The organism is Mycobacterium sp. (genome assembly GCF_046095365.1).
Lineage (GTDB): Bacteria > Actinomycetota > Actinomycetes > Mycobacteriales > Mycobacteriaceae > Mycobacterium.
On sequence record NZ_JBJTJF010000190.1, the window covers coordinates 1 to 56321 of the forward strand.

The 56321-nt window shown below is 69.6% G+C and carries 54 protein-coding genes, 1 tRNA gene and 2 pseudogenes (1 of these 57 running past the window's edge); 39 read left to right on the forward strand and 18 right to left on the reverse strand.

Annotated features, from left to right (window positions below; genetic code table 11):
- Positions 1-140 (reverse strand): annotated as a pseudogene (locus tag ACKOQ4_RS14165) (ComEA family DNA-binding protein); the annotation flags it as partial.
- Here ACKOQ4_RS14165 and ACKOQ4_RS14170 point away from each other — a divergent pair.
- Entirely contained in the window at positions 88-1341 is a 1254-nt protein-coding gene (locus tag ACKOQ4_RS14170) for a ComEC/Rec2 family competence protein (RefSeq protein WP_526292902.1), read from the forward strand. The pseudogene ACKOQ4_RS14165 and the gene ACKOQ4_RS14170 overlap by 53 nt on opposite strands.
- A 12-nt stretch (positions 1342-1353) precedes the next feature.
- Entirely contained in the window at positions 1354-2319 is a 966-nt protein-coding gene (gene holA, locus ACKOQ4_RS14175; RefSeq protein ID WP_526292904.1) for a DNA polymerase III subunit delta, read from the forward strand.
- A 1-nt stretch (position 2320) separates the two neighbouring features.
- Here holA and rpsT read toward each other — a convergent pair whose 3' ends face one another.
- Complete coding sequence (rpsT, locus tag ACKOQ4_RS14180; protein ID WP_526292906.1) at positions 2321-2584, reverse strand: 30S ribosomal protein S20; 264 nt, start codon at positions 2582-2584, stop codon at positions 2321-2323.
- Positions 2585-2842: 258 nt separating this feature from the next.
- Here rpsT and ACKOQ4_RS14185 point away from each other — a divergent pair, with 258 nt between their 5' ends.
- From ACKOQ4_RS14185 to ACKOQ4_RS14195, 3 genes are read left to right on the forward strand one after another with little or no spacing between them, the layout of a single operon-like run.
- Positions 2843-4378 carry a circularly permuted type 2 ATP-grasp protein gene (locus ACKOQ4_RS14185; protein ID WP_526293004.1) on the forward strand — a complete coding sequence of 512 codons (1536 nt, stop codon included), beginning with the start codon at positions 2843-2845 and terminating at the stop codon, positions 4376-4378.
- Positions 4378-5355: an alpha-E domain-containing protein gene (locus ACKOQ4_RS14190; RefSeq protein WP_526292908.1), complete on the forward strand. Its 978-nt coding sequence runs from the start codon at positions 4378-4380 to the stop codon at positions 5353-5355. The genes ACKOQ4_RS14185 and ACKOQ4_RS14190 overlap by 1 nt, the downstream gene beginning before the upstream one ends.
- Entirely contained in the window at positions 5355-6194 is an 840-nt protein-coding gene (locus ACKOQ4_RS14195) for a transglutaminase-like domain-containing protein (RefSeq protein WP_526292910.1), read from the forward strand. Before ACKOQ4_RS14190 ends, ACKOQ4_RS14195 begins: the two co-directional genes overlap by 1 nt.
- 48 nt (positions 6195-6242) lie before the next feature.
- Here the strand turns inward: ACKOQ4_RS14195 and ACKOQ4_RS14200 are convergent, their stop codons facing one another.
- Positions 6243-7064 (reverse strand): ribonuclease Z, encoded by an 822-nt coding sequence (locus tag ACKOQ4_RS14200; protein WP_526292912.1) that lies wholly within the window; start codon positions 7062-7064, stop codon positions 6243-6245.
- A 114-nt stretch (positions 7065-7178) separates the two neighbouring features.
- On the opposite strand from ACKOQ4_RS14200, the gene ACKOQ4_RS14205 reads away from it, so the two are divergent.
- On the forward strand, positions 7179-7616 hold the full coding sequence (locus ACKOQ4_RS14205) for a CBS domain-containing protein (RefSeq protein WP_526292914.1): 438 nt from the start codon (positions 7179-7181) through the stop codon (positions 7614-7616).
- An 8-nt stretch (positions 7617-7624) separates the two neighbouring features.
- Here ACKOQ4_RS14205 and ACKOQ4_RS14210 read toward each other — a convergent pair whose 3' ends face one another.
- Complete coding sequence (locus tag ACKOQ4_RS14210; RefSeq protein ID WP_526292916.1) at positions 7625-8248, reverse strand: type II toxin-antitoxin system PemK/MazF family toxin; 624 nt, start codon at positions 8246-8248, stop codon at positions 7625-7627.
- 99 nt (positions 8249-8347) lie between these two features.
- Between ACKOQ4_RS14210 and lepA the strand changes: the two genes are divergently transcribed.
- Positions 8348-10216, forward strand: coding sequence for a translation elongation factor 4 (gene lepA, locus ACKOQ4_RS14215; protein ID WP_526293006.1), 1869 nt, complete (start codon positions 8348-8350; stop codon positions 10214-10216).
- A gap of 47 nt (positions 10217-10263) precedes the next feature.
- Positions 10264-10956 carry a sensor domain-containing protein gene (locus ACKOQ4_RS14220; protein WP_526292918.1) on the forward strand — a complete coding sequence of 231 codons (693 nt, stop codon included), beginning with the start codon at positions 10264-10266 and terminating at the stop codon, positions 10954-10956.
- A 2-nt stretch (positions 10957-10958) separates the two neighbouring features.
- Here ACKOQ4_RS14220 and ACKOQ4_RS14225 read toward each other — a convergent pair.
- Positions 10959-12860: pseudogene (locus tag ACKOQ4_RS14225) on the reverse strand (glycoside hydrolase family 15 protein); the annotation flags it as partial.
- Between the two features lie 182 nt (positions 12861-13042).
- On the opposite strand from ACKOQ4_RS14225, the gene ACKOQ4_RS14230 reads away from it, so the two are divergent.
- The 6 genes from ACKOQ4_RS14230 (at position 13043) to ACKOQ4_RS14255 (ending at position 17605) form a co-directional block, all read left to right on the forward strand.
- The gene (locus ACKOQ4_RS14230; protein ID WP_526292920.1) at positions 13043-13249 is read left to right on the forward strand and encodes a hypothetical protein; all 207 of its coding nucleotides are present in this window, start codon (positions 13043-13045) and stop codon (positions 13247-13249) included.
- Positions 13250-13556: 307 nt separating this feature from the next.
- Positions 13557-14585 carry a sulfate ABC transporter substrate-binding protein gene (locus ACKOQ4_RS14235; protein WP_526293008.1) on the forward strand — a complete coding sequence of 343 codons (1029 nt, stop codon included), beginning with the start codon at positions 13557-13559 and terminating at the stop codon, positions 14583-14585.
- Positions 14582-15406, forward strand: coding sequence for a sulfate ABC transporter permease subunit CysT (gene cysT, locus ACKOQ4_RS14240; RefSeq protein ID WP_526292922.1), 825 nt, complete (start codon positions 14582-14584; stop codon positions 15404-15406). Before ACKOQ4_RS14235 ends, cysT begins: the two co-directional genes overlap by 4 nt.
- Positions 15403-16209 (forward strand): sulfate ABC transporter permease subunit CysW, encoded by an 807-nt coding sequence (cysW, locus tag ACKOQ4_RS14245; protein ID WP_526292924.1) that lies wholly within the window; start codon positions 15403-15405, stop codon positions 16207-16209. The genes cysT and cysW overlap by 4 nt, the downstream gene beginning before the upstream one ends.
- On the forward strand, positions 16206-17231 hold the full coding sequence (locus tag ACKOQ4_RS14250) for a sulfate/molybdate ABC transporter ATP-binding protein (RefSeq protein WP_526292926.1): 1026 nt from the start codon (positions 16206-16208) through the stop codon (positions 17229-17231). Before cysW ends, ACKOQ4_RS14250 begins: the two co-directional genes overlap by 4 nt.
- Before the next feature lie 11 nt (positions 17232-17242).
- Entirely contained in the window at positions 17243-17605 is a 363-nt protein-coding gene (locus ACKOQ4_RS14255) for a hypothetical protein (RefSeq protein WP_526292928.1), read from the forward strand.
- Between the two features lie 36 nt (positions 17606-17641).
- On the opposite strand, the gene ACKOQ4_RS14260 is transcribed toward ACKOQ4_RS14255, so the two are convergent.
- The 4 genes from ACKOQ4_RS14260 to ACKOQ4_RS14275 form a co-directional block, all read right to left on the reverse strand.
- Positions 17642-19369, reverse strand: a complete 1728-nt coding sequence (locus tag ACKOQ4_RS14260) for a hypothetical protein (RefSeq protein ID WP_526292930.1) — start codon at positions 19367-19369, stop codon at positions 17642-17644.
- A gap of 215 nt (positions 19370-19584) precedes the next feature.
- The gene (locus ACKOQ4_RS14265) at positions 19585-20298 is read right to left on the reverse strand and encodes a sirohydrochlorin chelatase (protein WP_526292932.1); all 714 of its coding nucleotides are present in this window, start codon (positions 20296-20298) and stop codon (positions 19585-19587) included.
- Entirely contained in the window at positions 20295-20987 is a 693-nt protein-coding gene (locus tag ACKOQ4_RS14270; protein WP_526292934.1) for a phosphoadenylyl-sulfate reductase, read from the reverse strand. The genes ACKOQ4_RS14265 and ACKOQ4_RS14270 overlap by 4 nt, the downstream gene beginning before the upstream one ends.
- A complete protein-coding gene (locus ACKOQ4_RS14275) occupies positions 20984-22639 on the reverse strand; it encodes a nitrite/sulfite reductase (RefSeq protein WP_526292936.1) in 1656 nt (551 codons plus the stop codon). Before ACKOQ4_RS14275 ends, ACKOQ4_RS14270 begins: the two co-directional genes overlap by 4 nt.
- 303 nt (positions 22640-22942) lie before the next feature.
- On the opposite strand from ACKOQ4_RS14275, the gene hemW reads away from it, so the two are divergent.
- Positions 22943-24097 (forward strand): radical SAM family heme chaperone HemW, encoded by a 1155-nt coding sequence (gene hemW, locus ACKOQ4_RS14280; protein WP_526292938.1) that lies wholly within the window; start codon positions 22943-22945, stop codon positions 24095-24097.
- Positions 24098-24190: 93 nt separating this feature from the next.
- Here the strand turns inward: hemW and ACKOQ4_RS14285 are convergent, their stop codons facing one another.
- Entirely contained in the window at positions 24191-24442 is a 252-nt protein-coding gene (locus tag ACKOQ4_RS14285) for a hypothetical protein (protein ID WP_526292940.1), read from the reverse strand.
- A 115-nt stretch (positions 24443-24557) separates the two neighbouring features.
- Positions 24558-26111: a SulP family inorganic anion transporter gene (locus ACKOQ4_RS14290; protein ID WP_526292942.1), complete on the reverse strand. Its 1554-nt coding sequence runs from the start codon at positions 26109-26111 to the stop codon at positions 24558-24560.
- A 155-nt stretch (positions 26112-26266) separates the two neighbouring features.
- Between ACKOQ4_RS14290 and ACKOQ4_RS14295 the strand changes: the two genes are divergently transcribed.
- The 15 genes from ACKOQ4_RS14295 (at position 26267) to ACKOQ4_RS14365 (ending at position 39704) form a co-directional block, all read left to right on the forward strand.
- Positions 26267-27037, forward strand: a complete 771-nt coding sequence (locus tag ACKOQ4_RS14295; protein ID WP_526292944.1) for a response regulator transcription factor — start codon at positions 26267-26269, stop codon at positions 27035-27037.
- Positions 27034-28524, forward strand: a complete 1491-nt coding sequence (locus ACKOQ4_RS14300; protein WP_526292946.1) for a sensor histidine kinase — start codon at positions 27034-27036, stop codon at positions 28522-28524. Before ACKOQ4_RS14295 ends, ACKOQ4_RS14300 begins: the two co-directional genes overlap by 4 nt.
- A gap of 77 nt (positions 28525-28601) precedes the next feature.
- Positions 28602-28820, forward strand: coding sequence for a hypothetical protein (locus ACKOQ4_RS14305; protein WP_526292948.1), 219 nt, complete (start codon positions 28602-28604; stop codon positions 28818-28820).
- A complete protein-coding gene (locus tag ACKOQ4_RS14310; RefSeq protein WP_526292950.1) occupies positions 28817-30301 on the forward strand; it encodes an amino acid permease in 1485 nt (494 codons plus the stop codon). The genes ACKOQ4_RS14305 and ACKOQ4_RS14310 overlap by 4 nt, the downstream gene beginning before the upstream one ends.
- Before the next feature lie 137 nt (positions 30302-30438).
- Positions 30439-30699, forward strand: coding sequence for a hypothetical protein (locus ACKOQ4_RS14315; protein ID WP_526292952.1), 261 nt, complete (start codon positions 30439-30441; stop codon positions 30697-30699).
- Positions 30700-30782: 83 nt separating this feature from the next.
- A complete protein-coding gene (gene hrcA / locus ACKOQ4_RS14320) occupies positions 30783-31832 on the forward strand; it encodes a heat-inducible transcriptional repressor HrcA (RefSeq protein WP_526292954.1) in 1050 nt (349 codons plus the stop codon).
- Between the two features lie 35 nt (positions 31833-31867).
- Positions 31868-33004, forward strand: a complete 1137-nt coding sequence (dnaJ, locus tag ACKOQ4_RS14325) for a molecular chaperone DnaJ (protein ID WP_526292956.1) — start codon at positions 31868-31870, stop codon at positions 33002-33004.
- Between the two features lie 20 nt (positions 33005-33024).
- Positions 33025-33774, forward strand: a complete 750-nt coding sequence (locus ACKOQ4_RS14330) for a 16S rRNA (uracil(1498)-N(3))-methyltransferase (RefSeq protein ID WP_526292958.1) — start codon at positions 33025-33027, stop codon at positions 33772-33774.
- Between the two features lie 102 nt (positions 33775-33876).
- Positions 33877-34848 (forward strand): PhoH family protein, encoded by a 972-nt coding sequence (locus ACKOQ4_RS14335; protein ID WP_526292960.1) that lies wholly within the window; start codon positions 33877-33879, stop codon positions 34846-34848.
- A 7-nt stretch (positions 34849-34855) separates the two neighbouring features.
- Positions 34856-35389, forward strand: coding sequence for an rRNA maturation RNase YbeY (ybeY, locus tag ACKOQ4_RS14340; RefSeq protein ID WP_526292962.1), 534 nt, complete (start codon positions 34856-34858; stop codon positions 35387-35389).
- Positions 35386-36675, forward strand: a complete 1290-nt coding sequence (locus ACKOQ4_RS14345) for a CNNM domain-containing protein (protein WP_526292964.1) — start codon at positions 35386-35388, stop codon at positions 36673-36675. The genes ybeY and ACKOQ4_RS14345 overlap by 4 nt, the downstream gene beginning before the upstream one ends.
- Positions 36668-37585, forward strand: coding sequence for a GTPase Era (gene era, locus ACKOQ4_RS14350; RefSeq protein WP_526292966.1), 918 nt, complete (start codon positions 36668-36670; stop codon positions 37583-37585). The genes ACKOQ4_RS14345 and era overlap by 8 nt, the downstream gene beginning before the upstream one ends.
- Before the next feature lie 49 nt (positions 37586-37634).
- Entirely contained in the window at positions 37635-38456 is an 822-nt protein-coding gene (gene recO, locus ACKOQ4_RS14355; RefSeq protein ID WP_526292968.1) for a DNA repair protein RecO, read from the forward strand.
- Complete coding sequence (locus ACKOQ4_RS14360; protein WP_526293010.1) at positions 38422-39330, forward strand: decaprenyl diphosphate synthase; 909 nt, start codon at positions 38422-38424, stop codon at positions 39328-39330. Before recO ends, ACKOQ4_RS14360 begins: the two co-directional genes overlap by 35 nt.
- Positions 39330-39704 carry a hypothetical protein gene (locus ACKOQ4_RS14365; RefSeq protein ID WP_526292970.1) on the forward strand — a complete coding sequence of 125 codons (375 nt, stop codon included), beginning with the start codon at positions 39330-39332 and terminating at the stop codon, positions 39702-39704. The genes ACKOQ4_RS14360 and ACKOQ4_RS14365 overlap by 1 nt, the downstream gene beginning before the upstream one ends.
- Here ACKOQ4_RS14365 and ACKOQ4_RS14370 read toward each other — a convergent pair.
- A complete protein-coding gene (locus ACKOQ4_RS14370) occupies positions 39701-40117 on the reverse strand; it encodes a Fur family transcriptional regulator (RefSeq protein ID WP_526292972.1) in 417 nt (138 codons plus the stop codon). The genes ACKOQ4_RS14365 and ACKOQ4_RS14370 overlap by 4 nt on opposite strands.
- A 98-nt stretch (positions 40118-40215) precedes the next feature.
- On the opposite strand from ACKOQ4_RS14370, the gene ACKOQ4_RS14375 reads away from it, so the two are divergent.
- Positions 40216-41613: a glycine--tRNA ligase gene (locus ACKOQ4_RS14375; protein ID WP_526292974.1), complete on the forward strand. Its 1398-nt coding sequence runs from the start codon at positions 40216-40218 to the stop codon at positions 41611-41613.
- Positions 41614-41661: 48 nt separating this feature from the next.
- Here ACKOQ4_RS14375 and ACKOQ4_RS14380 read toward each other — a convergent pair whose 3' ends face one another.
- Positions 41662-43695 carry a TPM domain-containing protein gene (locus tag ACKOQ4_RS14380; RefSeq protein ID WP_526292976.1) on the reverse strand — a complete coding sequence of 678 codons (2034 nt, stop codon included), beginning with the start codon at positions 43693-43695 and terminating at the stop codon, positions 41662-41664.
- 134 nt (positions 43696-43829) lie between these two features.
- On the opposite strand from ACKOQ4_RS14380, the gene ACKOQ4_RS14385 reads away from it, so the two are divergent.
- From ACKOQ4_RS14385 to ACKOQ4_RS14395, 3 genes are all read left to right on the forward strand, one after another.
- Complete coding sequence (locus tag ACKOQ4_RS14385; RefSeq protein ID WP_526292978.1) at positions 43830-45113, forward strand: deoxyguanosinetriphosphate triphosphohydrolase; 1284 nt, start codon at positions 43830-43832, stop codon at positions 45111-45113.
- The gene (dnaG, locus tag ACKOQ4_RS14390; protein ID WP_526292980.1) at positions 45110-47041 is read left to right on the forward strand and encodes a DNA primase; all 1932 of its coding nucleotides are present in this window, start codon (positions 45110-45112) and stop codon (positions 47039-47041) included. The genes ACKOQ4_RS14385 and dnaG overlap by 4 nt, the downstream gene beginning before the upstream one ends.
- Before the next feature lie 80 nt (positions 47042-47121).
- On the forward strand, positions 47122-47424 hold the full coding sequence (locus ACKOQ4_RS14395; RefSeq protein ID WP_526292982.1) for a DUF7155 family protein: 303 nt from the start codon (positions 47122-47124) through the stop codon (positions 47422-47424).
- A 6-nt stretch (positions 47425-47430) separates the two neighbouring features.
- Here the strand turns inward: ACKOQ4_RS14395 and ACKOQ4_RS14400 are convergent, their stop codons facing one another.
- Positions 47431-47670 carry a hypothetical protein gene (locus ACKOQ4_RS14400; RefSeq protein ID WP_526292984.1) on the reverse strand — a complete coding sequence of 80 codons (240 nt, stop codon included), beginning with the start codon at positions 47668-47670 and terminating at the stop codon, positions 47431-47433.
- 132 nt (positions 47671-47802) lie between these two features.
- Here ACKOQ4_RS14400 and ACKOQ4_RS14405 point away from each other — a divergent pair.
- From ACKOQ4_RS14405 to ACKOQ4_RS14420, 4 genes are all read left to right on the forward strand, one after another.
- Positions 47803-47878, forward strand: a tRNA-Asn gene (locus ACKOQ4_RS14405).
- A gap of 20 nt (positions 47879-47898) precedes the next feature.
- Positions 47899-48786 carry a bestrophin family protein gene (locus tag ACKOQ4_RS14410; protein WP_526292986.1) on the forward strand — a complete coding sequence of 296 codons (888 nt, stop codon included), beginning with the start codon at positions 47899-47901 and terminating at the stop codon, positions 48784-48786.
- Between the two features lie 46 nt (positions 48787-48832).
- Positions 48833-50902: an ATP-binding cassette domain-containing protein gene (locus ACKOQ4_RS14415; protein WP_526292988.1), complete on the forward strand. Its 2070-nt coding sequence runs from the start codon at positions 48833-48835 to the stop codon at positions 50900-50902.
- A complete protein-coding gene (locus tag ACKOQ4_RS14420; RefSeq protein WP_526292990.1) occupies positions 50899-51711 on the forward strand; it encodes an energy-coupling factor transporter transmembrane component T family protein in 813 nt (270 codons plus the stop codon). The genes ACKOQ4_RS14415 and ACKOQ4_RS14420 overlap by 4 nt, the downstream gene beginning before the upstream one ends.
- Positions 51712-51789: 78 nt before the next feature.
- Here the strand turns inward: ACKOQ4_RS14420 and ACKOQ4_RS14425 are convergent, their stop codons facing one another.
- From ACKOQ4_RS14425 to ACKOQ4_RS14440, 4 genes are read right to left on the reverse strand one after another with little or no spacing between them, the layout of a single operon-like run.
- Positions 51790-53106: an ABC transporter substrate-binding protein gene (locus ACKOQ4_RS14425; RefSeq protein ID WP_526292992.1), complete on the reverse strand. Its 1317-nt coding sequence runs from the start codon at positions 53104-53106 to the stop codon at positions 51790-51792.
- Entirely contained in the window at positions 53106-53918 is an 813-nt protein-coding gene (locus tag ACKOQ4_RS14430) for a carbohydrate ABC transporter permease (RefSeq protein WP_526292994.1), read from the reverse strand. The genes ACKOQ4_RS14425 and ACKOQ4_RS14430 overlap by 1 nt, the downstream gene beginning before the upstream one ends.
- The gene (locus tag ACKOQ4_RS14435; protein ID WP_526292996.1) at positions 53905-54774 is read right to left on the reverse strand and encodes a carbohydrate ABC transporter permease; all 870 of its coding nucleotides are present in this window, start codon (positions 54772-54774) and stop codon (positions 53905-53907) included. The genes ACKOQ4_RS14430 and ACKOQ4_RS14435 overlap by 14 nt, the downstream gene beginning before the upstream one ends.
- Complete coding sequence (locus ACKOQ4_RS14440) at positions 54771-55025, reverse strand: hypothetical protein (RefSeq protein ID WP_526292998.1); 255 nt, start codon at positions 55023-55025, stop codon at positions 54771-54773. Before ACKOQ4_RS14440 ends, ACKOQ4_RS14435 begins: the two co-directional genes overlap by 4 nt.
- 50 nt (positions 55026-55075) lie before the next feature.
- On the opposite strand from ACKOQ4_RS14440, the gene ACKOQ4_RS14445 reads away from it, so the two are divergent.
- Positions 55076-56321, forward strand: the 5' portion of a protein-coding gene (locus ACKOQ4_RS14445; protein WP_526293000.1) for a metallopeptidase TldD-related protein. 272 nt of this gene lie beyond the right edge of the window; the window shows 1246 of its 1518 coding nt (coding positions 1-1246); it begins with the start codon at positions 55076-55078; its stop codon lies off the right edge, out of view.

The window sequence follows — 56321 nt, forward strand, 5'->3', positions numbered from 1 at the left end:
ACCCGCACCAGCGGACGCAGCTTCTCCAGCCGGGCCGGACCGATACCGTCGATCTCGGCGAGTTGATCGACGGCCGAGAACCGGCCGTTGGCCGTCCGCCAGGCCACGATCGCCGAGGCGGTGACCGGGCCCACCCCCGGCGAGAGCCCTCGGCAGTCCGGACCCGGGCGGCTGATGTTCCGTGCCGAACTGTTCAGCGGCGACGACGCTGAGGCCTCCGGAGCGGTGACGGTTTTCGCCAGGTCCGTCGACTTCGGCCGGCTGACTGCCGGGCAGCCGGCGAGTTTCCGGGCGCGCATCGCACCGCCGCGCCGGCACGACCTCACCGTGGCCGTCCTGACCGCGGTGGGCCGTCCCCGGTTCGGGCAGGCGTCGTTCGCGCAGCGCGCCGCCGAGGCGGTGCGGACCCGGTTCGCCGAGGCCGCCCGCGAGGTGTTGCCCGCCGATCAGGCGTCCGTGCTGCCCGGTCTGGTGCTGGGCGACACCTCCGCCGTTCCGGCTTCCACCACCGAGTCCTTCAGGACAGCGGGTTTGATGCATCTGACCGCGGTGTCCGGTGCCAACGTCACCATCGTCTGCGGCACGGTGCTGCTGTCTGGCTATCTGCTCGGGCCCCGCGCAGCGGTCGGGCTGGCCGCTCTGGCACTGGTGGCCTTCGTGGTCGTGGTGCAGCCGGGGGCCAGTGTGCTGCGCGCGGCGATCATGGGCGCCATCGGCCTGCTCGCGATCGCCTCCGGCCGGCGCCGCCAAGCCATTCCGGCCCTGGCGGCAACGGTGATCGCGGTCCTGCTCGTCGCACCCCACCTGGCACTGGACGTGGGCTTCGCCCTGTCGGTGTCGGCGACCGCGGCTCTTGTCACGGTGGCGCCGGTGTGGTCGGCGCGACTGGTCGCCGCGGGCTGGCCGCGGCCACTGGCCGCAGCCGTGAGTGTCGCACTGGCTGCGCAGTTGGTCACCGCGCCGCTCATCGCGGCGATCTCCGGACGGTTCAGCGTGGTCTCGGTGCTGGCCAATCTCGCAGTGGCAGCCGTCATCGCGCCGATCACCGTGCTGGGCACCGCCGCCGCGGCGCTGGGGTGCCTGTGGCCGGGCGCGGCCGGGCTGCTCATCCGGTTCACCGGGCCGGAACTGTGGTGGCTGCTGCGGGTGGCGCACACCGCCGCCCAACTGCCGGGCGCAGCGGTGCCGGTGCCCTCAGGGTGGGCGGGTCTGGTCACCGTCGGCGCCGCGGCGGCGGCGGCGATCGTGTGCTGGCGCCGGCGGTGGTTCCGGCTGTCGGCGGCGGGCGCTTCGCTGTGCGCCGCGGCCTGGTCGGTGTCGGGTCTGGTCGGCGGTCCGTGACACCATCGTGAGGTGAGCGAGACGCCCGGACTGCATCTGGTGCTCGGCGACGAGGAGCTTCTCGTCGAGCGCGCGGTGAGCGCCGTCCTGCGTGCGGCCCGCGACTCGGCCGGCACCGACGACGTGCCGGTCAACAGGCTGCGTGCCGGGGAGGTCTCCACCCACGAACTGGCGGAGTTGCTCAGCCCGTCGTTGTTCGCCGACGAGCGTGTGGTCGTCCTGGAGTCTGCCGGCGAAGCCGGTAAGGACGCCGTCGCGCTGATCACCGCGACGGCCGCGGATCTGCCGCCGGGAACCGTGCTGGTGGTTCTGCATTCAGGCGGCGGGCGCGCCAAAGCCCTCGCCGGTGAACTGCGCAACCTGGGTGCGCAGACCCACCAGTGCGCCAAGATCACCAAGGCCGCCGAACGCGCCGACTTCGTGCGCACCGAGTTCCGCTCGCTCAAGGTCAGGGCCGACGACGACACCGTCGCCGCGGTGCTGGAGGGCGTCGGCTCGGACATCAGGGAACTCGCCGCGGTCTGTTCGCAGTTGGTGGCCGACACCGGCGGCCGGGTCGACGCGGCCGCGGTGCGCCGCTATCACAGTGGCAATGCGGAGGTCACCGGCTTCGACATCGCCGACAAGGCGGTCGTCGGCGACGTCGCCGGCGCCGCCGAGGCGCTGCGCTGGGCGATGGCGCGGGGGGTGCCGCACGTCCTGCTGGCCGACGCGCTCGCCGAGGCCGTGCACTCCATCGCCCGGGTGGGCCCACTTCGGGGAAGTCACTACCAACTGGCCGGTGAGTTGGGAATGCCGCCGTGGCGGGTGCAGAAGGCGCAGAAGCAGGCCAGGCGATGGTCGCGGGACAGCGTCGCGACGGCGATCCGGTTGGTGGCAGCGCTCAACGCCGACGTCAAAGGAGCGGCGGCCGACGCCGACTACGCACTGGAGACAGCGGTGCGGAAAGTCGCGGAACTGGCCGCGGCGCGCGGCTAGCTCAGGAGAGCTTCGCGAGGGCGTGTGCCAGGGCCGACTTCTTGTTGGCGGCCTGATTCTTGTGGATGACGCCCTTGGTGGCGGCCTTGTCGAGCTTGCGGCTGGTCGAGACCAGCAGTTCGGCAGCCTTGTCCTTGTCGCCCTCGGCGGCGGCGGTGCGGAACGCGCGGATGGCGGTGTGCAGGGACGACTTCACCGACTTGTTGCGCAGCCGACGGCGCTCATTGGTCAGAATGCGCTTCTTCTGCGACTTGATGTTGGCCACGCGTCTAGGTCCTCAATCTCAGATCTGGCTTTCGGCTGTCGTGCACCGGGACTTGAGAGCCCTCGCGGCGCTCTGCGAGACTACCAGCCCGGGCCGCCCGGACCCAAAGTCGAGCCGCTCAGCCTGCGAAAACGGCCGATGTGATGCAGCATGTGACGGGTGACTGTCCGTAGCGCCGACGCCAGCGCCCCGGCCGACGACCACCGGATATTCGGCGGGTACCGCGAGCCGGGGCCGTATGCCGCGGCGTTCGACGAGATGTTCGACAGGCGCGGCAACGTGCGGGCGCCCTACAAGGGCATCTTCGCCGAACTGGCCCCCACCGGTTCGGAGGAACTCAGCGCCCGCACCGAGGCGCTCGGCCGGGCCTTCGTCGACCAGGGCATCACGTTCTCGCTGTCCGGCCAGGAGGAGCGGCCCTTCCCGCTGGATTTGGTACCGCGGGTGATCTCGGCCGCGGATTGGGCCAAGCTGGAGAGCGGCATCACCCAGCGGGTGGTCGCGCTGGAGAGGTTCCTCGACGACATCTACGGCGATCAGGAGATCCTGCGCGACGGCGTCATCCCGCGCCGGCTGGTCACCTCCTGCGAGCACTTTCACCGCGAGGCCGTCGGTATCGACCCGCCCAACGGGGTGCGCATCCACGTCGCCGGCATCGACATCGTCCGCGATGCGCAGGGCACCTTCCGGGTACTCGAGGACAACCTGCGCTCGCCCTCGGGGGTGTCCTACGTCATGGAGAACCGCCGGGTGATGACCCGGGTGTTCCCCAACCTGTTCGGCACCCACCGGGTCCGCTCGGTCGACGACTATCCGTCGCACCTGCTGCGCGCCCTGCGCAACGCCGCGGCCACCAACGAGTCCGACCCCACCGTGGTGGTGCTCACCCCGGGGCCGTTCAACTCCGCCTACTTCGAGCACTCCCTGCTGGCCCGGCAGATGGGCGTCGAACTCGTCGAAGGCCCCGATCTGTTCTGCCGCGACAACATCGTCTACATGCGCACCACCGAGGGTGAGCGACAGGTCGACGTGATCTACCGCCGCATCGACGACGAGTACCTCGATCCGCTGCATTTCCGGCCCGACTCGGTGCTCGGGGTGGCCGGCCTGCTCAACGCCGCCCGGGCCGGCAATGTGGTCGTCTCCAGCGCGGTCGGCAACGGCGTCGGCGACGACAAACTGGTCTACACCTACGTGCCGACGATCATCGAGTACTACCTCGGCGAGAAGCCGCTGCTGGCCAACGTCGACACGCTGCGCTGCTGGCTGGAGGACGAGCGGGCCGAGGTCTTGGACCGGGCGCACGAACTGGTCGTCAAACCCGTCGAGGGATCCGGCGGTTACGGAATCGTCTTCGGCCCGCACGCGTCCGAGAAAGAACTGGCCGCGGCGCGGCGCAAGATCAAGGCCGACCCGCGCGGCTGGATCGCCCAGCCGGTTGTGCAGTTGTCCACAGTGCCGACCAAGGCCGGCGACACCCTGGCTCCCCGCCACGTGGACCTGCGCCCCTTCGCGGTCAACGACGGTGAGCGGGTGTGGGTGCTGCCCGGCGGGCTGACCCGGGTTGCGCTGGTCGAAGGCTCGCTGGTGGTCAACTCCAGTCAGGGCGGGGGATCCAAGGACACCTGGGTGCTTGCCTCGAGGTCCTCGGCGGCCGCCCGCGAAATGGCCGCCGCCCAGGTGGTGCGCACCCTGCCGCGGACCGCGGCCGCCGAGACGCACCCGCTGCAGCAGCAGGCCATGAGCGGTCTGCATCAGCAGCAGCAACAGCAGCAGCAGAGCGGAGTGCGCTGATGCTGGCCCGCAACGCCGAGGCGCTGTACTGGATCGGCCGCTACGTCGAGCGCGCCGACGACACCGCCCGGATTCTCGACGTGACCGTGCATCAGCTGTTGGAGGACTCTTCCGTCGACCCCGACCAGGCCTCGCGGATCCTGTTGGAGGTCCTGGGAATCGAGCCGCCCAAGACCCGGCTGGAGATGTGGGCGCTCACCGACCTGGTGGCCTTCAGCCGCGACCTCTCCCACGGCTGCTCGATCGTCGATGCGATCAGTGCGGCCCGGGAGAACGCCCGCTCGGCCCGCGAGGTCATCTCCGGAGACATGTGGGAGTGTCTGAACACCACCTACAACGCGCTGCCGGAACGAGAGCGCGCGGCACGGCGGCTGGGCCCGCACGAGTTCTTCACTTTCGTCGAGGGCCGCGCGGCGATGTTCGCCGGGCTGTCCGACTCCACCCTGTCGCGTGACGACGGGTACCGGTTCCTGGTGCTCGGCCGGGCGCTGGAGCGCGTCGACATGACGGTGCGGCTGCTGCTGTCGCGGGTCGGCGACAGCGCGTCATCGCCGGCCTGGGTGAGCGTGCTGCGTGCCGCGGGCGCCCACGACACCTACCTGCGCACCCATCGCGGCGTGCTGGACGCCAACCGCGTGATCGAGTTCATGCTGCTGGACCGGCAGTTCCCCCGCTCGGCCTTCTTCTCGCTGCGGCTGGCCGAGCACAGCCTCGACGAACTGAGCGGACCGCGCGACGGCGCGGGTGCCGAGGCCCGGCGGCTGCTCGGCCGGGCCCGCAGCGAACTGGAGTTCGTCCGCCCCGGGGTGCTGCTGGAGTCCCTGGACGTGCGGCTGTCGGGGCTGCAGTCCATCTGTTCGGAGGTCGGGGAGGCGTTGGCGCTCAGGTACTTCCGGCTCGCCCCGTGGGTGGAGTGGTCCGATGCCGGACACACCGATGCGGTGGTCGTGGCCGAGGGGTTGGAGGCCGGTTCCTGATGTGGCGGATGCGGGTGGTGCACGAGACCGGGTACGCCTACAAGGCGCCGGTGACCGCGTCCTACAACGAGGCCCGGCTCACGCCGAGGTCTGACTCCCGGCAGAACGTCATCGTCAACCGCGTCGAGACCGCCCCGGCCACCCGGTCCTACCGGTACGTGGACTACTGGGGAACCGCGGTGACCGCCTTCGACCTGCACGCGCCGCACCTGGAACTCGAGGTGACCTCCTCCTCGGTGGTGGAGACCGACAAGCCCGAACCGCGCACCACCAGCGTCGGCTGGGACGAACTGCGGTCCGCTCCCGTGCTGGACCGCTATCACGAGGTGCTCACGCCCACGGCCTACACGCCGGCCGGCAAGGGCACCGACCGCATCGCCCGTCAGATCGCCAAGGGTCACGACCCGCATGACGCCGTGCTGGCCGTCGTGGACTGGGTGCGCGACAGACTGCAGTACGTGCCCGGCACCACGGGTGTGCACACCTCCGGACTCGACGCCATGCAGGAGGGCAAGGGGGTGTGTCAGGACTTCGCGCACCTGTCCCTGATCCTGCTGCGGGCGATGGGCATTCCGGCGCGCTACGTCTCGGGCTATCTGCATCCGCAGCCCGACGCGGTGATCGGAGACGCGGTGGAAGGGGAGAGCCACGCCTGGATCCAGGCCTGGACGGGCGGCTGGTGGAACTACGACCCGACCAACGACACCGAGATCAACGAGCAGTACATCAGCGTCGGGTCGGGCCGAAGCTACGCCGACGTGAGCCCGCTGAAGGGCATTTATCTGGGCCGCGGGTCCAGTGACCTCGACGTCGTGGTCGAGATGACCCGTCTGGCCTGACAACTTCGGCGCGCTCGTGTGCGCTCAGCGGGCAGAAGCGCGCCGAAGTCACACGGAGAGGCGCAGCAGGTCGTCGCCCAGTTCGACCCTGCCGCCGAACTCGGCGGCCGCCAGCGCGCGCCACTGGTCCTCCTGGCCGGGCACCAGCGGCGGCACGTAGTGGGTCAGCACCAGGGTGCCCACTCCGGCGCGGGCCGCGGTGGCGGCGGCCTGCTCCACCGAGGAGTGGTAGTCGAGGATGTCGCGGATCCGCTGGGCCGGCATCTGCTCGACGAGATCCTTGCGGATCGCGGTGTGCACCAACATGTTCGCTCCGTGGGCCAGTTCGTCGAGGCTGCCGCACGGCACGCTGTCGCCGGCCAGCACCACCGAGGCGCCGTCGTGTTCGACGCGGAAGCCGATGGTCGGCTCGACGGGGCGGTGGTCGGTCGGCGCGGCGGTGATCCGCACGCCGCCGACGTCCCAGACCTGGCCCCCGGTGTGCTCGTGCACCTCCAGGATGGGCGGTTCGGTGATGTCGGCGTGGTGGTGGATCCGATAGGAGATGTCGGGAGCCAGCGCGGCCAGGGTCGCCTCAACCACCGCCCTGGTGCCGGGCGGGCCGATGACCGGCAGCGGGTTGGGGCCGATCGTGGTGACCCATCGGGTGGTGATCACGTCGGACAGGTCGGTGATGTGGTCGCTGTGCAGGTGGGTCAGCAGCAGCGCGGTCAGGTTCGCCGCACCGGTCCCGGCCGCAGCGGCGCGCATCAGCACGCCGCGTCCGCAGTCGACCAGGAAGGTCTGCCCGCCGGCCGTTACGAGGGTGGACGGCCCCGCCCGGTTCGGGTCGACCATCGGACTGCCGGTGCCGAGCAGGGTGATCTCCATGAGAACCGTCTTACCGGGACAACCCGTTCCGCAACGGCCGCACTCGTCGTAGCCTGTTGTGACACCAGTCACACGACCCTATTGTGACACCAGTCACACGACCAAGGAGCGGCCATGCGCATCGCGGACATCCTGCGTGCCAAGGGCGTCTCGGTGGCCACCGTCACCGAGAGCACCACCGTCACCGGCCTGCTGGCCGAACTGGCGGTGCACAACATCGGCGCCATGGTGGTGATCGGCAGCGACCAGGGCGGCATCGTGGGCATCGTCTCCGAGCGCGACATCGTGCGCTACCTGCACGAATACGGATCGGACCTGATGCGCCGTCCAGTCGCGGAGATCATGAGCGCGGTGACGGTGACCTGCCGGCCCGAGGATCCGGTCGACGGCCTGGCCGCGCTGATGACCAACAACCGGGTGCGCCACGTGCCGGTGCTCGAGGGCGGCCGGCTGGCCGGGATCGTCAGTATCGGTGACGTGGTCAAGATCCGGATGGAGGAGCTGCAGGACGAACGCCGCCAGCTGCAGGCCTACATCACCCAGGGCGGCTGAGCGCGGGCTCAGCTCCAGGAGTACTCGGCCCGCAGCCGCGCGGCGACGATCTCGAACGTCGGCCGGTCCAGGATGGCGCCCTCGCGCCGGATGCTCTCCTCGGGCACGTCGAGCACCCGGTCCAGCCGCACCCAGCTGGACCGGCCCTCCCCGCTCGCATAGCCGGAATCCCAGCTCCCCGTGCCGATACCCACCCAGGATGGGTCGTGGGCGTGATGGGTCTGGCTGGACAGCATCAGCCCGAGCAGGGTGCTGTGGTCGCGGCCCACCACCAGCACCGGCCGGTCCTTGCCCCTGGTCGGGTCGTCCTCGTAGACGACCCAGGTCCACACCACCTCGCCCGGGTCGGCGCGGCCGTCGAGGCTGGGGGCGTAGACCACCCTTCGGGCCCGGTGGGCGGTGGGGGCGCTGGTGCGGGTGACCGGCCGGCCCGCGGTGATCGCCGCCGGGGGCGCCGGCGGCATGGCCGAGGCGACCAGGACCTCGATGCCCAGCCGGATGCCCTGGGCGATGCCGTTCTGAATGGTGCGCTGAACCGCATTGGGGCTCTGTAACTGACGGATGAGCTTCGGTGCCTCGTTGAACACCAGATGCTCCGCGAACCGCTGGAACGTCCTCCACTGCGACGCCATTCTGATGAGCATAGGCGAGGATCGCGACGGGGTGCGCGCCGCGATTGTGACCGTGAGCGGTCGGCTGGATACGCTTGTCACCGCCGGACCCGAGCGCGTATTCAGGAGATTCCCATCAGCAGTTTTGCCGATCAGACGTTCACTGCGCCGGCGCAGATCCGTAACTTCTGCATCATCGCCCACATCGACCACGGGAAGTCCACCCTGGCCGACCGGATGCTGCAGTTGACCGGCGTCGTTGACGAACGCTCGATGCGGGCCCAGTACCTCGACCGGATGGACATCGAGCGGGAGCGCGGCATCACCATCAAGGCCCAGAACGTGCGCCTGCCGTGGAAAGTCGGCGACACCGACTACGTGCTGCACCTCATCGACACCCCCGGCCACGTCGACTTCACCTACGAGGTCTCCCGCGCCCTGGAGGCCTGCGAGGGCGCGGTCCTGCTGGTCGACGCCGCTCAGGGCATCGAGGCGCAGACCCTGGCCAACCTGTATCTGGCCCTGGACCGCGACCTGACCATCATCCCGGTGCTCAACAAGATCGACCTACCCGCCGCCGACCCGGACCGCTACGCCGGCGAACTGGCGCACATCATCGGCTGCGAACCCGATGAGGTGCTGCGGGTGTCGGGCAAGACCGGGCAGGGCGTGGGCGAACTGCTCGACGAGGTGGTGCGCCAGGTGCCCGCACCCACCGGTGACGCCGACGCGCCGGCGCGGGCGATGATCTTCGACTCGGTCTACGACATCTACCGCGGCGTGGTCACCTACGTGCGGGTGGTCGACGGCAGGATCACCCCGCGCGAGCGGATCAAGATGATGTCCACCGGGGCCAACCACGAACTGCTCGAGGTGGGAATCGTCTCGCCCGAACCCAAACCCACCGACGGGCTGGGCGTGGGCGAGGTGGGCTACCTCATCACCGGTGTCAAGGACGTCCGGCAGTCCAAGGTCGGCGACACCGTCACCACGGCGCGGCACGGCGCCACCGAGGCGCTCACCGGCTACCGCGAGCCCAAGCCGATGGTGTACTCCGGGCTGTATCCGGTGGACGGCTCGGACTACCCGAATCTGCGTGAGGCGCTGGACAAGCTGCAACTCAACGACGCCGCCCTGACCTACGAGCCGGAGACGTCGGTGGCGCTGGGGTTCGGTTTCCGCTGCGGCTTCCTGGGCCTGCTGCACATGGAGATCACCCGCGAGCGCCTGGAGCGCGAGTTCGACCTGGACCTGATATCCACCTCGCCCAACGTGGTTTACCGGGTGATCACCGAAGACGGGACCGAGAAGATCGTCACCAACCCCTCGGACTGGCCGGCGGGCAAGATGCGCGAGGTCTACGAACCGGTGGTCAAGTGCACCATCATCTCCCCGAGCGAGTTCATCGGCACCATCATGGAACTGTGCCAGTCCCGTCGCGGCGAACTGGGCGGCATGGACTACCTCTCGCCGGAACGCGTCGAACTGCGCTACACCATGCCGCTGGGGGAGATCATCTTCGACTTCTTCGACTCGCTGAAGTCGCGCACCCGCGGCTATGCCAGCCTGGACTACGAGGAGGCCGGCGAGCAGGAGGCCGACCTGGTCAAGGTGGACATCCTGTTGCAGGGCGAGGCGGTCGACGCGTTCTCTGCCATCGTCCACAAAGACAGCGCCTCCGCCTACGGGAACAAGATGACCACCAAGCTCAAGGAACTCATCCCGCGTCAGCAGTTCGAGGTGCCGGTGCAGGCCGCGATCGGATCGAAAATCATTGCCCGCGAGAACATCCGGGCGATCCGCAAGGACGTGCTGGCAAAGTGCTATGGCGGCGACATCACCCGCAAGCGCAAACTGCTGGAGAAGCAGAAGGAAGGCAAGAAGCGGATGAAGACCATCGGCCGGGTCGACGTGCCGCAGGAGGCCTTCGTCGCCGCACTGTCCACCGATGCTGCCGGCGACAAGCCGGGAGAGAAGACCCGGAAGTAGGGTCCATCGCTCGCCGGGGTGCGGTCGTCGGGTCGCGGATCATAGGGGTGGCGCTGGGGGTTGCCGCCGCGTCCGGCTGCGGTCCGACGGTCGGCGGCAGCGCGGTGAACCCTCAGATCGACCTGAGCCGGGTGCTGCCCAGCGCCGAACAGGTGGAGCGGGCGGTGGGCAACCCGCTGGACCCGACCGCACTACCGCAGGTGGGCGGAGTTGATCTGCTGCCCAACGGTATTCGTGACAGCAGTCAGGTCTCCCCGTTCGGCTGCCTCGGTGCGGCGACCCCGTTGATGCGGGTGGTCTACGCGCGCGGGGACGTCCACCGGGTGGCCTTGCAGGACTTCGCCCGCTACGGCGCGGGCTTGACGGTGTCCAGCGCGCACACCGGGGTGGTGCGGTTCGGATCGGAGGCCGAGGCCACCCGGATGTTCGACGAGTTCGTGACGCAGTGGCGGTCCTGCGCACGCACCCGGGTCACCGTGCAGATCACCGCGAACTCCGCGCTGGAGTGGACGGTCACCGACGTACGCGAGACCGGCAGCATCCTGTCGGCGACGGTCCTCAACGGCGAGCCGGGGCAGGAGACGGCTTTCCCCACCGAGCACGCTCTCGGCGTCGCCGCCGACTGCATCCTGGAGGCCGACGTCGCGATCACCGACGCAGTACCGGCCCGGCGGGAGCCGACCGGCCGGGCGGCCGAACTGGTGTCGATGATGCGGGACAACCTGGCCGGCGGCCGCTGAGCTCAGACCGGCGCGTTGGCCGGCTGGAACACCCCGGTCCCGTCGGCCTGCTCCTCGGCGCGGATGACGTGCACCACCGCGTTGATAAGCGCCAGGTGGGTGAACGCCTGCGGGAAGTTGCCCAGGTGCCGGCCGGTGCTCGGTTCGATCTCCTCGGCGTAGAGGTGCAGCGGACTGGCGAACGACAGCAGTTTCTCGCATAGATGCCGGGCCCGGCTGACCTCGCCGATCTCGACCAATGCCGAGACCAGCCAGAACGAGCAGATGGTGAACGATCCCTCCTCCCCGGACAGGCCGTCGTCGGTCTCCTCGGTCCGGTAGCGCAGCACCAGGCCGTCCTCGGTGAGCTCGTCGGCGATCGCCAGCACTGTGGCGCGCACCCGCGGGTCGTCGGGAGGAAGGAACCGCAGCAGCGGGACCAGCAGGAGCGAGGCGTCCAGGGCGTCACTGCCGTAGCGCTGGGTGAAGACCCCGCGCGAGTCCACGCCGTGGGCCAGGATGTCGGCCTTGATCTCGTCGGCGATCGCCCGCCACTGCCGGCCGTAGTCGGTGCTGCCCTGCAGTTCGGCGAGTTTGGCCCCGCGGTCCAGCGCCACCCAGCACATCACCTTCGAGGAGGTGAAGTGCTGCGGCTCACCGCGCACCTCCCAGATGCCGCGGTCGGGTTCGCGCCAGTGCGCGATCGCCTCGTCGACCTGCTCCTTGAGCACCGGCCACAGCGCATCGGAGATGTTCTCCCGGGACTTGCAGTGCAGGTACACCGAGTCGAGCATGGTGCCCCAGATGTCGTGCTGGCGTTGGTTGAAGGCGCCGTTTCCGATGCGCACCGGCCGTGCCCCGTCATAGCCGGAGAGGTGGTCGAGTTCGCCCTCGACCAGTTCGCGCTCTCCACCGACGGCGTACATCACCTGAAGTGGCTGGCGCGCACCGTTGTTGGCCCCCGAAACGTCGGCGATGAAGGAGAAGAAGTCATCGGCCTCCCGGTCCAGGCCAAGAGTGTAGAGACCCCAGAGCGCGAAGGTCGAGTCCCGGACCCAGGCGTATCTGTAGTCCCAGTTCCGTTCCCCGCGTGGGGTTTCCGGTAGCGAGGTGGTGCTCGCAGCCAGCAGCGCGCCGGTGGGGGAGTAGGCCAGGCCTTTCAACGTGAGCGCGCTGCGCTGCAGGTAGGCCCGCCACGGATGGTCGGGGAAATGCCCGACGTTGATCCACTGCCGCCACGCCTCGGCGGTCTGCCACATCTTCTCGGCGGCGTCCTCGTAGGTCTGCGGGGACGGGTGATCCGACCACGACAGTGCGACGAAGACGTTGTCGCCCTCCTTCAGCCGGGTCCGCGCCCGGGCCTCACGGCCCTCCAGCCCGATACGAAGGTTGGTGGTCAGCCGCAGGGTCGGGTGGGCGTCGGAGTCGGTGCGGGCGCGGGCGACCGCCTCGCCGTAGGCGTGGGCGGAGTACTCCCACTCCGCGGTGAGACGACCGTAGTCGAAGGCCGGTTCGCAGTTCATCACCAGCTCCACGGTGCCGCTCACACAGCGCACCGTGCGCAGCAGGATGTGTTCGGCGTCCCAGTCCATCGGGGTGCGCCGGTGGGTGTGCGACCGCTCCTCCACGTCATGCCAGGGACCCATCACCAGGGCATCGCGCACGATCACCCAGCCGGTGGGGGTCTGCCAGGTGGTCTCCATGATCAGACTGCCGGGCAGGTAGCGGCGTGCCGCCGGAACCGACACCCCGTAGGGCGCCAGCCGGAAGTGACCGGCGCCGCGGTCGAGGATCGACCCGAACACGCTCGGCGAGTCCGGCCGCGGGACGCACATCCACTCCACCGAGCCGGCCGAGGAGATCAGGCAGGTGTTCTCGCAGTCCGAGAGGAATGCGTAGTCGGCGATCGGCGGAAAGGGGCTGCGGTGGGAGCCGGCCGGCCCGCCGTGCGCCGGCTGGCCGATTTTGCGGTCCGGCCCGGACGGTCTGGTGTCAGTGTCCCCACCTGCGGGTTGAGCATGCAGAACCATCCCGCCATCATGGGCTTGCCGGGGCTTCGCCGTCTGGCGAACCGGTCAGAATCCACACCGGGGCATAGGGTGGTGCGGTGTCCGGTTTCCTGAGCTGGTGGGACGGCTTCGAACTGTGGTTGTCCGGGCTCGGGTTCGTGCTTCAGACGCTGATCGTCATGCCGGTCGTGCTGGCGCTGGCCTACGGCATCGCGCTGTCGGTGGACGCGGCGCTCGGCGGGGGCATCCGGGCGCTGCGCCGGCTGCGTGGCGGCGGTCACGCATCCGGGGAGTCGGGCCGGTGAACGGAATGCCCCGCTCCCGGGTGACTCTGGCGCTGGTCGCCCTGCTGGTTTTGGTCGTCGTGGTCTGGCTGCTCAACAACCGCTGATCGGTCCGTACGGTGCGGCTCTGTTAGGCTGCGGGCCATGCGATCGGCGCCCGGCTTCAGTGCCCGCCCGGCCATGGCCGGCACCGCGGCCCGCCGCTGTTGTCGCTGACCCCCCTGCCTGTCTGGAAACCGGTGGTGGTCACGGCATGACGCTCGTGAACCTCTCGTTTGACGTGACGGGCGCGCGATCCCCGACTCCCCCCGACGAGAAAGGCCCGTCCATGCTCAGAGTTTCCCCGCGCCGCTGGCGCACCGCCACGGCAATCGCCGCCACTGCGACCGCTCTGGCCGCCTGCGGCGGCGGCGCCAGCGACGTCGTCGGCGGCGGCGACACCGATGCCGAAACCACGCTGACCCTGGTGGCCTACGCCGTGCCCGAGCCGGGCTGGAGCAAGATCATCCCGGCCTTCGCCGACACCCCGGAGGGTAAGGGCGTCGAAGTGACGACGTCCTACGGCGCCTCCGGTGACCAGTCCCGCGCGGTGGTGGACGGAAAACCCGCCGACATCGTCAACTTCTCCGTCGAGCCCGACATGACCCGGCTGGTCAAGGCAGGCAAGGTCTCCCCGGACTGGAACACCGACGTCACCAAGGGCATCCCGTTCGGTTCGGTGGTCTCCCTGGTGGTCCGCAAGGGCAACCCGAAGAACATCAAGGACTGGGACGACCTGCTGCAGCCCGGTATCGAGGTGGTCACCCCCAGCCCGCTGAGTTCGGGCTCGGCCAAGTGGAACCTGCTGGCGCCGTATGCGGTGAAAAGCGACGGCGGCAAGAACCAGCAGGCCGGCCTGGACTACGTCGGCAGGCTCGTCGGTGATCACGTCAAGACCCGGCCGGGCTCCGGTCGCGAGGCCACCGACGTCTTCCTGCAGGGCACCGGTGACGTTCTGATCAGCTACGAGAACGAGGCCATCAACATCGAGCGCAGCGGTAAGGATGTCGAGCACGTCAACCCGCCGCAGACGTTCAAGATCGAGAACCCGGTCGCCGTCGTCACCGGCAGCACCCATCTGGAGAAGGCGGCCGCGCTGAAGAACTTCCTGTTCACCACGCAGGGGCAGAAGATCTGGGCACAGGCCGGCTTCCGGCCGGTCGATCCCGCCGTGGCCGCGGACTTCACCAAGGACTTCCCGGTGCCGCAGAAGCTGTGGACCATCGCCGATCTCGGCGGGTGGGGTGCGGTGGATACCGCCCTGTTCGACAAGGAGAATGGGTCCATCACCACCATCTACAAGAAGGCGACCGGATGACGGCAGCCGCCGGTCTCCGGGCGGAACCGCGACGTGACGCCGCCCCGGCTCTGGCCGGGGCGGCGTCGATCTGGCTGAGCGTGATCGTCCTGCTGCCGCTGTCGGCCATCGTCTGGCAGGCCGGCCGCGGTGGCTGGCCGGCGTTCTGGGCCGCCGTGACCTCCAGCGCGGCGCTGGAGTCGTTCCGGGTAACGCTGACCGTCGCGGTCGGGGTCACGCTGCTCAACGCCTTCTTCGGGCTGCTGGTGGCCTGGGTGCTGGTTCGCGACGACTTCCCCGGCAAGCGACTGGTCGACGCGGTGATCGACCTGCCCTTCGCGCTGCCCACCATCGTCGCCAGCCTGGTGATGCTGGCGCTCTACGGGCCGGCCAGCCCGGTACGGTTGCACCTGCAGCACACCAAGTGGGGTGTCGGGGTGGCGCTGCTGTTCGTGACGCTGCCGTTCGTCGTGCGCACCGTGCAGCCGGTGCTGCTGGAACTCGACTACGAAGTCGAGGAGGCGGCCGCGTCGCTGGGCGCCAACAATCGGGTGATCTTCACCAGGCTGATCCTGCCCGCGCTGCTGCCCGCCCTGCTGACCGGCGCGGGTCTGGCGTTCTCCCGGGCAATCGGCGAGTTCGGTTCGGTTGTGCTGATCGGCGGTGCGATCCCGGGCGAGACGGAGGTGTCCTCACAGTGGATCCGGACCTTGATCGAGAACGACGACAGGACCGGCGCGGCGGCCATTTCCATTGTGCTGCTTATTGTTTCCTTTCTGGTGCTGCTCGCGCTGCGGCTGATCGGCAGCCGCGCCGCCCAGCGTGAGGAGCTCGCCGCGTGACCGCCTCGGCGTGGGTGCGCCACCTCGGACGCTTCGTCGCGGTGGGCTATGTGCTGGTACTGGTCATCGTCCCGGTCGCTTTGATCCTGCTGCGCACCTTCGAGCCGGGCATCGGGGCGTTCTTCGGCTCCATCAGCACACCGGCCGCGATATCCGCGCTGCAATTGTCGCTGCTCGTCGTGGCGATCGTGGTGCCGCTCAACATCGTCTTCGGGATACCTACCGCTCTGCTGCTGGCCCGCAGGAGGTTTCGCGGCAAGGGCATCCTCCAGGCCATCATCGACCTGCCGTTCGCGGTGTCCCCGGTGGTGGTCGGTGTGGCACTGATCCTGCTGTGGGGCACCGCCGGCGTCCTCGGTTTCGTCGAGAACAACCTCGGTTTCAAGATCATCTTCGGCCTGCCCGGCATCGTCCTGGCGAGCATCTTCGTCACGGTGCCCTTCGTCATCCGCGAAGTGGAACCGGTCCTGCACGAACTGGGCACCGATCAGGAGGAGGCTGCCGCCACCCTCGGGTCGACGTGGTGGCAGACGTTCTGGCGGATCACCCTGCCGTCGATCAGATGGGGACTCACCTACGGGGTGGTGCTGACGGTGGCCCGAACGCTCGGGGAGTACGGCGCGGTGCTGATGGTGTCGTCGAACATGCCCGGCACCTCACAGACCCTGACCCTGCTGGTCTCCGACCGTTACAACCGCGGCGCCGAGTACGGGGCCTACGCCATCTCTACGCTGCTGATGATGATCGCGGTGCTGGTTCTGGTGGTCCAGTCGGTGCTCGATGCCCGAAGGAGCGGATCATGACCGACGCGATCGTCGTGCGCGCGGCCAACAAGCGCTACGGCGCGTTCGCCGCGCTGGACAACGTCGACTTCGTCGTCCCGTCCGGATCGCTCACCGCACTGCTGGGCCCGAGCGGGTCGGGTAAGTCGACCCTGCTGCGCGCCATTGCCGGCCTGGACCGGCCGGACAGCGGTTCGGTGGTCATCAACGGCACGGATGTCACCAACGTGCCGCCGCAGCGCCGCGGCATCGGGTTCGTGTTCCAGCACTACGCGGCGTTCAAGCACATGACGGTTCGCGACAACGTGGCGTTCGGCCTGAAGATCCGCAGGCTGCGCAAGCCGGAGATCGACGAGAAGGTGGACAACCTGCTCGAGGTGGTCGGTCTGGCCGGTTTCCAGACCCGCTATCCCAACCAGCTCTCCGGAGGGCAGCGCCAGCGGATGGCCCTCGCCCGGGCGCTGGCGGTGGATCCGCAGGTGCTGCTGCTCGACGAGCCGTTCGGCGCGCTGGACGCCAAGGTCCGCGAGGATCTGCGGGCCTGGTTGCGCCGGCTGCACGACGAGGTTCACGTCACCACGGTGCTGGTGACCCATGACCAGTCCGAGGCCCTCGACGTCGCCGACCGGATCGCGGTGCTCAACAAGGGCCGGATCGAGCAGATCGGCACGCCCACCGAGGTCTACGACAGCCCCGCCAACCCGTTCGTGATGTCCTTCCTGGGTGCGGTGTCGACGCTCAACGGAATCCTGGTACGGCCGCACGATATTCGGGTCGGCCGCTCGCCGGAGATGCCGTTCGCCATGCAGGACGGAACCGCGGAGAGCACCGGCGTCGTTCGGGCCACCATCGACCGGGTCGTCTATCTGGGATTCGAAGTCCGCGTCGAGCTGACCAGCGCAACCGACGGGGCGCCGTTCATCGCACAGATCACCCGCGGCGACGCCGAGACGCTGGGGCTTCGCGACGGCGACACCGTCTACGTGCGTGCCACCCGGATTCCGCCGATCGCCGGCGCGGAGCAACTGCCGGCCGGAGGATGACCGTGACAGGTATGCGTAGGCGGATAGTGGCACTGACGGCCGGCTGCGCACTGGTCGCGACCGTGGCCGCAGGGTGCACCACCACCACGACCGGAATCCCCGACCGGGGGCCGCAGACGACGACGAACGGGAAGGACGGCGACGTGACCGGAGGCAACGGCGGGCAGGGCGGCCAGGGCGGTCAGGGCGGCCGGGGTGGTGACGGCGGTCAGGGGGGCGCAGGCGGCCGCGGCGGCCAGGGCGGTCAGGGCGGCGCCGGCGGTAAAGGCGGCCAAGGCGGTAAAGGCGGCCAGGGCGGTGTCGACGGCGCGGACGGTGCGGACGGTGCCGACGGCGCTCCCGGTGCCGACGGTGCGCCCGGCGCGGACGGCTGAGTCGGCACAGCATCGGCTCTGCGCCAGGATCGCGAATCAGGCGTTCGGGAAGCGGACGGTGTAGAAGGCGACCCCCTGTGGCCGCCAACCGCGTAAAAGCCAGCGGAAGCGTTCTCCGGGTGAGGACGTCACCGCATGCTGACCCCGCCACGACACCATCTGCCAGACGGGATCCAGACCGCGCAGGGGCTTGTCGTACGCGGTGAACACGGTGCCGTCGTTGACGTAGCCGGCCCGCTCCAGGGCGTCGATCCTGCGCGCATTTGCGGTGTACACGGTGTCCTGACGCTTGTCATTGTGCAGCGCAACGACATTGGCCACGTAGCTGTCATCGGGGTTGGTCGCGAACGGTACGTCGACCAGGGCCCAGTCGCCGGTGTCCACCAAGGCGGTGGCGTCAGCAGAACTGCTCGTCAGACGCCATTCACCGGTGGCCGGGTTCGTCAGCCGGAAAGCCACCGCCAGGTCGTTCGCCTGGTCGTAGGCGCTCAGCGACTGGTCGGCCCAACTGACCGTCGCGGGGTCGTGCAGCGCCAGTTCCACGGGCATGGTCTGGCCCGGCGAGGGCGTGGTGAAGCGGTAGGCGGGCTCAGGAACGGTGCCGGGGCCGCCGGGGTTGTAGATGGGGCTGTGCGTGCCGAGCCTGGGATCGGGCAGGACGACGTCGGTGATCGCCCGTGCCGCCCGCGGGCTGGAGGCCCAGACGATGACGTCGAACTGGTTGTCGTGGTCGTCGGAGTAGGTGTACTCGGGGTCGGCGGTCAGTCCGGTGCCCAGATCGGCGATCCCCCTGACCTCGATGTAGCCGCCCCGCACTCGGTACCGCACGCCGGGCTGGCTGACGGTGACCGTCGTTCCGCACTTTCCGGCGGCGGTGAGCTGGAAGTACTTGGCGAAATCCTGGGGCTCGAATCCGCTGACGCCGTTAGGCGAGAATCCGCCGGCCGTGAGCAGACGCAGCCGGTAGAGCCGGGGATCGGTGCCGTAGTACTCGACTCCGTGGTTGGCCACCGAGGTGGGATAGCCCGCGGGCGGATAGTCCCCGGCCAGCGACAGCCGGCTGAGCTTGGCACCGACCAGGGTCGGACCGCTGTAGGGGTCGTAGGGGTTGCTGCTCGTCTGGCTCAGCCCGGTGCCGTCAACCAGTCCCCGCGCGGTGATCAGCTTGAGCGGGGTGGAGGATGCGACGACCTGGAACAGCACCGGGTACACCGCCGCCGGGTCGTCGCTCGGCAGCCGATTACCGAAGTCGCCCAAGGCCACGATGGTCTGGCGCTCGTTGAGGTCGTAGTTCGGATTCTGCGCGACATAGGACGGAGTGACGACCTGGCCGGTGTTGAGCTGCACCCGGAAGTTCTGTGGCACAACGGTGCTCGGCAGGATGGGATGGCTGAACTCGATCGGCATCGCGTCCATGAAGGTCTGGGTGACAGGCGTGTCGCTGAAGCCCGCGATCTCGACTCCCGACGGCGAGTCTCCGGAGGTGATGTTGCGCAACGGCGCCGCGGGATCGCGACCGACGAGTTGTCCGACCACGCCGGCACCGGCGGCGACGGCCAGGTCGATGTCACTCTCGCCGGTCAGGCCGGGGATGCCCTGGATGCCCTCGAATCCGTAGTTGGCGGCCAGGATCCGGGGCTTACTCTTCGAGCCACCGAAGACGTCTGCCGCGACGACGATGTCGCGGTGCAACTGGTCGTACGGCGACCCTTGATCGGTGCCGGTTGCGGTTGCGCGGGAGCGTATCGCAACCGTGCCGGCCACGCCCCGTCTAGGTCTGCGCGTCGGACCCTTTGCCGTCAGACCGGCTGTGACGCGTGCGGACGGCGTACCTGTCGAGTCGGCCGGTCGTGCGGTCTCCTCGGCCGACGCCGACGGCGGCAGCCAGGTCAAAAGCACGGCCCAGCCCAGGCCAAGAGCACCCGCGCCCCATCGTGCGGCCGCGTGGTGCTGCATGGGATGAATGTACGCAGAACGCGTCAGGCGGCCAAGGGTTGCCACGCGGCGCGGTCGAACCGGTCGAGCACGGTCTCGGCAAGTGCGGGATGGGCGCCCAACGGCTCGGCCATCGCGACACCGAAGTCCGCGGCGACACCAGCGACCCGGTCGGTGATCCGGCCCGGCGCGATGAACCACGGCGCGATCGCGATGCGGCCGGCACCGTCGCGGCGCAGTTCGCAGATCCCGTCGGCCACCGAGGGTTCGGTCGTGGCATAGGCCACCCGAACCCTTGCCCAGCCGCGCGCGGACAGAGCCGACGCCAGCGTGGCCGTGCGCGCGTTGGCGGTGGCGTGCGAGGAGCCCACCGCGACCACCAGCACGCCGGTGTCCGGGTCCGGCCGCGGGTCGAGCTCAGTCAGCCGCTGGTGCAGCGCATCCACCAGGCGTGGGTCGTCACCGAGCGTGTCGGCCTGCCGCACCGGAACTTTCGCCGCGTCGATCATCGACGGGATGTCGATCCGCGCGTGATAGGCACTGGCCAGCAGCAGCGGCGTGACCAGCCCCGGACGGTCGAGTCCGGCCAGCACGTCGCGCAGGTTGGGTTCGCTGCGTTCGCAGAACGCCACCCGGACATCGAGCCAGGGCCGCAACCGGCGGACCTGCTCGGCCACCGCGTGCGTGGTCGCCGCGGAACGGGGGTCGGCGCTGCCGTGCGCGGTCAGGATCAGCGCCGGGTGCCGCAGGATGCTCACGAGGCGTGCAGCCCGCACTCGGTCTTGGCCAGCCCCTGCCAGCGGCCACTGCGGGGGTCGGCCCCGGCCAACGGCTTCGCCGTGCAGGGAGCGCACCCGATCGACGGATAGCCCTCCTCGACTAGGGGATTGACCAGGATGCCGTGGCTCTCGATGTAGCTCTGCATGTCCTCGTCGGTCCAGGCGGCCAACGGGTTGACCTTCACCAGCTTGAACGCCTCGTCGAAGCTGACCAGGGGTGCGTTGGCCCGGGTCGGCGACTCCACCCGCCGGATACCGGTGACCCATGCGGAGTACCTGCTCAGCGCGCGGCCCAGGGGGACCACTTTGCGCAGCCGGCAGCACTCGTGCGGGTCGCGGGCGAACAGGTCCTTGCCCAGCAGCAGGTCCTGCTCGGCCACGGTGTGTTCGGCGGTCACGTTGACCACGGTGACGTCGTAGACCGCCTCCACGGCATCGCGGGTGCCGATGGTCTCGGCGAAGTGGTAGCCGGTGTCGAGGAACAGCACGTCCACACCCGGGCGCACCTTGGCGGCCATGTCGACCAGGACTCCGTCCTGCATGTTGGAGGCCACCACGTAGCTGCCGCCGAAGTGCTCGTCGGTCCACGCCAGCAGATCCGCCGCCCCCGCACCGTCGAGTTCGGCCGCGCCTCGGGCGGCCAACTCGCGCAATAGGTCGTGGCTCATCGCAGCGAATCCTCCTCGGCCCGCACCGCCCACTGAGCGAACCGCTCGCCGGGCTCGCGCTGGGCGATGAAGTTGCGCACCACCCGCTCTATGTAGTCGCCCAACTCACCGCTGGTGACCTTGTGCTGGCGCAACTTCCGCCCGAAGTCGCTGTCCAGTCCGAGGCTGCCGCCCAGGTGCACCTGGAAGGCCTCGGTCGGCCCGTCACCGTCGTCGACGATCTGGCCTTTGAAACCGATATCGGCGACCTGGATCCGCGCGCAGGAGTTCGGGCACCCGTTGAGGTGGACCGTGACGGGTACGTCGAGTTCGGCGTTGAGGTCGGCGAGTCGCTGCTCCAGATCGGGCACCAGCGACTGCGCCCGCACCCGGGTCTCGGCGAAGGACAGCTTGCAGAACTCGATCCCGGTGCAGGCCATCAGGTTCCGCCGCCAGCGCGAGGGAGTGACCGAAAGCCCGAGCGCGGCCAGGCCGGTGACGAGTTCGTCGACCCTGTCGTCCGGGACGTCCAGCACGACCAGCTTCTGGTGCGGGGTGAACCGGATCCGGTCGGAACCCACTTTCTCGGCCAGGTCGGCGACCCCGGTGAGGATGGTCCCCGACACCCGGCCGGCGATGGCGGCCGCACCGACGGCGTTGAGTCCGTTGCGTAGCTTCTGAACACCGACGTGGTCGATGGGATGGACCACCGGATCCGGCGCGGGGCCGTCGATGAGCGGCCGCTTGAGGTACTCCCGTTCGAGAACTTCCCTGAATTTTTCAGCACCCCAGTCCTTGACCAGGAACTTCAGCCGCGCCTTCGCCCGCAACCTGCGGTAGCCGTAGTCACGGAACAGACTGACCACGGCCTCCCAGACGTCGGGCACCTCCTCCAACGGCACCCAGGCGCCGAGCCGCTTGGCCAGCATCGGGTTGGTGGACAGGCCGCCGCCCACCCACAGATCCAGGCCCGGCCCGTGCTCGGGGTGGTTCACCCCCACGAAGGCCACGTCGTTGATCTCGTGCACGACGTCCTGCTGGCCGGAGATGGCGGTCTTGAACTTGCGCGGCAGGTTGGCGTACTCCGGCTTGCCCACATAGCGGCGCACGATCTCCTCGATCGCGGGGGTGGCGTCGATCACCTCCTCGAGCGATTCGCCGGCCAGCGGGGAGCCCAGCACCACCCGCGGGCAGTCGCCGCAGGCCTCGGTGGTCTGCAGGCCCACCGCGTCCAGGCGGCGCCAGATCTCGGGCATGTCCTCGATCCGGATCCAGTGGTACTGGATGTTCTGCCGGTCGGAGATGTCGGCGGTGTCGCGGGCGAACTCGGTGGAGATCGCGCCCAGTTCGCGCAGCGAGGCGGCGGTCAGCGCGCCGCCGTCGCTGCGAACCCGGAGCATGAAGAACGGGGCCTCGATGAGGTCGACGTTCTCCTCTCCGGTGAACGTGCCGTCGTAGCCTTCCTTGCGCTGGGTATAAAGGCCCCACCAGCGCAGCCGGCCGCGCAGGTCGGTCTTGTCGATGCTGTCGAAACCCTGCTTGGCGTAGACCTGCTCGACGCGGGTCCGCACATCCAGGGAGTTCTCGACTTTCTTGAACTCCTCGTTGGGGTTGAGCGGGTCGGTGTCACCGAGGGCCCACTGGCCCTCGCTGCGGGGCTTCGCCTGGGTCATCGTGAGTGCTCCTGGATAGTGCGGAGCCGGCAATCGGAATGAAGCATCCACCGGGCCTGGTCCGGCGGCGCAGATCCGGGGCCAGCTGGCAGGCAGTGGGACGGGTCTACGGCGTCAGGCCGGACAACAACAGGTGCAGACGCGCTTGAAGTCGACATGCCGCCGCACGACCAGCGCAACAGCGCGCATCGGGGACGTCGGGGCGGACATGTGCCCGATTCTGCCACGACGGGCACCGAGTTCCCAACCGGCCCGAACTTCCGCTCAGGTTGAGCGCAACCCGGCTCTGCGAAACTCGACGGCATGGAACTGCCCGGGCTCGACCTGACGCCGGGCACGGCCTTCGGCATCTACGTGCACGTACCGTTCTGTGCCACCCGTTGCGGCTACTGCGACTTCAACACCTATACACCCGCTGAACTGGGCGGCACCGACCCGGACGGCTGGCTGAGCGCGCTGTGCGCCGAACTGCGGCTGGCGGCCGCGGCGGTGGGCCCGGTGCGGGTCGACACCGTCTTCGTCGGCGGGGGCACCCCCTCGCTGGTGGGCGCACAGCGGCTGGCCGGTGTGATCGACGCCATCCGGGCGAACTTCGCGCTGGCGCCCGACGCCGAAGTCACCACCGAGGCCAACCCGGAGTCGACCTCGCCGGGGTTCTTCGACGCCGTCCGCGCGGCCGGCTACACCCGGGTCTCGCTGGGCATGCAGTCCGCCTCGCCGCGGGTACTCGCCATGCTGGACCGCACCCACTCGCCGGGGCGGGCGGTGGCCGCCGCGCGGGAGGCGCTGGCCGCCGGTTTCGACCACGTCAATCTCGACCTGATCTACGGCTCTCCGGGGGAGTCCGACGACGACGTTCTGGCGTCGATACAGGCCGCGCTCGGCGCCGGTGTGGACCACGTCTCGGCCTACGCGCTGGTCGTCGAGGATGGCACCGCGATGGCGCGACGAGTACGCCGCGGTGAGATCGACGCCCCCGACGATGACGTTCTGGCCCATCGCTACCGGCTCGTCGACGATCGGCTCACCGAGGCCGGGCTGGACTGGTACGAGGTGTCCAACTGGAGCCGGCCTGGGGGACAGTGCCGCCACAACGAGGGCTACTGGGGCGGCGGCCAGTGGTGGGGCGCAGGCCCCGGCGCGCACGGCTTCGTCGGCGACGTCCGGTGGTGGAATGTCAAGCACCCCAATGCCTATGCCGAGATGGCGCAGCGGGGTGCACTCCCGGTCGCCGGATTCGAGCGGTTGTCCGCCCGCGACAGACACGTCGAGGAGGTGCTGTTGGGAGTCCGGTTGCGGCGCGGGCTGCCCGCTGCGGCGCTGAGCGAGGCCGAACTCCGGCGAGCGGCCCGGGCGGTTGCCGGCGGGCTGCTGCGTGAGGCGGATGACCGGCTGGTGCTGACCGACTCCGGGCGGCTGCTGGCCGATGCGGTGGTCCGTGACCTGCTCGACGACTGACCTGGTTCCGCACCGGGGGATGGGCAAAGCGGGCGGGCCGCGAGGAGCCTCGGAGTCCGAGGCCCCTCGCGGCCCTTTCTCGGGGGAGGGAAACTAGCCAATGGCGAGCAACGGGGGCATCGGGCCGCTCCCGAACGGGTTCAACACGCCGGGGGCGATGGAGTAGCCCTGCATCCGCTGCGCGGGTTCGGCGTAGATCGCCGCGTGGCCCGGCCTCGTGCACACCGCGGCGGGGCCGTTGTCGTTGCAGTCCGCGGAGGATCCCGCGGCTGCCGTCGGGGCGAAGGCGACGGCCGCCGCCGCGGCGCCGGCCAGAAGGAGTGGTGCGAAGATCCTGGTGGTCATTTCCTCGGTCCTTTCAGTTGTGGCGTTGCCGAAACCCTCACCCGCGGTGATGATTTCGACTCTTTCCGCCCTTGTGCCCTAATCGTATGCAGCTACCGAACGCCGGTCACGAACCTCATAGAGGAGTCATAGAATTAGCGAGTTCAACTTCATAGTTCCGCTGGGAGACGGCATTCCCGCAGGAACAGTTGGCGCCCTGCAGGGACACCGTCCCGCCGCGGGCCTGGTGCTGGCGCTGCCAGGCCTCCAGGAACTCCCGGGCGGCGTGGTCGACGAAGCCCACCGACATGACCAGGTGCACGCGCGTCCCGGGCGGGATCGGATCCAGCGCCCGGTGCAGCCGCGGCAGCGACAGGAAGGTGCAGGTCCCTGAGATCGCGACCCGCCATTGGCCGGGGCCGGTCGGGTCGGCCGTCACCACCGTGTGCGCCAGGCGCCACACCGTGAGCAGCATCGACGTCGCGAGCCCCAGCAGCACGCCGTTGAGCAGGTTGAGGAAGACCACCCCGCACACCGTGACCAGATAGATCCAGATGTCGCCGGTCCGGCGCGCGGTCTGGATGTGGGTGATCTTCACCAGCTGCACGCCGATCACCACCAGCAGCCCGGCCAGCGCGGCGGTGGGGATCTGTTCGGCCAGCCCCGCGAACGGAAGGGCGAACACCAGCACCCACACGCCGTGCAGGATGCTCGATGCGCGGGTTCGCGCGCCGGCGGACACGTTCGCCGAACTGCGCACGATGACGCCGGTGATCGGCAGCCCCCCGACCGCGCCGGAGACCATGTTCGCCGCCCCCTGTCCGACCAGTTCGCGATCGAGGTTGCTGCGGGCACCGTTGTGCATGCGGTCGACGGCCACCGCCGTCAGCAGGCTTTCCACGCTCGCGATCAAGGCGACGGTGAGCACCCCGGCGGCGAATCCGCCCCAATTCCCGTCCGGCAGGGCAGGCAGGTGCAATGCCTGCACCAGTGACCCGTTCAAGGTGATCTTCGGCACGTCGATCGCGGTCAGCAGCGGGATCACGCTGGCGACGACGATGGCGACCAGGGGTCCGGGAATCCGGCGCAACACCGCCGGCGCCCGCCGCCAGGCCACCAGGATCGCCACCACCAGCCCGCCGAGTGCGATCCCGGCCGGGTTGGCCTCGGAGAGGTGCGCCGGCAGAGCCGCGATGTTGTGCCATGCCGAACTGTGCGTCTCGCCGCCGAGGATCACGTGAACCTGCTGCAGGGCGATGGTGATGCCGATGCCGGCCAGCATGGCGTGCACCACCATCGGTGAGATGGCCAGCGCCGCTCGTCCCAGGCGGGTCAGCCCGAAGAGGATCTGCAGCAGCCCGGCGAACACGGTGATCGCGCAGGTCACCTTCCAGCCGAACTCGCCGATCAGCGCCGCCACGACGACGGTCAGCCCGGCGGCCGGTCCGCTCACCTGCAGCGGGGACCCGCCCAGTGTCCCGGCCACCACTCCGCCGATGATGGCGGCGATCAGGCCGGCCAGTGGCGGGGCGCCGGAGGCCACCGCGATGCCCAGCGACAGAGGTAGTGCGACCAGGAACACCACCAGCGAAGCCGGCACGTCGTATCGCAGGATGTTCGACACCAGTTCCGTTCGGGCGGAACGGATGTCGCCTTGGAGGGGTTCGCGAGCGATCGCAGTTTCGGCCATGCAACCGAGGTTAGGGATTGCCTATGGGGCCGCCAAGCCGCAGCCGCGCACGCATAGAGAATCCATACCGAATTCCGGGACAACTCCGAATCGGAAAGATATGAAACTCATATGGCGTCCATGACACACGCCGATGGGATACAGACAATTATCGTATGACTGTGATGGTTTCACCCCGGACCCCACGCCAGCGCCCCGCCATCCTCGGCAAGCTTCCGCGCATCACCCGGACCGACGGATCCCCGATCCGGGTACTGCTCGTCGACGACGAGCCTGCCTTGACCAACCTGCTCAAGATGGCTCTGCACTACGAGGGCTGGCAGATAGAGGTGGCCCGCGACGGGCAGGAGGCGCTGGCCAAGTTCGCCGAGTTCGGCCCGGATCTGCTGGTGCTCGACATCATGCTGCCCGACATCGACGGGTTCGCGATCCTGAAGTCGATCCGTGAGTCGCAGGTCTACACCCCGGTGCTGTTCCTGACCGCACGTGACTCGGTGCTGGACCGCGTCACCGGACTGACCGCGGGCGCCGACGACTACCTGATCAAGCCGTTCAGCCTCGAGGAACTGGTCGCCCGGTTGCGCGGCCTGCTTCGGCGGTCCAAAGCGATGGCCGCCCCCGAGGACGAGGTGCTCACCGTCGGTGATCTGGTGCTCGACGGCGCCAGCCACGAGGTCACTCGCGGCGGCGAACCGATCGCGCTGACGGTGACCGAGTTCGAGTTGCTGCGCTACCTGATGCGCAACCCGCGGCGCGCCATCAACCGGGCCGAAATCCTCGACAGGGTATGGAATTACGGTTTCGGCGGGAAGTCCAGCGTCGTAGATCTCTACATCTCTTATCTGCGCCGCAAGATCGACTCCGGCCGTGAGCCGATGATCCATACCGTTCGGGGAGTGGGCTATATGCTGCGACCTCCGCAATGAATCTGCGCCGGCGTTTGGCGATCGGCGTCTCGGTAATCGTCAGCGCGGCGGTGATTGGGGTCGGGGCGGTGGCCGTGCTGACCCTGCGCGACGAAGTGGTCAGCCTGTCCAACAGTCAGGCGGCCAACGCGCTGGCGGCCTTCGAGTACTGGTACACCAAGGCCGACCGGATAAGCCCGCCCGCCGGCGCCGGTCTGGGCAGCTATCCCGGAGAGGTGCGCGGCACGGTGGTCGCGGTGCTGCGCGACGGCGCCGCCGAGTTCAGCGCGGTCTACGGCGGGGCCGAACCCGATCCCGCGTCGGCCGATGTGCTGCGGTCGCTGGAGACGATCGACTGGCGCGACGGCGGTCCGAAGACGGTGCGGCTGGCCGAACTGGGTCCGCACCGCGTCGTCAGCCGCGACCTCGGAGGAGGAGAGCGCCTGGTATCCGGAGTATCGCTGGAGGATGCCAACCGCACGCTGGCCCGCAACTCGCTGCTCGTGGTGGTCCTGGCGGCGGCAGCCCTGCTGGCGGCGGCGCTGAGCACCGTCGCCCTGGTGCGCCGGGCGCTGCGGCCCCTGCACCGCGTCGCCGCGATTGCCGAACACGTGGCGACGCTGCCCCTGGAAGCCGACGAATACCGGATCACCGCCCGCGTCGGCGAACGCGACACCGATCCCGAGACCGAAGTCGGCGTCGTCGGGCACACCCTGAACCAGATGCTGGACAACGTCGACTCGGCACTGACCCGGATGGCCGAGTCCGACCGGCACATGAAGCAGTTCCTCAGCGACGCCAGCCACGAGCTACGCACTCCGCTGGCCGCGATCCTGGGCTACGCCGAACTGACCCGCCAGGAGAGCGAGATGATCCCGCCGATGACCGACTACGCGCTGGATCGCATCGAGGCCGAGTCGCGGCGGATGTCGACGCTGGTCGCCGATCTGCTGCTGCTCTCCAGGCTCGACGAGGGACAGGACCTGCATCTGGAGTCGGTCGACGTCTGCGACCTGGTGGCCGATGCCGTCAACGACGCCGCCGTCAGCGCTCCCGACCACCGCTTCGTCGCCGACCTTCCCGAACACCCGGTCTGGGTGCGCGGCGACCGGGTCCGGCTGCAGCAGGTGGTGGCCAACCTGCTCACCAACGCGCGCATCCACACTCCCGAGGGGGTCACCGTCACCGCCGCCGTCGCGGGTCCGCGGGGAACGCCATCCGCAGTGGAAGTGACCATCACTGACGACGGGCCGGGCATCCCGGCTGCCATCCTGCCGCACCTGTTCGGCCGGTTCGTGCGCGCAGACAAGGCGCGATCGCGTGAGATGGGTTCCAGCGGGCTGGGTTTGGCGATCGTTGCGTCGATCGTGGAGGCACACGCCGGGACGGTGTCTGCGGAATCGGTGCCCGGGCGCACGGTCTTCACCGTCCGGCTGCCGGCGGCGGAGGCCGGCGGGGACCGGCCCGGCGTCGCCACCGGCGAGCTGCGCGTGTTACCGCGAGAATAAATATTTGCCGCTTGACCCGGAATCGGTCGAACACCGGTGTTTACTGGCAGGGTTCTGTCCGACAGGGGGTCAGGCCCATGCGTCTGATTGATTTCAAGGCCAAGACGCCGCTCATCGGGATGTCGATGGTGTTCCTCGCGATGGCGATCGTCGCGGTGACGGCGTACCTGCGGGTGGGCTGGTATTCGGTCCTGGGTTACGCCGTGGCGGCGGCCATCGCGGTCTTCGGCTTCGTCTTCACCTTCCGCGACATGCCCGCGCCGCCACACGACGCGTCCGAAGGCTCGGGTTCATGACCGCCGAGCCCCGGCAGGCCACCGGACCCGTCGCCCTCGACAGCGAGGATGCCGGCTACCACAAGGCCCTCAAGCCGCGGCAGTTGCAGATGATCGCCATCGGCGGCGCCATCGGGACGGGCCTGTTCCTCGGCGCGGGCGGACGGCTGGCCAGCGCCGGTCCGGGACTGTTCCTGGCCTACGCGTTCTGCGGGGTGTTCGTGTTCCTGATCCTGCGGGCCATGGGCGAACTTGTCCTGCACCGCCCGTCGTCGGGGTCGTTCGTCTCCTACGCCCGGGAGTTCCTGGGGGAGAAGGCGGCCTACGTCGCGGGGTGGATGTACTTCCTGAACTGGGCGATGACGACGATCGTCGATTCGACCGCGATCGCCACCTACTTCAAGTTCTGGTCGGCGTTCAACGCCGTCCCGCAGTGGGTGATCGCGCTGGCGGCACTGGCCCTGGTGTTCGCGATGAACATGGTGTCGGTGGCGTTGTTCGGAGAGTTCGAGTTCTGGGCGGCGCTGATCAAAGTCGCCGCCCTGTTCACCTTCCTGGTCGCGGGAACGATCTTCCTCGCGGGTCGCTACAAGATTGACGGCCAGCCGACCGGATTGAGTGTGGTGGCCGACCACGGCGGCTTCTTCCCGGTCGGTCTGCTCCCGCTGGTCGTCGTGACCTCAGGGGTCGTCTTCGCCTATGCCGCAGTCGAACTCGTCGGGACCGCGGCAGGTGAGACCGAGGAGCCGGAGAAGGTCATGCCGCGTGCCATCAACTCGGTCATTGCCCGCATCGCGCTGTTCTACGTCGGCTCGCTGTTCCTGCTCGCGCTGCTGCTGCCCTACACCGACTACTCGGCGTCGGAAAGCCCGTTCGTGACGTTCTTCGGCAAGATCGGGATCGAGGGCGGCGGAACCATGATGAACATCGTCGTGCTGACCGCGGCCTTCTCCAGCCTCAACGCGGGGCTGTACTCGACCGGACGCATCCTGCGCTCCATGGCGATGAACGGAAGCGCGCCGAGGTTCACCGGTGTGATGTCCCGGCGGGGCGTGCCCTACGGCGGGATCTGCCTGACCGCCTCCATCGGGCTGCTCGGAGTGCTGCTCAACGGGGTGGTGCCGGAGAAGGCCTTCGAGATCGTGCTCAACGTCGCATCGCTGGGCATCCTGTCGTCCTGGGCGACCATCATCATCTGCCAGATCCAGCTGTACCGGTGGTCGCAGCAGGGCCGGATGGTCCGGCCGTCCTTCCGGATGTGGGGTTCGCCCTACACCGGCTACCTCACGCTGGCCTTCCTGCTCGGGGTGCTGGTCCTGATGGCGTTCAACTACCCGATCGGCACCTGGACCGTCGCCAGCCTGGCGGTGGTGGTCCCGGCCCTGATCGGCGGGTGGTTCCTGGTGCGTAAGCAGGTGGCGGCCATCGCCGCCGAGCGGATCGGCCACACCGGGCCCTTCCCGGTGGTCGCCAACCTGCCGCCGCCGATCGACCGGGGCTGAGCGCCGCCGGGCGCAAACGTGTGTATGCGCTATGAACTTCGTGATTTGTAATTCCGGTATCTCTACCGTGGAGTCATGGGCCCCACGGGCGAAACATCAACCGCCCGTGGAGCTCCCGACACGGAAGGGATCCGATGATGACCATCACAGCCCGCCTTGCCGCCTCGCTGGTCTCGGTCATGGTTGCGGCGGCCGTCGCGACCGCGCCCGCCGCCGGTGCGACTTCCAACCCGCCGAGCTGCCGGCAGAGCGGCGGGGCGAACCTCTGCCAGAAGCAGGGCCACTCGTCGCTGCATGCCAAGCCGACACCGCGCGGGATCTCCGCCGGGGTGTTCGCCTCGCCCTGGTTGCCCGGCTACGGCCGGGGGCACCTGCCCCCGCTGATCGCGCTGGACTGACGCCTCTGGCACTCGCCCGGCTGACCTGCTAATCGGCGCCGTCAAAACCCGTAAAATGGCGGCGGACCCGAGGAGGTGAGCCGGTGGGAAGTGCCGATGATCGTCGCTTCGAGGTGCTGCGGGCCATCGTCGCCGATTTCGTCTCCACCAAGGAGCCGATCGGTTCCAAGGCGCTGGTCGAGCGGCACAACCTCGGGGTGTCCAGCGCCACGGTCCGCAACGACATGGCGGTGCTGGAGGCGGAGGGATACATCGCCCAGCCGCACACCAGTTCCGGGCGGGTGCCCACCGAGAAGGGCTACCGCGAGTTCGTCAACCGGATCCACGAGGTCAAACCGTTGTCCGCCTCGGAGCGGCGGGCCATCCTGTCCTTCCTGGAGACCGGTGTCGACCTCGACGACGTGCTGCGCCGTGCGGTGCGGCTGCTCTCCCAGCTCACCCGGCAGGTCGCCGTCGTGCAGTACCCGACGTTGTCGGCGTCGACCGTGCGGCACCTCGAGGTGGTCGCGCTGACCCCGGCCCGGCTGCTGATGGTCGTCATCACCGACTCCGGCCGGGTCGACCAGCGCATCGTCGAACTCGGCGACACCATCGACGACCACCAGCTCGGTCAGCTCCGCGATCTGCTGGCCCAGGCGCTGGAGGGCAAGAGGCTCTCGGCGGCCTCGGTCGCGGTCGCCGAGCTGGCCGGCCGGCTCAACACCCCGTCCGGGCCGAACGGCAAGCTGGCGAACGCGGTGGGGCGTTCGGCGACGGTGCTGCTGGAATCGCTGGTCGAACACCCCGAGGAGCGCCTGTTGATGGGCGGCACCGCCAATCTGACCCGCAACACCGCCGACTTCGGCGGATCGCTGCGGTCGGTCCTGGAGGCGCTCGAGGAGCAGGTCGTGGTCCTTCGCCTGCTGGCCGCCCAACAGGAGGCCGGTAAGGTGACAGTGCGCATCGGCCATGAGACCGAGGCCGAACAGATGGTCGGCACGTCGGTGGTCACCACCACATACGGCAGTGCCGGAACGGTCTACGGCGGGATGGGTGTGGTGGGGCCCACCCGGATGGACTATCCCGGGACCATGGCCAACGTCGCCGCCGTTGCGCTGTACATCGGTGAGGTGCTGGGCAACCGCGCGGGCTGACAGTCAGCGACAGAGGTGCAGGAAGAGGTTCAGGCGTGGCACGCGACTACTACGGCCTGCTCGGGGTGAGCCGGGGCGCCGGCGACGCGGAGATCAAACGCGCCTACCGCAGGCTGGCCCGCGAACTGCACCCCGACGTCAACCCCGCCGAGGGCGAGCGGTTCACCGAGATCAGCATTGCCTACGAGGTGCTCTCCGATCCCGAGAAGCGGCGCATCGTCGACCTCGGCGGCGACCCATTGGCCACAGCCGGGATGGGCAACGGGTTCGCCGGATTCGGCGGCCTCGGCGACGTCTTCGAGGCGTTCTTCGGCGGGGGCGGCGGGTCGCGCGGGCCGATCGGCCGGGTCCGGCCCGGGTCGGACTCGCTGCTGCGGATGCGGCTGACCCTGGAGGAGTGCGCCACCGGCGTCACCAAGGGGGTCACCGTCGACACCGCCGTGCTGTGCGATCTGTGCCAGGGCAAGGGCACCCACGGCAACTCCACCCCGGTCACCTGCGACATCTGCGGCGGCCGCGGGGAGGTCCAGAGCGTCCAGCGCTCGTTGCTCGGCCAGGTGATGACCTCTCGGCAGTGCCCCACCTGCGGGGGAATCGGCGACGTCATCACCGACCCGTGTCACCGCTGCGGCGGGGACGGCCGGGTGCGGTCGCGCCGCGAGATCAGCGTGAAGATCCCGGTCGGCGTCGCCGACGGCATGCGGGTGCGACTGGCGGCCCAGGGCGAGGTCGGACCCGGCGGGGGCCCGGCCGGGGACCTGTACGTGGAAGTCCACGAACGCCCGCACGACGTGTTCATCCGTGACGGCGATGACCTGCACTGCACGGTCGCGGTGCCGATGGTCGACGCGGCGCTGGGCACCGCCGTGACCGTCGAGGGGATCATCGACGGGCCCATCGAGATCGTCGTCGCGGCCGGCACCCAGCCCGGCGCGGTGACGACGCTGCGGGGCCGGGGCATGCCCCGGTTGCGTTCGGAGGCCCGCGGCGACCTGCACGCCCACATCGAGGTGAGCGTGCCGGCCAAACTGGACGCGCGCAGCCGGGAACTGCTCACCGAGGTCAAGAACCGCAGCACCGAGCAGCCGGCGGTCAAGCCCACCCGCGCCGCTGCGCCGCAATCCGGGGGCGGGCTGTTCAGCCGACTGCGGGAAACCTTCACCGGCCGCTGAACAGCCACCGGAATCGCACGTTGGCGCCAACCCTGTTCTACGCGGAGACGATCCCGCCCGTGGGCGGCATCGCCGCCGTCGAGGGCGACGAGGGCTTCCACGCCGCCACTGTGCGCCGGATCCGGCCGGGGGAGACCCTCGTGCTCTCCGACGGCGCCGGCACCCTGGCCGACTGCGTCGTTCAGGACGCCGGCAAGCGCGGCCTGACCGCCCGGGTCACCGCGCGCCGGACGGCGGAGCGGCCGCGCCCGCCGGTGACGGTGGTCCAGGCCATCCCCAAATCCGAGCGCTCCGAACTGGCCGTCGAACTGGCCACCGAGGCCGGCGCCGACGACTTCATCGCCTGGCAGGCCGAGCGCTGCGTGGCCCGCTGGGACGGCGACCGTGCCGAGAAGGGGCTGCGTCGATGGCAGGCGGTAGCCCGGTCGGCGGCCCGGCAGTCGCGGCGAGCGTGGATCCCGGCGGTGAGCGGCCCGCTGTCCACCGCGGGGTTGTGCGCCATGATCGGGGATCGGCCCGGCACGCTCGTCCTGGTGCTGCATGAGTCGGCGCGACGGCCCCTGGCGGAAGTCGCGGTGGCGCGAGCCGAGTCGATTGTGCTGGTGGTCGGGCCCGAGGGCGGGCTCGGCGACGGCGAACTCGACGCCCTGTCAGCCGCCGGCGGCGTGCCGGTCCGGCTGGGTCCCACGGTGCTGCGGACCTCGACGGCCGCCGCGGTGGCGCTGGGCGCATTGGGTGTTCTGACCGCTCGCTGGACGGCGGATCGGTAGACTCCCCACACGCCCGCAAACAGCGGGTGACCCGAGAAAGCAGGCATCGAAGACCACGTGACGCCCCGCGAAGCCAGCGCTGCCGCGCAGGTACGCAGCAGCATGACTGTTCCGCCCGACCTCGTCGTGGGCCTGCTGGGTTCCGCCGACGAGAATCTGCGCGCGCTGGAGACCGGACTCTCGGCGGAGGTTCATGTCCGCGGCAACACCGTCAACCTGTCCGGGACGGCCGCCGACGTGGCCCTGGCCGAACGGGTGATCTCCGAACTCATCGCGATCGTGGCCGGCGGTCAGGTGCTGTCGCCGGACGCCGTGCGGCGCAGTGTCGCCATGGTCGCAGGGGAGGAGAACACCTCGCCTGCGGAGGTGCTGACGCTGGACATCCTCTCTCGGCGCGGCAAGACCATCCGGCCCAAGACGCTGAACCAGAAACGCTACGTCGACGCGATCGACGCCAACACCATCGTGTTCGGCATCGGCCCGGCCGGAACCGGTAAGACCTACCTGGCCATGGCCAAGGCCGTCCAGGCACTGCAGGGCAAGCAGGTCACCCGGATCATCCTGACCCGACCCGCGGTGGAAGCCGGTGAGCGCCTTGGCTTTCTGCCCGGCACGCTCAGCGAGAAGATCGACCCCTACCTTCGGCCGCTGTACGACGCGCTGCACGACATGATGGACGCCGAGGCCATTCCGAAGCTGATGAGCGCGGGCGTCATCGAGGTGGCGCCATTGGCGTACATGCGTGGCCGGACCCTCAACGACTCCTTCATCATTCTCGACGAGGCGCAGAACACCACTGCCGAGCAGATGAAGATGTTCCTCACCCGGCTGGGCTTCGGCTCGAAAATCGTTGTGACAGGCGATATCACCCAGGTCGACCTGCCCGGCGGCGCGCGGTCCGGGCTGCGCGCGGCACGAGACATCCTCGACGGGATCGACGACATCCACTTCGCCGAGCTCACCAGCGCCGACGTGGTGCGCCACCGGCTGGTGTCCCACATCGTCGACGCCTACGCGCGGGCAGCCGAGGACGCCGGCCTGCCCAACCGCGCGCAACGCCGGTCCTCGCGGTAGCGCGACCATGAGTATCGAGGTCTCCAACGAGTCGGGTGTCGACGTGTCCGAGGAGGAACTGATCAGCGTCGCGCGGTTCGTCATCCGCAAGATGAACGTCAACCCGGCCGCCGAACTGTCGATGGTCCTGCTCGACCTGGGGGCGATGGCCGACCTGCACATGCGCTGGATGGACCTGCCCGGTCCCACCGACGTGATGAGCTTCCCGATGGACGAACTCGAGCCTGGTGGGCGTCCCGACGCGCCGGAGCCGGGACCGTCCATGCTGGGCGACATCGTGCTGTGCCCGCAGTTCGCCGCCGACCAGGCCGCCGCAGCCGGCCACAGCCTCGGCCAGGAACTGGCGCTGCTGACCGTGCACGGGGTGCTGCACCTTCTGGGCTACGACCACGCCGAGCCCGACGAGGAGAAGGAGATGTTCGCCCTGCAACGCACCCTCCTCGAGGAGTGGGTCGCCGACCAGGTCGACGCCTACCACTCCGAACGGCAGGCCGAGAAGGACCGGCGACTGCTCGACAAGTCGCGGTACTTCGACAGTTGACCGGCTTGGGACCGCTGATCGGCGCGGTCGTCCTGGTGCTGCTGGGTGGATTGTTCTCGGCGATCGACGCGGCCATCAGCACCGTGTCGATCGCGAGGGTCAACGAGTTGGTCCGCGACGAGCGTCCGGGTGCGGTCCGGCTGAGCCGTATCGTCAGGGAACGGCCCCGCTACATCAATCTCGTCGTGCTGCTGCGGATCGCGTGCGAGACTGCCGCAACGGTGGTGGTGGTGGCCTACCTGCACGACCGGATCGGGCTGAAGTCGGCCCTGCTGATCGCGGCCGTGGTCATGACCGTCATCAGCTTCGTCGTGGTCGGGGTGGGCCCGCGCACCATCGGCCGCCAGCAGGCTTACCCCATCGCACTGGCATCCGCCGTTCCGCTGCATGCGATTTCGGTGTTGCTGACCCCGATCAGCCGGTTGCTGGTGCTGCTCGGCAACGCGCTCACGCCGGGCAGGGGTTTCCGCAACGGGCCGTTCGCCTCCGAGATCGAACTGCGCGAAGTGGTCGACATGGCCGGGCAGAGCGGGGTGGTGGCCGACGAGGAACGCAAGATGATCCAGTCGGTCTTCGAACTCGGCGACACCCCGGCGCGGGAGGTGATGGTCCCGCGCACCGAGATGGTCTGGATCGAGAGCGACAAGAGCGCAGCGCAGGCCACCTCGCTGGCGATTCGCAGCGGCCACTCCCGCATACCGGTGATCGGTGAGGACGTCGACGACATCCTGGGCGTGGTGTATCTGAAAGACCTGGTCCGGCGGACCTACTACTCGGCCAGCGCGGCCCGTGACATCACCGTCGCCGAAGTGATGCGCCCGGCGGTCTTCGTTCCGGACTCCAAACCGCTCGACGACCTGCTCGGGGAGATGCAGCGTGATCGGATCCATATCGCCTTGCTGGTCGACGAGTACGGTGCCACCGCCGGACTGGTGACCATCGAGGACGTCCTGGAGGAGATCGTCGGCGAGATCGCCGACGAGTACGACACCGATGAGGTGGCACCGGTGGAACCGTTGGGGGACAGCATGTTCCGTGTCTCCGCACGACTGCCGATAGAGGATCTCGGCGAGCTCTACGAGATCGAGTTCGACGACGACCTCGACATCGACACCGTCGGCGGGCTGGTCGCGCTGAGACTGGGCCGGGTGCCGCTGCCCGGTGCGGAGGTCGTCTCGCACGGTCTGCGGCTGCGCGCCGAGGGAGAACGCGACCCGCGCGGCCGGATGCGGATCGGCACGGTCCTGGTCCGGCCGGCCGAGGGCGACGGTGCGCACAGTGCCTGAGCCGTTCCGGTCCGGATTCGTCTGCCTGGTCGGCCGGCCCAACACCGGCAAGTCGACGCTGACCAACGCCCTGGTGGGCAGCAAGGTGGCGATCACCTCCAACCGCCCCCAGACCACCCGGCACACCATCCGGGGCATCGTGCACCGCCCGGAGTTCCAGATCGTTCTGGTCGACACACCCGGTCTGCACCGGCCGCGCACGCTGCTGGGCAAACGGCTCAACGACCTGGTGCGCGACACCTACTCCGAGGTGGACGCGATCGGGCTGTGCATCCCCGCCGACGAGCCGATCGGGCCGGGGGACCGCTGGATCTACGAGCAGATCCGCGCGGTCGCCCCCGGGACCGTCCTGGTGGTCGTCGTCACCAAGATCGACAAGGTCGGCCGGGAGCGGGTCGCCGCGCAACTGGTGGCGGCCAGTGAACTCGTGGGCGAACACGCCGCGGCGGTCGTGCCGGTGTCGGCGGCCACCGGTGAGCAGGTCGACGTCCTGATCGGGGTGCTGGCCGACCAGCTTGCGCCCGGGCCGGCGTTCTACCCCGACGGGGAGCTGACCGACGAGCCCGAGGAGGTGCTGATGGCCGAGCTCATCCGGGAGGCCGCGCTGGAGGGTGTCCGCGACGAGCTGCCGCACTCGCTGGCCGTGGTGATCGACGAGGTCGCGCCCCGGGAGGGCCGGACCGAGGCGCAGGGCGAGCTGATCGACGTGCACGCGCTGATCTATGTCGAGCGGGACAGCCAGAAGGGCATCGTGATAGGCCGGGGCGGGGCCCGGCTGAAACAGGTCGGCACCACCGCCCGGCGCCAGATCGAGAAGCTGCTGGGCACCAAGGTCTACCTGGACCTGCGGGTCAAGGTGGCCAAGAACTGGCAGCAGGACCCCAAGCTGCTCGGCCGGCTCGGTTTCTAGCCCGAGTGTCAGTCCCGGAGTTGTCCCGCCCCGGTGACAGACTGGTCCGATGCGGCTGTACCGGGATCGGGCGGTCGTGCTGCGCCAGCACAAGCTCGGCGAGGCCGACCGGATCGTGACCCTGCTGACCCACGACCACGGGCTGGTCCGCGCGGTCGCCAAGGGGGTTCGCCGCACCCGCAGCAAGTTCGGTTCCCGGCTGGAGCCGTTCGCCCACATCGACGTGCAGCTGCATCCCGGCCGCAACCTCGACATCGTCACCCAGGTGGTGTCGATCGACGCCTTCGCCACCGACATCGTCTGCGACTACGGCCGCTACACCAGCGCCTGCGCGGTGCTGGAGACGGCCGAGCGGCTGGCCGGTGAGGAGCACGCCCCGGCCCCGGCGCTGCACCGGCTGACCGTCGGGGCGCTGCGAGCGGTGGCCGACGCGACCAGGCCGCGCGAACTGGTGCTCGACGCCTACCTCCTGCGCGCCATGGGAATCGCCGGCTGGGCGCCCTCGCTGACCGAATGTGCCCGCTGCGCCGCGCCCGGCCCGCACCGCGCCTTCCACATCGGCGCCGGCGGCAGTGTGTGCATGCACTGCCGTCCGTCCGGGTCGGCCACCCCGCCGCAGGCGGTCCTGGACCTGATGGCCGCTCTCTACGAGGGGGACTGGGAGGCCGCAGAGTCCTCCTCGGCGTCCCACCGCGGGCAGGCCAGTGGCCTGGTGGCCGCCCATCTGCAGTGGCATCTGGAACGCCAGCTGCGGACGTTGCCACTGGTCGAGCGGGTCCACTCGCAGGTCGCTGACCATGATCCGGCGATCGTCAGGCAGGATGAGCCCCATGGCGATGGAACGGGTGGCCAGCTCCTGGCGAGGGGGTGAGCGCAGACGAAGGGAACAGTTCCCCCAGCTGCCCCCCGCGCCCGCGGACTACCCGGTCTTCCCAGACACCTCGACCTGGCCGGTGGTGTTCCCGGAGCTGCCGGCGCCTCCCGGGGGCGGCCCGCGCCGGCCGCCGCAGCACACCTCCAAGGCCGTCCCGCCGGCGATCCCGGCCGACCAGTTGCCGCGTCACGTCGCGATCGTCATGGACGGCAACGGCCGGTGGGCCACCCAGCGGGGCCTGAGCCGCACCGAGGGCCACAAGATGGGCGAGGCCGTCCTCATCGACGTCACCTGCGGCGCAATCGAACTCGGCATCAAGAACCTCAGCGTGTATGCATTCTCGACGGAGAACTGGCGGCGCAGCGCCGACGAGGTGCGGTTCCTGATGGGCTTCAACCGCGAGGTGGTCCGCCGCCGCCGGGAGAACCTGGACATCATGGGCGTGAACATGCGCTGGGTCGGCTCGCGGGCGCGGATGTGGCGTAGCGTGATCAAGGAGTTCGACATCGCCGAGGAGATGACGATCGACAACGACGTCATCGTCGTCAACTACTGCGTGAACTACGGTGGGCGCGCCGAAATCGCCGAGGCGGCAAGGGAAATCGCCCGCGAGGCCGCGGCGGGCCGACTCGATCCCGAGCGGGTGGACGAGCGAACGATCTCCGAGCATCTGCACCGTCCGGACATTCCCGACGTCGACCTGTTCATCCGGACCTCCGGCGAGCAGCGGTCGAGCAACTTCATGCTCTGGCAGGCCGCCTACGCCGAATTCGTCTTCCAGGACAAGCTCTGGCCGGACTACGACCGCCGCGATCTGTGGGCGGCCTGCGAGGAGTACGTCAACCGCAATCGGCGCTTCGGCAGGGCGTGATGCGCCTCGCCGACGCCCTCGGGGAGGTCATGCCGGTCCGGATCGAGGACGACGGCGCGCTGACCGTCCGCCACGACGGCACCGTGGCCTCACTGCGCCTGGTGACGGTCGCCGAGGGACTGGAACTGGTCTCCCTGACCGCGATCCTGGGCTGGGACCTGCCGCTGACCGCCGAGTTGCGCGAACGCGTGGCCGCCCAGGCGAGCAGGACCATGCTCGGCACCGTCATGCTGAGCGAACAACCGGGCCGGCGCGCCGATCTGGTGCTGCGCTACAACTTTCCGGCCGGCGATCTGGGAGTGCCCGCCCTGCAGACGCTGGTGCTCATGGTGCTGGCCGGGGGAGGCGAGGCGGCCCGCGCGGTCGCCGGTTAGGCGCAGTCCGAACAGGTGCCGAACAACTCGATGGTATGACTGACGTCGGAAAACCCGTGGGCGGCAGCGATGTCGGCGGCCCAGGCCTCGACCTCCCGGCCGCTGACCTCCACCGCGGCGCCGCATCCGCGGCAGACCAGGTGGTGATGGTGGTGCGGCGCGGCGCAACGGCGGTAGACCGACTCGCCGGTGTCGGTGCGCACCGCGTCGACCAGACCGGCGCCGGCCAGGGTCTGCAGTGTGCGGTAGACGGTGGTCAGCCCGATGTTCTCGCCGCGCCGGCGCAGCTCGTCGTGGAGTTCCTGGGCGGAGCGGAACTCCTCGACGGTGTCGAGCAGGGCCGCGATCGCGCCGCGCTGACGCGTCGCGCGCACCCCGCCGCCCGCGGACCGCTGATCGCTATTGGAAACCATTTCCAGTTACGATTCCACGGGCGCCGACGCATGTCAAAGCCCTCGATCGGTGTCCCCTAGGCTGGGGCAATTGTCTGCAGACAGGAGTGCAACCCGCCGTGGCGTCCGTGATCGAGTCCGTCGTCAACCTGGCCAAGCGTCGCGGCCTGGTGTACCAGTCCGGGGAGATCTACGGCGGCACGAAGTCGGCGTGGGACTACGGCCCGCTGGGGGTGGAACTCAAGGAGAACATCAAGCGGCAGTGGTGGCGGGCGATGGTGACCGGCCGCGACGATGTTGTCGGCCTGGACTCCTCGATCATCCTGCCGCGCGAGGTGTGGGTGGCTTCCGGTCACGTCGAGGTCTTCAACGATCCGCTGGTCGAGTGCCTGCAGTGCCACAAGCGCCACCGCCAGGACCACATGCAGGAGGCCTACGCCGAGAAGAAGGCGGCCAAAGAGAAGGTGGTGGTCGATCCCGAGTCGGTCCCGATGGCCGAGGTCGTCTGCCCGGACTGCGGCGCACGCGGGCAGTGGACCGAGCCGCGCGATTTCAACATGATGCTCAAGACCTACCTCGGGCCGATCGAGACCGAGGAGGGGCTGCACTATCTGCGTCCGGAGACCGCGCAGGGCATCTTCGTCAACTTCGCCAACGTCGTGACCACCGCGCGCCGCAAGCCGCCCTTCGGCATCGGCCAGATCGGCAAGAGCTTCCGCAACGAGATCACCCCCGGCAACTTCATCTTCCGAACCCGCGAGTTCGAACAGATGGAGATGGAGTTCTTCGTCGAGCCCGACACCGCCCGGGACTGGCACCAGTACTGGATCGACACCCGGCTGCAGTGGTACGTCGACCTCGGCATCAAAAAGGACAACCTGCGTCTCTACGAGCACCCCAAAGAGAAGCTGTCGCACTACTCCGACCGCACCGTCGACATCGAGTACCTGTTCGGCTTCCAGGGCAACCCGTGGGGTGAGCTCGAAGGCATCGCCAACCGCACCGACTTCGACCTCAAGACGCATTCCCAGCACTCCGGGGTCGACCTGTCCTACTACGACCAGGCCTCCGACAGCCGCTACATCCCCTACGTCATCGAACCCGCAGCGGGACTCACCCGTTCGTTCATGGCGTTCCTGGTCGACGCCTACGCCGAAGACGAGGCGCCCAACGCCAAGGGCGGGGTGGACAAGCGCACGGTGCTGCGGCTGGATCCCCGGCTGGCGCCGGTGAAGGCGGCGGTGCTGCCGCTGTCGCGCAATGAGGAGCTCAGCCCGAAGGCGCGCGATCTGGCCGCGGAGTTGCGACGGAACTTCAACGTCGACTTCGACGACGCCGGTGCGATCGGCCGGCGCTACCGCCGCCAGGATGAGATCGGCACCCCGTTCTGCGTGACCGTCGACTTCGACACCCTCGAGGACCAGGCCGTCACGGTTCGAGATCGTGACGCCATGACCCAGGAGCGTGTCGGCCTGGACGCGGTTGCCGGCTATCTGGCGGCCAAGCTTCTGGTGTAGCCGTCCCGCTGCCGCGGTGGAACCAGTCCGCACCCCGGGTGTCTGCCCCTAGAAGCGCCCGCCGCCGCCGAGCCAGTCGCCGCCGCCGCCGGGTGAGCCGCCGTAGGTCGTCGACGTCCAGCCGCCCCCGCCGCCGCCGTAACCGCCGCCGTATCCGCCGAACCCGCCGGTGAGGATGTTGCCCAGGATGATGCCGCCGACCATCGCGCCCATGTCGGACTGGCCGCCGCGGTAGGTCGACTGGTACTGGCGCTGGCCGGCCTGCACGTCGTCGTTGGCCAGCTGCTGGGCCTGGGCGGCCAGCATCGCCGCGCCGTTGGCGTGCTTGATCGCCTCGTCGACGGCCGTGGTCCTCTTGGCCTCGGCCGCCTCCAGTTGGCGCACCGCCTCGTTGAGCCGGGTGCGCGCCTCCGGGCCGATGCTGCCCCGACGGGTGTCGATGTAGTCCGACACCGACCGCACCCGGGACTGCGCGGTGGTCAGCGCCTGCTCGTAGGACCGCTGCAGACGCTCGGAGGCCTCGCGCTCCTCGGCGGCGGTGGCCAGCAGCCGGTCCAGGTCCGCGTCGGCCTGGGTCAGCTGGGTGAACGCCCCGAGGGGATCGGCCGCCCCGCTGGTCTGCGCGGCCGAGACCGCCTTGACCGCGGCGTCTCGCGCGGCGGAGAGCTCCGCGGCCTTGGCCAGGCCGCCCTTGGCGAGCTGTTCGGAGGCCTGGCTGATTCCGCGCTGGATGTCCTCGATCGCCGAGGGCAGCGTCGAGACCGCACGGCGGATGTCGCTGGCCGCGCTGTCCACCGCGTCGAGCATCGTATTCGCCTGCTGCAGGGCCGATTCCGCACCGCGAACGCAGTCGACGAGATCACTCACCTCGCCGGCCACCGGCTTGGCGTCCAGTTCCCGGCCGCGGGTGATCGCCTGATCGGCGAAGCCCACCCGCTCCCGGGCGGCGTTGACGTTGCGGGCCACCGACGCCAGCGCGGACTCGTCGAACTCGGTGCGCAGCTGGGCCAGCTTCTGATCTGACGGATCCAGCCGGGCGGTGACGGTGACCAGCTTCTGGGTCAGTGCGTTGAGCCGTTCCGGGGCGTTGAAAACCAGATCCCGCATCTGGTGGAAGGCGGCGCTCTGCTTGTTCAGTTCGGTATTGGCCTTCGCCGCCGAGACCACCACCTTGGTCAGCAGCTCGCGGCGCTCGGGCAGGGGCTCGGGGACACCGTCGTCGAGCTTCTGGCGCACGGTGAACGCCTGCTTGAGGGTTTCGCGGGCGTTGTCGACCGCCGCGGCGAACGGCCGGGTCTGCGGCTCGCCGAACTCCTCGACCGCGAGCTCCAGTTCGTTGGCGCTGGTGCGCACCGCGTTGTCGACCTCGACCACGATCGACTTCGACAGGTCGTCGAGGGCGTCGATCGGCACCGACGCCAGCGCGGCGGGATCGGTGGGGTCGATGCTCTTGGCGGCGCTGACGGCCGCGTCGTGCTGCGTGCGCCGCCGGCGGCGGCTGAACAGCATCGTCCCGCCGATCCCCACCACGCCGACCCCGCCGAAGAGCAGCAGCGGCATCAGCGACCCGCCGCCGCCACCGCCGGAGCCGGCACCGACGGGCGAGCCCTTGAGGTTGGCCAGCCCGTTGGCGGCCGCCACCGCCGCTCCGGCCCAGTCGCTGTTGCGCAGCGCCGGCTCGATACGGTCGCGCCGCAGGTTGTCCACCTTGGTCGAGCTGCCCCCGGCCGCGGCCGGGGAGACCAGGAAGGCGTAGGAACGCTGCTTGGGGTCGGTGGCCACCGCCAGGATCGCGTCCTCGCTGCCCAGGTCGCTGATCTTCTGGGTCTGCTGGGCCCAGCCGACCGCGCCCTGCGGGGCGAACGACTCGACGAAGACCACCCACAGCCGCACCCGGCGTTCGCTGTAGAGCTGGTCGACGGCCTTCTGCACTTCAGCGAGCTGGCGGTCGTTGAGCGCGCCGGCGTTGTCGGTCACGTAGTCCGGCAGCCGGAACGGCGGCTCGGCGGCCGCGGAGGGGGCCGACAGGAGGGCCGCCGTGAAGATCGCGGCGAGCAGGCTGAGTAGACGGGCGAGGCGCATGACCGCCAATCTAGTGGTCGCCGATATCCGAAGAGCCCGATGCCAGCAAAACATCACGCACTATCAGCTGTGGGCGTACTGGCAGACTGTGCCCCGGTGACGACGAATGACGACGACCCAGTGACGACGACCCAGTGACGACGACCCAGACGGATCAGCCCGCCCGCTACTCGGCGGCCGACCGCGAACGGGTGGTGGCCGAACCGGCGAAGTCCGCCACGCTGCCGGGGACCGACTCCGGGCACCGCACCGACTTCGCCCGCGACCGGGCCCGGGTGCTGCACTGCGCGGCGCTGCGCCGGCTGGCGGATAAGACCCAGGTGGTCGGCCCGCGGGAGAGCGATACCCCGCGAACCCGCTTGACGCACTCCCTGGAGGTCGCCCAGATCGGCCGCGGCATGGCGGTGGCGCTGGGCTGTGACCCCGACCTGGTCGACCTGGCCGGTCTGGCCCACGACATCGGCCACCCGCCCTACGGCCACAACGGCGAGCGCGCCCTGGACGAGTTCGCCGCCGGCTGCGGCGGGTTCGAGGGGAACGCCCAGAACTTCAGGATCCTCACCCGGCTGGAGCCCAAGGTGCTCGACCCCTCGCGCACCCGCAGCGTCGGGCTCAACCTGACCCGCGCCGCGCTGGACGCCGTCACCAAGTACCCGTGGCAGCGCACGACGGCGGGGGGGAAGTTCGGCTTCTATCCCGACGACGCCGCGATCGCCGAATGGGTCCGCGCGGGAGCCCCGCCGGGGCGGCCTTGCCTGGAGGCCCAGGTGATGGACTGGGCCGACGACGTCGCCTACTCGGTGCACGACGTCGAGGACGGGGTGGTCTCGGGCCGTATCGACCTGCGGGTGCTGGCCGATGACGACGCCGCGGCCGCGCTGGCCGGACTCGGCACCAGGGTGTACGGCTCCGGCGCCGACGCCGCCGAACTGGAGGCCGCTGCCCGCCGGCTCTCCCGGCTTCCGGTGGTGGCCGCGGTCGGCACCTTCGACGCCACCCTGGCGGCGTCGGTGGCACTCAAGCAGCTGACCAGCGAACTGGTCGGGCGGTTCGCCTCGGCGGCCATCGCCGAGACCCGTGCCGGATCCGGCCCCGGCCCACTGGTGCGCTACCAGTCCGAACTGCTGGTACCCGCGAGCGTGCGAGCCGAAGTCGCGGTGCTCAAGACCCTGGCCCTGCAGTTCATCATGTCCGACCCCAGGCACCTCGCGGTGCAGGCCGGACAGCGCGAACGCGTCCAGCGGGTGGCGCACCGGCTGCTGGACGGAGCCCCGATGCGGCTGGATCCGCTGCTCGTCCCGGCCTACTGCGCCGCCGCCGACGACGCCGCGCGGATGCGGGTCGTCGCCGACCAGATCGCCTCCTACACCGAGGGCCGGCTGGAACGCATCGACGCAGACCTAGACTCATCCCCGTGACAGCTGCGGTTGGTGGCGGGGGAGGCCGTAAGGGCCGCATCTCCGACCGCGACATCGCCGCGATCCGCGACCGGGTGCGCATCGAGGACGTGGTGGGCGACTACGTCCAGTTGCGCCGCGCCGGCGCCGACTCGCTCAAGGGCCTCTGCCCGTTCCACGACGAGAAGTCCCCGTCCTTCCACGTCCGGCCCAACCACGGCCACTTCCACTGCTTCGGCTGCGGCGAGGGCGGCGACGTCTACGCGTTCATCCAGAAGATCGAACACGTCAGCTTCGTCGAGTCCGTCGAGGTGCTGGCCGACCGGATCGGCTACGCCGTCTCCTACACCGGCGGTGGCGCCGGGGTGCAGCGCGACCGCGGCAGTCGCAGCAGACTGATCGCCGCCAACGCCGCCGCGCAGGAGTTCTATTGCGCCGCATTGGAATCCGACGAGGCCGCACCGGCCCGCCGATACCTCACCGAGCGGAACTTCGACGCCGCGGCCGCGGCGCGGTTCGGCTGCGGCTTCGCACCCTCGGGCTGGGACTCGCTGACGAAGCACCTGATCCGCAAGGGATTCGAGTTCAAGGAACTCGAGGCCGCCGGGCTGTCCCGGGAAGGCCGGCGCGGGCCGATGGACCGGTTCCACCGCCGCCTGCTGTGGCCGATCCGCGGCGCCAGCGGGGAGACCGTCGGCTTCGGCGCCAGGCGCATCTTCGACGACGACGTGATCGAGGCCAAGTACGTCAACACCCCCGAGACCGTGCTCTACAAGAAGTCGGCGGTGCTGTTCGGCATCGACCTGGCCAAGCGAGACATCGCCAAGGGCCACCAGGCGGTGGTCGTCGAGGGTTACACCGACGTGATGGCCATGCACCTGGCCGGGGTCACCACCGCGGTCGCCTCCTGCGGCACCGCGTTCGGCGACGAGCACCTGTCGATGCTTCGCCGGCTGATGATGGACGACAAGTTCTTCAAGGGCGAGTTGATCTACGTCTTCGACGGCGATGCCGCCGGACAGGCCGCGGCCCTCAAGGCCTTCGCGGGCGAGCAGAACCTGGCCGGGCAGAGCTTCGTGGCGGTGGCCTCCGATGGCATGGACCCGTGCGATCTGCGGCTGAAGTCCGGCGACGGCGCGCTGCGTGATCTGGTGGCGCGGCGCTCGCCGCTGTTCGAGTTCGCCATCCGCACCACGCTGACCGGTTACGACCTGGACAGCGCCGAGGGCCGGGTGGCCGCGTTGCGGCACTGCGTCCCGATGGTCGCCAAGATCAAGGATCCCGCCCTGCGCGACGAGTACGCCCGCCAGCTGGCCGGCTGGGTCGGCTGGGACGACGTGGCGCAGGTGCTCGCCCGGGTCCGCCAGGAGGCCGGGCGCAAGCCCGCCGCCGGACGGACCGCCGACCGGGGCGCGGCCCGGGCCCCGGCCGAGGTCCGGCGTCCCGCCGAGCGACCCGATCCGCGAGACCCCACCCTGTGGCCGCAGCGCGAGGCGCTCAAGGCCGCCCTGCAGTACCCGGCGCTGGCCGGGCCGGTGTTCGACTCGCTGACCCCGGAGAGTTTCACCCACCCGGGCTACACCGCCGTGCGCACCGCGATCGAGGCGGCCGGGGGGACCTCATCGGGCGTCGCCGGTGCGCAGTGGATCGAGAGCGTGCGCGAACAGTCCGCGACCCCGGCGGTGGCCGGACTGGTCAGCGAACTCGGAGTGGAGGCGATCAACGTCGAGGAGGACGAGCGGCTGCCGCGCTACATCGGGGGGGTCCTGGCCCGCCTGCAGGAAGTATGGGTGGGCCGCCAGATCGCGGAGGTCAAGTCGAAACTTCAGCGGATGTCGCCGGTCGAGCAGGGCGAGGACTACCACGCACTGTTCGGCGACCTGGTCGCGCTGGAGGCCTACCGGCGCAGCCTGCTCGAGCAGGCCAGCGGAGACGACCTCACCGCATGAGCGGCGGCCAGGCTATGGTTGACCCACCGGCGGTTGACGCATCGGTTAACGAACCGGGCCGTGACGGCGAAAGGTCAGATATGGCTAACGCGAACAAGCACTGGCGGCGCGTCGCCGCGGCGGGTGCGCTTGCTGTCGCCGCACTCGGCGTGCCGGTGCTGGCGGCGCTGGGATCCTCGGCGACGAACTCCGCCCAGGGGCAGTGCCTGGCCTGGTTCGGCTCTCGGGATGACGGCATCTGCATGGGCTACTCGAACGGCACCCCGACCTACATCGGCACCCCCCAGGGCGGTATCTACGGTCCCGGTTACGGCAACGGCCTGGGCATCACCACCGGCCCGCTGCTGCCGGGGCAGACCATCAACCAGAGCATCACCCCCTAGCTGCACCTAGGCGCCGCGCTCCGGTTCGATCACCGTCGTCGTGCCGTCGATCTCGGTCAGGGTGACCATGGGCGGGTCGGGCGAGACACGGTCGGCGATCTTGCGCCGTCCCGCGTCGATCATCGACTTGGTCGCGGGGTGGCCGGTCAGCGTCCGGTAGGTGCCGACGATCTGTTCGTAACGATCCCGGCCGGCCTTGGTGCCCAACACATAGCCCGCCGCCAGCACGGCCACGTACCCGATCACGGTGCTCCCTCCGCTGTGTGGCTGACCCCATCCTGCCTGACGCGTGGGGACGGCGCCCCGTCCGGTCGGCTTTGGGCAGGCCGACCCGGGTGCGCTAGAGTTTGACCCCGTCCCGTCGTCAGGCGGGCATGGTCCCCTGTAGCTCAACTGGCAGAGCTCCCGACTGTTAATCGGGCGGTTGATGGTTCGAGTCCATCCGGGGGAGCCACCGCCGGTAGGCTCGCTCCAGTGATCAGATCCGTCGGCCGGCTGGGGCCGGTGCGGGTGATCGGACTGGTGCTCTGGCAACTGCGCTACACCTTCCTAGCGATCGCGGTCGTGATCGCCCTGCTGTTGCCGGTATCCGACGTTCTGCAGAGCGAGTACGCCGCCGCGGTGCTGTCCGTGCTCGGTATCGGCGCGTCGGTGTTCATCGGTTTCCGCAACACCACCGCCTACAACCGTTGGTGGGAGGCCCGCACGCTGTGGGGCGGCATCATCATCAGCGCCCGCACCCTGCACAACGGGCTGACCTCCATCGACTCCGGGTCGCCGGAGGTCGCCGCGATCCTGGACCGGATACGCCGCCGCCAGGTCCGGTACTGCTGGCAGCTGGCCGCCGAGATGCGCCGCGTCCCGCCGCTGCCCGGGGTGCCCGAGCTGACCCCGGAGGACCCCGCCGGCGACGACGCGGTCGACCTGCTCAACCGGCAGGCCGCCGACATCCAGACCCTGTCCGCCGGCGGCCACCTCGACCACCAGGCCCGGGTGCTGCTGATGACCGCCACCTCCGGGGCCGCCACCGCGCAGAGCGGGCTGGAGCGGATCCGCAACGAGCCGGTCCCGATCCACTACGACCTGTTCATCCAGGGCCTGGCATGGTTCTTCGGGATCATGGCGTTCAGCCGGCTGGAGTCCACGAGTTCGCACCTCAGCGGCGCGGTGGTCGGGGGTCTGCTGATGGCGACCTTCATCGTCGCCGAACGGCTCGGTTACCTCATCGAGACGCCGATGAACAACAGCGTCTTCGACATCTCCATGTACCGCATCTGCAGCGTCATCACCGGCAACCTGCTCGGCGCCGGCCATCCGCTGGCCCGGCCGCGGGAGAGCCAGCAGGCCGCCGTCTGGATGTAGTAGGTCGGAACACGGGTTTGGACTGCGCGGCTGGCAGAATCGAGCAATGACGTCGACCCGGCCCGAAGCGCCGGCTCAGCAACCCGCGGGTACGACGTCCCAGCACCGCCCGCCGAAGTCGCTGACCCCGGTGGAGATGGCTCAGGCGGCCGTCATGGCGGCGCTGAGCGCGGCCCTGGCCATCCTGTCGGTGGTGGTGCCCTTCGCGGGCGGCATATCGCTGCTGGTGGCCGTGCCGATGGGGCTGCTCGGCTATCGCTACCGGCTGCGGGTGCTGCTCGCGGCGGCATTCGCGGCCAGCAGCATCTCGTTCCTCATCGCCGGTATCAGCGGCTTCATGGTGGTGCTGAACTGCGCCTACGTCGGCGGTCTGACCGGCATCATCAAACGCCGCGGCCGCGGCACCCCCACCGTGATCGCGGTGTCCGTCGTCGCCGGGGTGCTCAACGGGCTGTGGATCATCGCCGTGCTGACCGTCCTGGTCCGGCTGCGCACGCTTGCTCTTGAGGCGTTCACCGCCAACGTCGACGGGATGCTGAACTTCATGTCGGCCCTGCCGGTCGTCGGCGACCTGTTCGGCCAATCCATCGACCAGACCCGGGCGATCTTCGCCACCGCGGTGCGCTACTGGCCGGTGCTGATCATGGTCTACTCCGTCCTCTCGATCATGGTCGTCTCGCTGGTCGGCTGGTGGGTGATGGGCCGGGTGCTGGACCGGCTCAGCGGAATCCCCGACGTCCACAAGCTGGAGGCCCCGGCCGAGGCCGGTCCGGTCGCGCCGGTCCCGGTGCGCCTGACCGACGTCAGGTTCCGCTATCCCGGCGCCGACCATGACGCGCTGCGGCCGCTGAGCCTGACCGTCGGCGCCGGTGAGCATGTCGCCGTGACGGGTCCGAACGGATCGGGCAAGACCACGCTGATGCTGCTGCTGTGCGGGCGGGCGCCGACGTCGGGCAGCATCGAGCGCCCCGGCGGAGTGGGGCTGGGCCGGGTCGGCGGTACGGCGGTGGTCCTGCAGCACCCGGAGAGCCAGGTGCTGGGAACCCGGGTGGCCGATGACGTGGTCTGGGGGCTGCCGCCGGGCACCCCCACCGACGTCGCCGGGCTGCTCGACGAGGTGGGCCTGGCCGGGATGGCGGAGCGCGACACCGGCGGATTGTCCGGCGGCGAACTGCAACGGCTCGCGGTGGCCGCGGCGCTGGCCCGGCGGCCCTCGATGCTGATCGCCGACGAGGTCACCACGATGGTCGACCAGCGCGGCCGCGACGCCCTGCTCGGGGTGCTGTCCGGGCTCAACGAACACCACGGGATGAGCCTGGTCCACATCACCCACTACAACAGCGAGGCCGAGATCGCCGACCGCACCGTCAATCTCGGCGCCTCGCAGGACAACATGGTGATGGTCGACCAGGCCGTCGCGCCCGCGGCGACGGTCACCCCGGTCGCGCACAGCGGGGAGCCGGTGCTGCGACTCGACGGCGTCGGCCACGTCTACGCCCAGGGAACGCCGTGGGCCAAGACCGCGCTGCGCGACGTCAGTTTCACGGTCAACGAGGGCGACGGGGTGCTGATCCACGGCGGCAACGGGTCGGGCAAGTCCACGCTGGCCTGGATCATGGCCGGGCTCACGGCGCCGACGTCGGGTTCGTGCCTGGTGCGCGGCAAGCCCGCCGACGCGTGCGTGGGCGACGTCGCAATCGCCTTCCAGGCCGCGCGCCTGCAACTGCTGCGCAGCCGTGTTGATCTCGAGGTCGCCTCCGCGGCAGGCTTTTCCCCGTACGACACCGCTCGCGTGGTGTCGGCGCTGGCCACCGTCGGACTAGACGGGTCGCTGGCGCAACGGCGGGTCGACCAACTCAGCGGCGGGCAGATGCGCCGCGTGGTGATCGCCGGCCTGCTGGCCCGCTGGCCGCAGGCGCTGATCCTCGACGAGCCGCTGGCCGGTCTGGACGCCGCCAGCCAGCGCGGCCTGCTGCGGCTGCTGACCGATCTGCGCCGCAACATGGGGCTGACGGTGATCGTCATCTCGCACGACTTCGCCGGCCTGGAGGAGCTGTGCCCGCGCACGCTGCACCTCGACCGCGGTGTGCTCGCCCCGGCCGGGAGGGTGTCATGAGCACGCGGCAGCGTCGCGCCGTGGTGCTGCTGCGCCCGGTACCCGGGACATCGGTCATCCACGAGCTGTGGGCGGGCACCAAAATCATTGTGGTGCTGGTGATTTCGGCACTGCTGGCGTTCTATCCGGGCTGGATCGCGATCGGGTTGATGGCACTGCTGGTGGTGGCGGCGCTGGTGCTGGCCCGCATCCCGCGCGGCGCGGTGCCATCGGTGCCGCGCTGGTTGTGGATCCTGCTGCTGCTCGGCGCGGTGACTGCCGCCCTCGGCGGCGGGGATCCGGTCTGGCAGCTGGGTTCGGTGCACTTCGGCGCGGGCGGCCTGCTGAAGTTCCTGCGCTTCACCGCGTTGTCGATCGTGCTGCTGGTGCTCGGGGCGATGGTGTCCTGGACCACCAACGTCGCCGACGTCGCGCCCGCGATCGCCAAATTGGGCCGCCCGCTGCGCTGGCTGCGCGTCCCGGTCGACGACTGGGCCGTCGCGCTGGCGTTGTCGCTGCGGGCCTTCCCGATGCTGCTCGACGAGTTCCGTTTGCTCTACGCCGCGCGGCGGCTGCGGCCGCGGCCGGTGCTGCCCGACGGCCGGGCCCGCCGCCGCAGATGGCTGGCCGACCTGGTCGACCTGCTGGCCGCCGGGGTCACCGTCGCGCTGCGCCGGGCCGACGAGATGGGCGATGCGATCACCGCCCGCGGGGGCACCGGCCAGATCTCGGCGGCTCCGTCGCGGCCGCGGACGCTGGACTGGGTGGTGCTGGGCATCGTCGCGGCGGTGGGCGCGCTGGCGATCGTGCTGGAGATCCGCGGCGGGTGATCACCGCCGCCGAGTGTGTGTCCCATGCACGCCGGAAGGCCGATTCCCGTACAAGACCCGCCCACTCGGCGATCGGGTTCAGCGCTGAGCGGCGGTGTTGGCCGCGCGTTGGGCGGCCGCCAGACTCTCGGCCACCGGCCGCCGGCCCAGGAACATCTCGTCGAAGAACGCCTTGATGGCCTGGAAGCCCGCCGCGAAGCCCGCTCCGCCCGGTGCCTCGATGCGGGGGCCGTCGAGGACGGCGAAGAACGGTGTGACGTCGACGTCCTTGGCCTTCCAGTAGTCGAAGTACACCCGCTGGGCCGACAGCACCGCCGGTATCGCCGCTCCGCTGCGGCCCAGGTAGGCATTCCCCGCACCGCCCAGCCAGTCCAGCACCGCGCGCACTGCCTCGGGATGGCGGGTGGCCGGATTGCCGGCCGCCACAATGCCGTTCGTGACGCTGACCCGGCCTGCCGGCCCGGTCGGCAGCATGGCCACCCCCCAGCGGAACCGGGCCTGACCGGCGACCTGGGCCAGGTTGTAAGTGCCGGACTGCAGCACCGCCATCCGCCCGGACAGGAACTGGTTGCGGGAGAAGTCGCCGTTGTCGTTGGTGTCCGAGGCGGGTGGGGCGACGTGGTCGGTGTTCATCAGGCCGACGACGTAGCCCAGGGCGGTGACGGCACGGGGGTTGTCGAAGGTGAACCGGTCGCCTTCGCTGAACGTCCCGCCCGCCGAACCGATGTAGTTGAGGTTGATGCCCTGCAGGTCGTTGGCGGCGTTGTAGCCCCATTGCCGGATGCGGCGCGGGTCGAATCCCGCTGCTGCGGCGTCGCGGCCGTTCGCGTCGAGGGTGAGGCGGGCCAGCAGGGGACGCAGGGTGTCGCGGGCCGGGTCGGGATCCCACCGGGCCGCGCCCAACTCCTCGATTGTGATCCCGGCGGCGTCGAGCAGGTCGGCGTTGTAGTACAGCGCGATACCGGCGTCGGTCAGTTGCGGGACGCCCCACAGTGTTCCGCCACGGGTGAACTGCCCGACCACCGATGGCTCCCAGTCCGGCAACGGGGTGATCGCCATCAGCCTTCCGTTATCGGCGTATTCGGCGAAGTGGGAGTTGTTGATCCAGAAGATGTCGTCGGCCCCGCCGCCGGCGACGTCGGTGCGCAGCGTGTCGAAGTAACTGGCGTAGGACACCAGCGTGGTGCGCACCTCGATGTCGGGGTGGGTGCGGTGGAACTCGGCGAAGGACTCCCGGTAGGCGGTGGCCACCTGCTCGTCCCACAGACGCACCGTCACCACCGTGGTGCCGGGCGGGTCGTCGTCGCGGCCCAGCGCCAGCACCGCCCCGGCCAGCACCACCGCGACAGCGACGAGCGCGGCCAGCATCATGGTGGAGAACCGCGGCCGGCCCATCACTTCAGACCCGTCACGACGATGGAGCGCACGATGTGGCGCTGGAACATCGCGAACAGCACCACCAGGGGGACGATCGCCACGGTGGTTGCCGCCATCACCAGCGTCCACTGCGCGTTGTACTGCGACTGCAGTCCGGCGGTGGCCACCGTCAGCACCCGCCACTTGCCGCCGCTGGTGATCACCAGCGGCCACATGAAGCTGTTCCATTGCGAGACGACGGTGATCAGCGTCAGCGTCGCCAGGATCGGCTTGCTGGCCGGCACCACCACGTGGACGATCACGTCCAGGGTGTTGGCCCCGTCGATGCGGGCCGCGTTGAGCAGGTCCTTGGGAATGGAGCGGAAGTACTCGCGCAGCAGGAAGATCGCATACGGCGAGCCGAACAGGAACGGCAACACCAGCGCCCAGAACGTGTTGCGCAGCCCCAGTTCGGCCATCATCAGATACAGCGGAACGACGGTGACGGTCGCCGGCACCATCAGGGTGGCGATGTACACCCAGAACAGCCCGTCGCGGCCGGGGAACTCCAGGCGGGCGAACGCGTAGGCCGCCAGCACCGAGAAGGTCAACTGGCCGAGCGTGATCACCGCCGTCATCAACGTTGTCACCGCCAGTGCCCGGCCGAACCCGGCCCCGCCCAGGGCCGTGTAGTTCTCGAACGTCGGCGGGTCCGGCATGGACAGCGGTGTGCCGGTGGCGAACTGCTGGGCGGAGGTGAACGACGTCAGCAGGCCCAGTGCGAACGGCGCCACCGTCAGCGCCGCGGCGATCACCAGGCCGGCATAGATCAGCCCGTTACGTGAGGTCATAGCTGATCCGTCTGCGGAAGTAGACATGCTGAACGACCGTCACCCCGACAAGGATGACGAACAGCACCATCGCCATCACCGCGGCGCGGCCGATGGCCGCCGCGCCGAACGCCTCGGCGTAGATGCTGTGTGCCACAAGGTCGGTGCGGCCCGCCGGCCCGCCACCGGTGAGCGCGTAGACGGTGTCGAACACCTGCGCCGCGCTGACCACCCCGGTCACCGAGACGAAGAAGAAGGTGGGCCGCAGCATGGGCAGGGTGATCCGCCAGAACCGCTGCCAGGAACTGGCGCCGTCGATACGGGCGGCGGCGTGGATCGACGGCGGGATGGCCAGGATACCGGCCAGGAAGAACAGTGCGACGTAGCCGACGTTGGTCCACACCGTCACCGCCGCCACCACCGGCAGCGCCAGCGACGGGTCGGTGAGCCACTCGATGCGATGCCCCAGCACCGTGCTGACCGCGCCGTCGGTGGGGGCCAGGATCCAGCGCCACAGCACCGCCACCGCCAGCGGCGAGCAGATCCATGGGATCACGTACAGCGCTCGGAACAGTCCGGTGCCCGGCAGTCCGCGGGCCAGCATCGCCGCGGCGGCCAGGCCCAGCGCCACCTGGGCGGGTACCACGATCGCGATGAACGCCAGCGTCACCAGCAGCGAGTTGCCGAACGCCGGGTCGGTCAGCACCGAACGCCAATTGTCCAGCCCCACTGAGCGGATCGGGCCGAGCAGGTCCCAGCGGTGCAGGCTCAGCCACACCACCACCAGCATCGGCAGCAGCAGGAAACACACCACCCCGAACAGGCTGGGAGCCAGCAGCCCGTACCCCAGCAGCGTGGAGCGCATCCGCCGGTTCATCCGGGTCGCGACCGCTCGCGTAACGCGTCGAGAATCGACCACACCGCGCCCACCCCGGCCAGCGCGATTCCCGGCCAGAAGGTCAACGCGGCCAGTATCCCCAGACCGACCGGGTTGGGGTTCGGGTCGTCGAGCCACCCGATCCTGGCCGCGGCGATCACCACCAGCAGCGGCGCTGAGCCGATGGCGGCGATCGCCAGCCCCGCCCATGTCAGCGGGCGGAGTCGGGAGCGGCGGCGCGGGGTGCTCATCGTGGTCGGCCGCCAGACTATCCACCGATGCCTCCGGTTACGGTGGAACGGTGACGGATCGGCGGGGCATCGACGACGACTTCCTGGCCCTGCCGCGCCACCGCCTGGCCGACGCCGCACTGTCGGCGGCCAGGGCCGCGGGCGCCAGCTATGCCGACCTGCGGGTGCACGCGATCACCACCGAGATCGTGCAGTTGCGCGACGGCGAGCTGGAATCGTCGGTCCTCGAGCGCGATATCGGGCTGGCCGTGCGGGTCATCGTCGACGGCACCTGGGGGTTCGCCTCCCATGCCGGGCTGACCCCGGAGATTGCCGCGGAGTCGGCCCGTCACGCGGTGGGGGTGGCGGTCACGCTGTCCGCGCTCAACGCCGAGCAGATCCAACTGGCCGACGAACCGGTCTACCGCGATGCGGTCTGGGTGTCGGACTACCGCATCGACCCCTTCACGATTCCCACCGCCGATAAGATCGCGGTGCTGGGGGAGTATTCCGGGCGGCTGCTGGCCTCCGACGGTGTGGACCACGTCTCGGCGCTGGTGAACACGGTCAAGGAGCAGACGTTCTACGCCGACACCTTCGGCTCGTCGATCACCCAGCAGCGGGTGCGCACCCTGCCCGCGCTGGAGGCGGTGTCGGTCGACGCCGCCGCCGGCAACTTCGAGTCGATGCGCACCCTTGCGCCGCCCACCGGGCGGGGCTGGGAGGCGCTGGCCGGCGACGACGTCTGGGACTGGACCGCCGAACTGGCCGAGTTGCCGTCGCTGCTGGCCGAGAAGACCAAGTCGCCCAGCGTGGTCGCCGGACCCACCGACCTGGTGATCGACCCGACCAATCTGTGGCTGACCATCCACGAGTCCATCGGACACGCCACCGAGTACGACCGGGCCATCGGCTACGAGGCCGCCTACGCTGGCACGTCGTTCGCCACCCCGGACAAACTCGGGACGCTGCGCTACGGCTCGCCGGTGATGAACGTCACCGCCGATCGCACCGTCGAACACGGTTTGGCCACAATCGGTTACGACGCCGAAGGAGTGGCGGCCCAGCAGTGGGACCTGGTGCGCGACGGCACCTTCGTCGGCTACCAACTCGACCGGGTGTTCGCGCGCAAGATCGGCCTGCAGCGCTCCAACGGCTGCTCGTACGCCGACTCCGCCCACCACGTCCCGATCCAGCGCATGCCCAACGTGTCACTGCAGCCGGGCGCAGCGGACTTGAGCACCGAAGACCTGATCTCCCGGGTGGAGGAGGGCATCTACATCGTCGGGGACAAGAGTTGGTCGATCGACATGCAGC

Bases quoted from the DNA above. Each gene is read 5' to 3' on its own strand.
- ACKOQ4_RS14185 (WP_526293004.1), top strand. From the start codon at position 2,843: ATGTTCGACAGGCGCGGCAACGTGCGGGCGCCCTACAAGGGCATCTTC.
- ACKOQ4_RS14190 (WP_526292908.1), top strand. From the start codon at position 4,378: ATGCTGGCCCGCAACGCCGAGGCGCTGTACTGGATCGGCCGCTACGTC.
- ACKOQ4_RS14195 (WP_526292910.1), top strand. From the start codon at position 5,355: ATGTGGCGGATGCGGGTGGTGCACGAGACCGGGTACGCCTACAAGGCG.
- ACKOQ4_RS14200 (WP_526292912.1), bottom strand. From the start codon at position 7,064: ATGGAGATCACCCTGCTCGGCACCGGCAGTCCGATGGTCGACCCGAAC.
- ACKOQ4_RS14205 (WP_526292914.1), top strand. From the start codon at position 7,179: ATGCGCATCGCGGACATCCTGCGTGCCAAGGGCGTCTCGGTGGCCACC.
- ACKOQ4_RS14210 (WP_526292916.1), bottom strand. From the start codon at position 8,248: ATGGCGTCGCAGTGGAGGACGTTCCAGCGGTTCGCGGAGCATCTGGTG.
- ACKOQ4_RS14235 (WP_526293008.1), top strand. From the start codon at position 13,557: ATGCTCAGAGTTTCCCCGCGCCGCTGGCGCACCGCCACGGCAATCGCC.
- cysT (WP_526292922.1), top strand. From the start codon at position 14,582: ATGACGGCAGCCGCCGGTCTCCGGGCGGAACCGCGACGTGACGCCGCC.
- ACKOQ4_RS14250 (WP_526292926.1), top strand. From the start codon at position 16,206: ATGACCGACGCGATCGTCGTGCGCGCGGCCAACAAGCGCTACGGCGCG.
- ACKOQ4_RS14255 (WP_526292928.1), top strand. From the start codon at position 17,243: ATGCGTAGGCGGATAGTGGCACTGACGGCCGGCTGCGCACTGGTCGCG.
- ACKOQ4_RS14270 (WP_526292934.1), bottom strand. From the start codon at position 20,987: ATGAGCCACGACCTATTGCGCGAGTTGGCCGCCCGAGGCGCGGCCGAA.
- ACKOQ4_RS14275 (WP_526292936.1), bottom strand. From the start codon at position 22,639: ATGACCCAGGCGAAGCCCCGCAGCGAGGGCCAGTGGGCCCTCGGTGAC.
- hemW (WP_526292938.1), top strand. From the start codon at position 22,943: ATGGAACTGCCCGGGCTCGACCTGACGCCGGGCACGGCCTTCGGCATC.
- ACKOQ4_RS14285 (WP_526292940.1), bottom strand. From the start codon at position 24,442: ATGACCACCAGGATCTTCGCACCACTCCTTCTGGCCGGCGCCGCGGCG.
- ACKOQ4_RS14290 (WP_526292942.1), bottom strand. From the start codon at position 26,111: ATGGCCGAAACTGCGATCGCTCGCGAACCCCTCCAAGGCGACATCCGT.
- ACKOQ4_RS14295 (WP_526292944.1), top strand. From the start codon at position 26,267: ATGACTGTGATGGTTTCACCCCGGACCCCACGCCAGCGCCCCGCCATC.
- ACKOQ4_RS14300 (WP_526292946.1), top strand. From the start codon at position 27,034: ATGAATCTGCGCCGGCGTTTGGCGATCGGCGTCTCGGTAATCGTCAGC.
- ACKOQ4_RS14305 (WP_526292948.1), top strand. From the start codon at position 28,602: ATGCGTCTGATTGATTTCAAGGCCAAGACGCCGCTCATCGGGATGTCG.
- ACKOQ4_RS14310 (WP_526292950.1), top strand. From the start codon at position 28,817: ATGACCGCCGAGCCCCGGCAGGCCACCGGACCCGTCGCCCTCGACAGC.
- ACKOQ4_RS14315 (WP_526292952.1), top strand. From the start codon at position 30,439: ATGACCATCACAGCCCGCCTTGCCGCCTCGCTGGTCTCGGTCATGGTT.
- ACKOQ4_RS14335 (WP_526292960.1), top strand. From the start codon at position 33,877: ATGACTGTTCCGCCCGACCTCGTCGTGGGCCTGCTGGGTTCCGCCGAC.
- ybeY (WP_526292962.1), top strand. From the start codon at position 34,856: ATGAGTATCGAGGTCTCCAACGAGTCGGGTGTCGACGTGTCCGAGGAG.
- recO (WP_526292968.1), top strand. From the start codon at position 37,635: ATGCGGCTGTACCGGGATCGGGCGGTCGTGCTGCGCCAGCACAAGCTC.
- ACKOQ4_RS14360 (WP_526293010.1), top strand. From the start codon at position 38,422: ATGGAACGGGTGGCCAGCTCCTGGCGAGGGGGTGAGCGCAGACGAAGG.
- ACKOQ4_RS14365 (WP_526292970.1), top strand. From the start codon at position 39,330: ATGCGCCTCGCCGACGCCCTCGGGGAGGTCATGCCGGTCCGGATCGAG.
- ACKOQ4_RS14370 (WP_526292972.1), bottom strand. From the start codon at position 40,117: ATGGTTTCCAATAGCGATCAGCGGTCCGCGGGCGGCGGGGTGCGCGCG.
- ACKOQ4_RS14380 (WP_526292976.1), bottom strand. From the start codon at position 43,695: ATGCGCCTCGCCCGTCTACTCAGCCTGCTCGCCGCGATCTTCACGGCG.
- ACKOQ4_RS14395 (WP_526292982.1), top strand. From the start codon at position 47,122: ATGGCTAACGCGAACAAGCACTGGCGGCGCGTCGCCGCGGCGGGTGCG.
- ACKOQ4_RS14415 (WP_526292988.1), top strand. From the start codon at position 48,833: ATGACGTCGACCCGGCCCGAAGCGCCGGCTCAGCAACCCGCGGGTACG.
- ACKOQ4_RS14420 (WP_526292990.1), top strand. From the start codon at position 50,899: ATGAGCACGCGGCAGCGTCGCGCCGTGGTGCTGCTGCGCCCGGTACCC.
- ACKOQ4_RS14425 (WP_526292992.1), bottom strand. From the start codon at position 53,106: ATGGGCCGGCCGCGGTTCTCCACCATGATGCTGGCCGCGCTCGTCGCT.
- ACKOQ4_RS14430 (WP_526292994.1), bottom strand. From the start codon at position 53,918: ATGACCTCACGTAACGGGCTGATCTATGCCGGCCTGGTGATCGCCGCG.
- ACKOQ4_RS14435 (WP_526292996.1), bottom strand. From the start codon at position 54,774: ATGAACCGGCGGATGCGCTCCACGCTGCTGGGGTACGGGCTGCTGGCT.
- ACKOQ4_RS14440 (WP_526292998.1), bottom strand. From the start codon at position 55,025: ATGAGCACCCCGCGCCGCCGCTCCCGACTCCGCCCGCTGACATGGGCG.